Genomic DNA, 57,671 nt, shown 5'->3' with positions numbered 1-57,671 from the left:
TTTTGTTTTCTTGGTATGCCTATCAACTTAAGTCAATTTTGTACCGTTTCCCAAAAACCTACGTATCAATAGTAGGCGGACTCGGAGGAACAGTGAGCTACTTTGCTGGCTATAAGCTCCAAGCCGTTGAATTTGGATTTAGCACTGGCGCTACACTGGCAATGTTGTTTGTCGAATGGTGCGTCATGATGCTCTTGATACTCAAGGTGTACGGAAATGAAAAGCTTGAAGAGAGTTTTAACTCAGAGACTGACTAGGTTGCTTGCGTTGGTAATAGTAACTGGTTCTTTTGCTCTGCAAGCTCAACCCGTTGGAAACAGCGAAGCTGCTAGCAACATTGCTAATTGGAAGGGATGGAAAACTGTTGGAGAAGCCCAACTTACCTGGTTCATCTTCGATATTTATCACTCAAGATTAAAAGCGCCTGATGGAAAGTTCATCGTAAGCGATGACGTATCGCCACATCCCCTTGCGTTGGAAATTAATTACAAGAGAGACATCAGTAAGCAACAGCTGCTTGATGTGACGGATGAGCAGTGGGCGAAATTGGGTTTTACGGACTCATATCGAAAAGCCTGGATCAGCGAGCTCGATCGTATGTTTCCTGATATTCAAAAAGGTGACGAGCTTACTTATCTAACAGATGGAAAATCTGGTCAGCTGTTTTATAAGCAGGTTGGGGACGTGCAAGTAAAGAACGTTGGCATCATTGAAGACGAACGAATGAACGATGCATTTTTAGCTATATGGTTATCACCCAACACAGAATTCCCGAAACTCCGAAAACAATTGATAGGGCAGGTTAGATAGTGCTTAAACGAATTTTTAAATCAGCGACTTTAGTGGCAGCTGTTTTTCTTTCGGCATGTTCCGCAGACATTGATAATTACCGCTCTTCTACACCGACTTTTGACGTATTCGGTTATTTCGAAGGCGACATAAAGGCGTGGGGGATGGTGCAAGATTATACCGAACAGCAAACCCGTCGCTTTGAAGTCGATATAGTGGGTACTGTAGAAGGTGATACGCTGACGCTGGTGGAAGACTTCGTGTTTGATGACGGAGAGGTGGACCAGCGAATTTGGGTTATCACTAGATTAGAAGACGGTAGTTATGAAGGTAAGGCAGACGATATTATAGGTGTAGCAACAGGGGAAGAGCAGGGCAATGCGCTACAGTGGCAATATGACTTTGAGCTACAAATGGAGGATTCATCAGTGACGGTTGCTTTTGATGATTGGCTTTATCGTCAGGATGACAGACACGTTTTCAATCTAACGAAAATAAAAAAGTTTGGTGTGGAAGTAGGAACAATAACCTTGTTCTTCCAAAAGCAGCCATAACAAATGGGGCTGATCTTCAATTAATAATCCATTCCATATAACTAAAATTATTTTCTCCCGACCTAACTCCCCTAACTAAAAAAGGTTGACGCTTTCGCGTCAACCTTTTAAGTATGTGGTCGTTACAGGAGTATTACAGCTTATCTGTCAGCTCGATTGCTTGACCGATATAGTTCGCTGGTGTCATTTCTTTCAGACGTGCTTTCTCGTGCTCAGGAAGCTCAAGACCGTCGATGAAGTTACGCATTGCTTCGCCGTCTACACGCTTACCACGAGTTAGCTCTTTCAGCTTCTCGTATGGCTTCTCGATGCCGTAACGACGCATAACGGTTTGTACTGGCTCAGCTAGTACTTCCCAGTTCTTGTCTAGTTCAGCAAGAAGCGCTTCACGGTTTACTTCTAGCTTGCTGATGCCTTTAAGTGTCGAAGTGTAAGCGATGATAGCGTAGCCAACACCAACACCAAGGTTACGTAGAACCGTTGAGTCAGTTAGGTCACGTTGCCAACGAGAGATAGGCAGTTTCTGTGCTAGGTGGCCGAATACAGCGTTCGCAAGACCTAGGTTACCTTCTGAGTTTTCAAAGTCGATTGGGTTAACTTTGTGAGGCATTGTTGAAGAACCGATCTCACCAGCAATAGTTTTTTGCTTGAAGTGGCCTAGTGCAATGTAACCCCAAACGTCACGGTCGAAGTCAATCAGGATAGTGTTGAAACGAGCGATAGCGTCGAACAGCTCAGCGATGTAATCGTGCGGTTCGATTTGAGTTGTGTAAGGGTTCCAAGTTACGCCTAGAGACTCTGTGATGAACTCTTCAGAGAACTTGTGCCAATCTAGCTCTGGGTAAGCAGAAAGGTGTGCGTTGTAGTTACCTACTGCACCGTTGATTTTCGCTAGGATCTCAACGTTTTCGATTTGCTTGAATTGACGCTCCATACGGTACGCCACGTTTGCCATTTCTTTACCCATAGTAGATGGAGAAGCAGGCTGACCGTGTGTACGAGATAGAAGAGGAATGTCGCGGTATTCCACTGCTAGTGCTTTGATAGCGTCGATTAGGTTACGGATTTCTGGAAGAATCACGTTCTCACGCGCTTCTTTAAGCATTAGAGCGTGTGATGTGTTGTTGATGTCTTCAGAAGTACATGCGAAGTGGAAGAACTCGTTTACTGCGTGCAGTTCAGGAACGTCTGCTACTTTCTCTTTTAGGAAGTACTCAACCGCTTTTACGTCGTGGTTAGTTGTACGCTCGATCTCTTTGATACGGCGTGCATCTTCTTCAGAGAAGTTTGCAGCAAGGTCGTCTAGGAATTGGTTTGCTTCTGCGCTAAACGCTGGCACTTCTGCAATTTCAGCAGTAGCAGCAAGCTTTTGTAGCCAGCGGATTTCAACGATAGTACGGTACTTTAGTAGACCGTATTCACTGAAAATTTCGCGTAACGCAATTGTCTTGCTTCCGTAACGGCCGTCTACTGGTGAAACAGCAGTCAATGCTGACAGTTCCATGATGTTCTCCTGAATTGGGTTTCTAAATTTCGTGAGCTTTATACCAATAACTGTGGCAATTGTCACGAATATTGCGCAAACGTTTGCGCGAGATTTGTTTTAGTCGAAAAAAATGAGCTCGCGATAAACGCGAGCTGCTTATTTGATATTTTACTACAGACGAGCAAGAAGGATTTGTGCTTGCTCTACCATCTTCTTGCGCCCGAAGATTAGGTGGCGACGCTTACCACCAACTTGACGCCAAAGAACTGCACTACGAATGCCAGATAACAACAGCGCACGAACTTTGTGTTGGCTTGCCGTCTGCTGCAGTACAGATGGCGTGCCCGTTACTTGAATGCGTGGGCCAATAGGGCTAACGACATCCAGATAGATGCTCGCTAAATTGCTGATCATTTGATCGTCTAGTAGCTCAAAGTGCTCTGACTGACGCTTGGCCATTTGAATACGATCACCAAGCTGAGACATAGCATCGTTACGAGAGCTTAACTTACGCTCTAACGCCATTAAACTAATAATGTAACGAGTAATTTCACTGCCTGATGGTGTGCTATCAATCCCTTTAACCAAGCATTCTAGGCCGAGCTTTAGATCGGCTTCGCGACCGAATACGCCAACTGTGTTAGCAGGGTTAGTGCTCAAAATAGCGTTGATTGATGTTTCAAAAGCATCTTGATCACAATGTCCGTTTCTCGCTACCTGTTGAACTAAAGCAACAGCTTGGCAAATCCCAGCAAAAGCGATAGTACGGTCATAAAGTGTATTCGCCACGTAACGACTCCTAAGCTTGAGAATATTTAATGCGTTGCTCGATGATGCCGCCACCTAGGCACACGTCACCTTTGTAGAACACTGCTGATTGACCTGGAGTTACAGCAATTTGTGGCTCGTCAAAGATAACTTTAATGTTTTCATCATCGATAGGGATGATTGTACAAGGAATATCTTCCTGACGGTAACGAGTTTTCACTGTGCACTTCATAACATCGCGAATTGGCTCACGATCTACCCAGTGAAGTTGTGATGCAAGTAGACCTTCTGATTTCAACATTGGATGGTCTTTACCTTGAACGGCAATCAAAACGTTACGTTCTAGATCTTTCTCACCAACGAACCATGGGTCCTCGTTACCACCGCCGCCTTTACGGCCACCAATGTGTAGACCTTTACGCTGACCAAGTGTGTGGTACATCAGGCCTTGGTGTTGACCAATCACTTCGCCTTCTGGAGTCTCGATATTACCAGGCTGAGCTGGAAGGTAGCGACCCAGGAATTCCGTAAACTTACGTTCACCGATGAAACAAATACCAGTAGAGTCTTTCTTCTTCGCCGTGATTAGATCTTGCTCTTCCGCAATGCGGCGTACTTCTGGCTTCTCTAGGTCACCAACAGGGAATAGGCTACGTGCGATTTGCTCGTTGCTTAATGTGTACAGGAAGTAGCTTTGATCTTTGTTGCCATCTAGACCACGCAGCATCTGTGGTTTTTCACCATTTTCTGGGAAAGAGCGACGCACATAGTGGCCCATTGCAATGTAATCAGCATCAAGTACTTCATCAGCGAATTCTAGGAATGCTTTGAACTTGATTTCTTTGTTACAAAGAATGTCAGGGTTCGGAGTACGGCCAGCTTTGTATTCAGCAAGGAAGTACTCAAATACGTTATCCCAGTATTCGGCAGCAAAGTTGATAGTGTGTAGGTGGATGCCTAGCTTGTCACATACTGCCTGAGCGTCAGCAAGATCTTCTGCCGCTGTACAATATTCTTCGTTGTCATCTTCTTCCCAGTTCTTCATGAAAAGGCCTTCTACTTGGTAGCCTTGCTGCTTTAGAAGATACGCGGAAACAGATGAATCAACGCCGCCGGACATACCGACGATGACTTTCTTTTGGCTGTTATCAGACATTACTAAACACCACTTAAATAAACGGGATGCAGATTCTATCAGAATCCACAGACCGGTGACAGATCCGAGATCGAAATCACAATTCGTTTCGCTGGATTTTTCTTCAACAAAGATTCGAACGAGTAATTTCGCAAGTATAGAAGAGGTATATATGGCATAGTTGGCCAAAATCCAAGAGGAAACACCAAATGACAGAAGAAAACCAATTTATGCAAGAAAGTGAGTTGATTGAAATTGTTGAAAATCAGCTCGAAGATGGCAACCCGCTTAAAGTAAAAGAAACCCTTATGCGTTTAATGATGACTGGCACACCACGTGAAGATGCGGTTGCGATGATGGCATGTGCGATGTCAATTGAGATTTTTGATGTAATGAAGAATGAAGGTGAGTTCAACCTAAAGCGTTATAGCGAGCACCTTGAGCAACTACCAGATCTCAGCTTTATGGAAGGTGAATAAGCCACCTAAAAGAAAAAAGCTGTCAGCAAACGTTTGCTATAATCGCTTTTATTGCTGCTTTATTATTAGCGGTATAGAATCCGCTCTCCTTTTCATCCCCTTACTCAGACTGACAATATGAAATTTCCTGGACAACGCAAATCGAAGCACTATTTTCCTGTTCATGCTCGTGACCCGCTGGTGAGCCAAGCACAAGAAAGCAAGAAGATGACGCGCACTCACATCATTGGTATTGACCAAACCTTGGTTGATATTGAAGCAAAAGTTACAACGGATGTGATTGAAAAGTACGGTCTGAGTAAAGGTCACTCTCTGGTTATCGATGACGAAAGAGCAGAAGAGTTATACCAGCAACTGAAAGAAGAGAACTTGATTACCAATGAGTATGCGGGCGGTACCATTGGTAACACGCTACATAACTACTCCGTGCTAGCGGATGATCGCTCCACACTACTTGGAGTGATGAGCCAGGATATTAAGATTGGCAGCTACGGTTACCGTTATCTTTGTAATACATCAAGCCGCATGGACTTGAACTACCTACAAGGTGTAGATGGTGCAATTGGCCGTTGTTTTGCTCTTATCACAGAAGACGGCGAACGTACTTTTGCTATCAGCGAAGGGCAAATGAACCAACTCCATCCTGATAGCATTCCAGAGAAAATCTTTAAAAATGCATCAGCACTTGTACTGACGTCATATCTAGTACGTTGCAAAGACGGCGACCCAATGCCGGAAGCAACAATGAAAGCGATTGAGTACGCGAAAAAGAATGATGTGCCTGTTGTTCTGACTTTAGGCACAAAGTTTGTTATTCAAGATGACCCTAAATATTGGCAAGAATTCATTCGAGATAACGTTTCAGTCGTTGCGATGAATGAAGATGAAGCAGAAGCACTGACGGGGGAATCTGATCCACTTGCTGCGTCTGATAAAACATTGGAGTGGGCTGATTTAGTATTGTGCACGGCGGGTCCTGTAGGTCTATTTATGGCTGGGTATACGGAAGATAGCGCGAAGCGCGAAACTTCTTTGCCATTACTTCCAGGGTCAATTGCTGAATTTAATCGTTATGAATTTAGTCGTCCGGCGAAAAAAGACTCATGCGAGACGCCAATAAAAGTGTACTCGCATATCTCGCCATATATGGGTGGTCCAGAAAAAATTAAGAATACAAATGGCGCAGGTGATGCCGCGTTATCTGCTGTTCTTCATGATATGGCAGCAAATAAATACCATAAAGAAAATGTGCCTAATTCAAGCAAGCACAGTAACGAGTATTTAACTTACTCTTCTTTTTCTCAAGTCTGCAAATACGCAAACCGTGCTAGCTACGAAGTTCTCGTGCAACATTCACCACGATTGTCGCGCGGACTTCCTGAGCGAGAAGATAGCCTAGAAGAAGCATACTGGGAACGTTAATACGAAGCGATTTAATTAACTATTCTGTAACTAAAGTAAAAGGCACATTAAGAAATGTGCCTTTTTTATTTGTAATGGTTTAAATAAAAAAGGCTCCCTATGGGAGCCTTTTAAAAAATAGCACGGATCTAGATTAGGAACTCATCCAGAGATTTACCTGCATCAAGTTGCTCTTGAATCGCCGAAGGTGTACGACCTTGGCCAGTCCAAGTTTTCTCATTACCGTTTGAATCTGTGTATTTGTATTTAGCAGGGCGAGGTGCGCGCTTCGCTTTGCCTTTCGTCTTAGTTTCGCCAGATAGCGCAGTAATAAGTGCTTCTACGTCAATACCGTCTTGAGCGATTTTCTCAGCAATCTCTGCAAGCTTAGCTTCTTGCTCTGCTTGTGCTGCGCGTTCTGCTTCTTCTGCTTCACGACGCTCATCTACGACAGTAGTGAGTTTATCTAGAGCTTCTTCCAATTGTTCTAGAGTCAGCTCACGAGAAAATGCACGAAGGCTACGGATATTTAGAAGGGTTTTAGTCAGCTCTGACATAACGATTCCTATTAAAAGGTTAATGTGTTGGGCACTTTTTATCGTTACGATTAAATAATGCCAATCTATAAATAAACAAAGAGTCCTTATATTTAACTTTATCTTTTCCTTATGTGCAAATGCTAAATCAAGATTTTGTTTAAATTTGACTATTTTTTAAAGCAATTAATATTATTACACTCGAAATAAATCATTATTAGATGAGAACTAAAATCAACAGTCATTATTGTATAGAGAGAGTGATAGCTTGGTTTTTTATAAAAAAATTTGAGTTATTACTTAAAAATATGAAGCATCCATCTTTAATGCTGTGTCATATATCCTTAATTTATTGATATAAGATAAACCATGATATTTCTAAGGTAGTAATAATGTTTCATAAATAACATGATTGATGTGATTTCAGTTGCACAAAACTTATGGAAGTAGGCAAGGTTTATAAATTATCTCAGTCATTATTTATTTGTTTAATTTAGTTTGATGTGTTGCATTGACTCTCATCATAAGTACAATGGCTGCCACCTGATGCAATATTGCAGACAATTTGTTGTTAATTTGTACAGTTAGTGGTTAATTGTTTGTTGTTGCCGTAGAGGCGCGGTCTCGAAGAGTAGCTATTATTGGGGTGATGCCAATGAATAATAGTGGAAGGCGAAGATTGCCGAAGTAAGTAACTCATCAAAGTTACTTGCTGGGGTTGTATCTGAAAGGAACAACACTGCCATAGTATATATTCACATTAAACTATGGAGCGCTACTGTAGGGTTGGGTGGAGTGTTCGCTTCCCTGTCGCTAAGTTCAACATGAGCACGTATCGTATGCTACGTGACTTGTCTGCAGTAGATCTCTAGCCAAACTTTGGTTTTTGAAGATCATGAATTTAATAGATTTTTCTAGTTCTCCTGTTTCATTATTGCCACCTATTGTCGCTTTGACTTTGGCGATTTTGACTCGACGTGTATTAGTTTCCTTGGGTGTAGGTATCGTGCTAGGTGCGGTGCTACTTAATAGCTGGTCTATCAGCGACACCGCAGGTTACGTCAGTTCTCAAGTTTCTTCTGTCTTTATTGAAGATGGCGGAATTAACACTTGGAACATGAGCATTGTTGGTTTCCTAATCTTATTAGGTATGACAACAGCTTTATTAACGCTATCTGGCGGTACTCGTGCTTTTGCTGAATGGGCACAATCTCGAGTGAAGAGTAAACGCGGCTCCAAACTTCTTGCCGCCTTTTTAGGCGTATTCATTTTTGTCGATGATTACTTTAATAGCCTTGCTGTTGGTGCGATCTCTCGCCCAGTAACCGATCGCTTTTATGTGTCTCGCGCTAAGCTTGCGTACATTCTAGACTCAACCGCCGCTCCAATGTGTGTAATTATGCCTGCTTCTAGCTGGGGTGCTTACATTATTACTATTATTGGCGGGATCTTAGTCTCACATGGGATCACAGAGTATTCGGCTCTTGGCGCATATGTTCGTCTTATCCCAATGAACTTCTACGCCGTTTTTGCGCTGCTAATGGTGTTCGCTGTTGCGTGGTTTGGTCTTGATATTGGTAAAATGCGTGAGCATGAAATCTCTGCATCGCAAGGTCGTGGCTTTGATAAAGACAAAGAAAATGACTCGCAAGAAGCGCATGACCTAAACGAAGAGCTAGATATCCGTGAAAGTGAAAAGGGTAAAGTGTCAGATTTGATACTTCCTATCGTAACGCTGATTATCGCGACTATCGCTTCAATGCTTTACACGGGTGGCCAAGCATTGGCTGCTGATGGTAAGGAGTTTGCGCTTCTTGGTGCTTTTGAAAATACAGATGTAGGTACATCACTAATCTACGGTAGCTTGCTTGGCTTAGCTGTTGCACTGTTTACTGTTGTGAAGCAAGGTCTACCAATGGCTGAGATCGCACGTACACTTTGGATTGGTGCTAAGTCTATGTTTGGTGCGATTCTAATCTTAGTATTTGCCTGGACCATTGGTTCTGTTATCGGTGATATGAAGACTGGTACTTACCTTTCGACAATGGCGCAGGGCAACATTAACCCACACTGGCTACCAGTTATCCTATTCTTGTTGTCTGGCCTAATGGCGTTCTCAACAGGTACTTCATGGGGTACGTTCGGCATTATGCTACCAATCGCGGGTGACATGGCTGGCGCAACAGACGTAGCGCTAATGCTACCGATGCTGAGTGCGGTTTTAGCTGGTGCGGTATTCGGTGACCATTGTTCACCAATCTCAGATACGACTATCTTGTCATCGACGGGTGCACGTTGTAACCACATTGATCACGTATCAACACAGCTACCTTATGCATTATCAGTCGCGCTTGTTTCATGCGTGGGCTTTATTGCCCTTGGTATGACTGCTTCAATTGCGTTTTCGTTTATTGCAGCGTCGATAACATTCGTTATCGTTTGCGCTATTTTGTCATGGCTTTCAAAGTCTAAAATAGCGTCTTGCCAGAGTGCGTAATTCACTGATTTAAAAGGTGAAATTGTAGGAGGCTTCGGCCTCCTTTTTTATTTGTATTATACAATTCGAATTTTTTTAAAATTAAGGGTTGAAAAAAGTAATCAGCTTGGTTAGTGTGGTTGGTAACAAAGCAAATGAGAAGAGCCTTGAAATAAGTATGCGTAATTTTGTAATGAACATTCATCACCATCATCACCCAATCTAGTCTTTCGGGCGATGTACGCATACCCGGGAGGCAGGAAACTCCCGGAGGTAAAATCAAAGTAAAAGCAGATTTTAAACCCTCGGGAGACTTCAATCTCCCGAGGGTTTTTTAGTTTTATTAGTTTGAAAAATACTTAGATATCAAAATCTTGCATAGGGACAAAGCAATGCAAACACAACGTTTAAGAATCGCAATTCAGAAAAAAGGTCGTCTTAGCAAAGAGAGTCAAGCTCTACTAAAACAGTGCGGCGTAAAGTTCAACGTAATGGGCGAGCGTTTAGTTGTCCATTCTGAAAATATGCCAATTGATTTACTCTTGGTTCGTGACGACGACATCCCAGGTTTAATTATGGATGGCGTGGTTGACCTTGGCTTTATTGGCGAAAATGAACTAGAAGAAGTTCGCCTTGACCGCAAAGCATTAGGTGAACCCTGCGAGTTTGTTCAGCTTCGTCGACTTGATTTTGGTGGCTGTCGTTTATCTATCGCAATCGACAAGGACGAAGAGTACAACGGTCCACAAGACTTAGCTGGCAAGCGTATTGCTACAACGTATCCTCAACTTCTAAAAGCGTACATGGATGAAGCCGGCGTTCCATTCTCTACATGTATGCTGACAGGCTCTGTAGAAGTTGCGCCTCGCGCGGGTCTCGCTGATGCTATCGCTGATTTGGTTTCTACAGGTGCAACACTGGAAGCGAACGGCCTTAAAGAAGCTGAAATTATCTTCAAATCAAAAGCGACATTGATTCAACGCACAGGTGAGTTCGACGCAGACAAAGTGGCGCTAATCGAAAAGCTGTTAACTCGCATGCAAGGCGTGCAGCAAGCGAAAGAATCTAAGTACATTATGCTTCACGCCCCAGCAGAGAAGTTAGATCAAATTAAAGCACTACTGCCAGGTGCTGAAGACCCAACTGTTCTTCCTCTTTCTGCAGATAAGCAGAAAATGGCTGTTCACTTAGTGAGTTCTGAAAACCTATTCTGGGAAACAATGGAACAGCTGAAAGAGTTGGGCGCAAGTTCAATTCTCGTTCTACCAATTGAAAAAATGATGGAGTAAGCATCATGAGAACAGTCGTTTGGCAATCATTAAGTGAGAATCAGCAAGACTCTATTTTGGAGCGCCCTGCTATTGCAGAAGGTGCCAATATCACCACTGCTGTGGCCGAAGTTATTGCTAAAGTTCGAGAAGAAGGTGACTCTGCTCTTATTGAGCTGACAGAAAAGTTTGACCGTGTTAAGCCTGAATCCATTCGTGTTTCTTCTCAGGAAATTAAGGCAGCGTCAGAGCGTTTGTCAGAGTCAATGAAGAGCGCACTAGAGCAAGCTTACGCCAATATTTCTAAGTTCCACAAAGCGCAAAAGCCGCAACCGATCAAGGTGGAAACGCAGCCAGGTGTTCTTTGTGAACAAGTAACACGTCCAATTCAAAAAGTGGGTTTGTACATTCCTGGTGGAAGTGCGCCTTTGCCATCGACTGTTTTGATGCTCGGCGTTCCTGCAAAAATTGCAGGTTGTCGTAAAGTCGTTCTTTGTTCTCCACCGCCAATCGCTGATGAGATCCTTTATGTCGCGAAGCTGTGTGGCATTGATGAAGTGTACAACGTCGGTGGTGGCCAAGCAGTTGCTGCAATGGCTTATGGCACCGAGACTGTATCGAAAGTAGATAAGATCTTTGGTCCGGGCAACGCTTACGTGACCGAAGCAAAACGACAGGTTAGCAATGATTTCCGCGGTGCTGCGATTGATATGCCAGCAGGGCCATCAGAAGTTCTTGTGATTGCCGATGAAACCGCAGATGCAGACTTTATCGCTGCGGATCTTTTGAGCCAAGCAGAACACGGTCCTGATTCTCAAGTGGTATTGGTGACTCCTTCTCCTGTGATTGCTGATCAAGTGACGGATGCGGTTCAACGTCAGCTTAAGGAGCTATCTCGTGCAGACATCGCAGAAAAGGCTCTGGCATCAAGCTTGATCATTATTTCCGAGTCGATGACGCAGTCAGTTTCTATTTCCAATTACTACGGTCCTGAGCACTTGATTGTTCAGACTAAGAACCCTCGTGAGCTTCTACCTCTACTTGATAATGCAGGCTCTATCTTCCTTGGGGATTGGTCGCCTGAATCTGCGGGAGATTACGCGTCGGGGACTAACCACGTCCTTCCTACTTACGGTTACACACGTACTTATTCAAGCTTAGGTTTGGCGGATTTCTCTAAACGAATGACGGTTCAGGAGCTTTCTGCTGATGGTTTAAAGAACCTTGCACCAACGGTAGTCACGATGGCTGAAGCGGAAGGTCTGGACGCTCACAAACGTGCTGTTACTATCCGCGTAGAAAAATTAGCAAGTAAGTAAGAATAAGAGAGTAATGAGATGGAAAAGCTAGCGCGTAAACAAGTCCAACAGCTTACCCCTTATATGTCGGCTCGCCGAATCGGTGGTACGGGTGACGTATGGCTAAATGCCAACGAATCACCATTTAACAATGAATACAAAACAGACTTTGCTCGTCTTAATCGTTACAGCGAATGCCAACCGAAAGAACTGATTTCCGCTTACGCAGCGTATGCGGGTGTTAAACCAGAACAAACACTGACTTCTCGCGGCGCAGACGAAGGTATTGAGTTATTAATTCGTGCATTCTGTGAGCCGGGTGAAGATGCGATTCTTTACTGCCCACCAACTTACGGTATGTACGCCATCAGTGCAGAAACCATCGGTGTAGAGCGCAAAACCGTGCCGCTAACGTCAGATTGGCAACTAGACCTTGCAGGCATCGAAGCTAATCTGGATAACGTGAAACTGGTTTTTGTATGTTCGCCAAACAACCCAACGGGTAACTTGGTTAAGCGTGAGGACATTGTGTCTCTGCTTGAGATGACAAAAGACCGTGCAATCGTGGTGATGGATGAAGCGTACATCGATTTTTGTCCAGAAGCGTCAACGGTAGACCTACTGGCGCAATACCCGAATCTTGCGATTCTGCGTACTCTGTCGAAAGCTTTTGCGCTTGCAGGTCTGCGTTGTGGATTTACGCTTGCGAACGAAGAGCTTATTAATGTACTTCTTAAAGTTATCGCACCTTACCCAGTCCCAGTTCCAGTGGCAGAAATTGCGACTCAGGCGCTTTCGGAAGCTGGTTTAGCACGAGCGAAGTTTCAAGTTCTCGATTTGAATGCAAACCGTGCTTACTTGCAAGTTGGCCTTTCAATGATTCCGGGTTTGGAAGTGTTTGAAGGGTGGGGGAACTACCTATTGGTGAAATTCCCAGATGGCGATGATCTTTTCAAAGCGGCTTGGGATACGGGCATTATTTTGCGTAACTCGCCAATTGAGAACTGTGTACGTATCAGTGTTGGTAACCGCGACGAGTGTGAAAAAACGCTTGGATTTATCAGAAACTACTACGCATAAGTAGAGACAAAATTAATCGCTCTCGCTCAATAGCGGGAGCGCCAAAAGAATAGCAATAAGGAAGTTCCCGAGTGAGCAAACAACAAAAAATCCTTTTTATTGATCGTGATGGCACCTTAATTGTTGAGCCGCCGATTGATTTTCAAGTAGACCGTTTAGACAAACTAAAACTAGAGCCATTTGTTATCCCAAGCCTGTTGTCGTTGCAGGATGCAGGATACCGTTTAGTGATTGTTACGAACCAAGATGGTTTGGGGACCGACAGCTACCCACAAGCTGATTTTGATGCACCACACAACATGATGATGGAGATCTTTGAATCTCAAGGTGTGAAGTTTGATGACGTGCTGATTTGTCCTCACTTCGATGAAGACAACTGCTCTTGCCGTAAGCCTAAGCTAGGCTTGGTGAAAGAGTACCTTCAAGGTGGCAAAGTTGATTTTCAAAACTCCGTTGTGATTGGCGATCGTCAAACCGATCTTCAACTTGCAGAAAACATGGCAATTCGTGGCATTCAATACAACCCAGAAACCATGGGCTGGAAACAGATCCTCAAAGATCTGACGGTGAAGGCGCGTGTTGCTGAAGTCGTTCGCACCACAAAAGAAACAGACATTAAAGTATTCGTTAATCTTGACGAGCAAGGCGGTAACGATATTTCTACAGGTCTTGGCTTTTTTGACCACATGCTGGATCAAATCGCGACGCACGGTGGATTCCAAATGGTGTGCAAAGTGGAAGGTGACCTGCACATTGATGATCACCACACAGTGGAAGATACCGCTCTAGCATTGGGTCAAGCGTTAAAAGAAGCACTGGGTGACAAGCGTGGTATTGGTCGCTTTGGCTTCAGCCTTCCAATGGATGAGTGTTTGGCACAATGTGCACTAGACCTATCTGGTCGTCCTTACCTTAAGTTCGACGCGCAATTCAGTCGTGAGCAAGTGGGTGATCTTTCAACAGAGATGGTAGTTCACTTCTTCCGATCTCTGACTGACACATTAGCGTGTACGCTGCACCTGTCTTCAGCGGGCAACAATGATCACCACATTATTGAAAGTCTATTTAAAGCGTTTGGTCGTACTTTGCGCCAAGCAATCAAAGTAGAAGGCACTGAGCTACCAAGTAGTAAAGGCGTACTTTAAGGCTAACCTTAGCAAGGAGAAAAACAGTGACAGAACAGAAAGTTGTCATTATCGATACTGGCTGTGCCAACGTCTCTTCAGTGAAGTTTGCTATTGAACGCCTAGGCTATGACGTAACAATTTCAAAAGATCCGCAAGTTGTATTGTCGGCAGACAAGCTATTCCTACCGGGCGTGGGAACTGCCAGCGAAGCGATGAAGAACCTAGAAGAACGCGATCTTATCAGCTTGGTAAAACAGGTAGAAAAGCCGTTGTTAGGTATCTGTTTAGGTATGCAACTGTTGGGCAAAGTGTCTCAAGAGAAAGGGCAGAAAGCCGACGAGTTGGTTGAGTGTCTTGGGCTTTGTGATGGCGAAGTGAAGCTACTACAAACTGGCGATTTGCCACTGCCGCATATGGGTTGGAACACGGTCTCTGCAAAAGCAGGTAATCCACTTTTCAAAGGTATTGAAGAAGGAGAGTACTTCTACTTCGTGCACAGCTTTGCAATGCCTGTTGGGGATTACACGATTGCTGAATGTGAGTACGGCAACCCGTTCACAGCAGCAGTACAAAGCGGTAACTACTACGGCGTGCAATTCCACCCTGAGCGTTCTTCAAAAGCGGGCGCGAAGCTTATTCAAAACTTCTTAGAATTATAAAAGGGATTTAGTGTGATTATTCCAGCTCTTGATTTAATTGAAGGACAGGTGGTTCGCCTTTATCAAGGTGATTACGGCCAAGTAACCGAGTACAAAGTCGACCCAGCAGAGCAGTTCAACTTGTACCACCAAGCGGGTGCTAACTGGCTGCACTTGGTGGATTTAACTGGCGCGAAAGACACAACAGCACGCCAGCTTGATTTGATTGCAAAACTACTAGCAAGCACACCAGCAAACATCCAAATCGGTGGCGGTGTGCGTACAGAGCAAGACGTGATTGACCTGCTAGAAGCTGGTGCTCAGCGTGTTGTTGTTGGCTCAACAGCAGTAAAACAGCCGGAGCTTGTGAAAGGTTGGATGGAAAAATACGGCGCAGAGAAAATCGTTCTTGCGTTAGACATCAATATCGACCAAGACGGCACACGTAAAGTAGCGATCTCAGGTTGGCAAGAAGACTCAGGCGTGACCATCGAAGCTTTAATCAACGATTACCTAACGGTAGGTTTGCAGCACGTACTTTGTACTGACATTTCTCGTGACGGTACGCTCGAAGGATCAAACGTAGAGCTTTACGTTGACCTATGCAAACAGTACCCACAAGTGCAGTTTCAATCTTCAGGTGGCATTGGCTCATTAGCAGATATCGAAGCGCTAAAAGGCAGCGGTGTGGCTGGTGTGATTGTTGGTCGTGCGCTGTTAGATGGTAAGTTCACAGCAGAGGAGGCGTTTGCATGTTGGCAAAGCGAATAATTCCATGTCTTGATGTTCGTGATGGACAAGTGGTAAAGGGCGTTCAGTTCCGTAATCACGAGATCATTGGCGACATCGTTCCACTGGCACAGCGTTATGCGGAAGAGGGCGCTGACGAGCTTGTGTTCTACGATATTACCGCTTCAAGTGATGGTCGTGTCGTAGATAAAAGTTGGGTCGCTCGCGTTGCAGAAGTGATTGATATTCCTTTCTGTGTCGCTGGTGGTATTAAATCAGCGGAAGATGCAGCGCGCATTCTTGAGTTTGGTGCAGACAAAGTGTCTATCAACTCACCTGCCTTGGCGAACCCGCAATTGATTACTGACCTTGCTGATAAGTTTGGTGTGCAATGTATCGTGGTGGGCATTGATTCTTACTACGACAAAGAGACCGGCAAGTATCAGGTTTACCAGTTTACTGGTGATGAAGAACGCACCAAAGCAACTCAATGGGAAACGCGTGATTGGGTGCAAGAAGTACAAAAACGGGGCGCTGGTGAAATCGTACTGAACATGATGAACCAAGACGGCGTGCGTAACGGCTACGATATTGAACAACTTAATATGGTGCGTGAAGTGTGTAATGTGCCATTGATTGCATCGGGTGGTGCAGGTGCCATGGAGCACTTCGCAGAAGCCTACCAAAAAGCAAATGTGGATGGCGCGCTTGCCGCATCGGTATTCCACAAGCAAGTCATCAATATTGGTGAACTAAAGCAGTATTTGAAACAACAAGGCATTGAGGTACGACTATGAGTGTGAAAGCCGCCGAAGTAAGTTCGCTAGCTGAGCGAATCAACTGGGAAAAGGTGGATGGTCTGGTACCTGCTATCGTACAAGATTTCCAATCAAGCCAAGTGCTGATGATGGGTTATATGAACCAAGATGCGTTGGCAAAAACGGGCGAAACAGGTCAAGTGACGTTTTTCTCTCGTACCAAGCAGCGTCTTTGGACGAAAGGTGAGACCTCCGGCAACGTATTGCAACTAGTGAACATGCAGCTCGATTGCGACAACGATACGCTACTGGTGAAAGTGAATCCCATTGGTCCTACATGTCACTTGGGTAACACAACTTGCTGGGATGTGGACCCTCAAGAGGAGTCACAAATGGTGTGGCTTCATCAACTTGAGCAGCTATTGGCTGCCCGCAAGAGTGCCGACCCAGATTCCTCTTATACTGCCAGTCTTTATGCCCGTGGCACCAAGCGTATTTCGCAAAAAGTGGGCGAAGAAGGCGTTGAAGTCGCGCTTGCGGCGACGTCGGGCGATAAGGCGGAGTTAGTGTGTGAATCTGCAGATTTGATTTATCACTTAATGGTATTGCTTCAAGACCAAGGCTTATCGATGAATGACGTAGTGAATAAACTGAAAGAGCGTCATAAGTAAGCTTGCGATAAGTGAAAGCCCCTATGCTCTCGAGCCTAGGGGCTTTTTACTTTAGTGTTCTTGATTCGGGGCAAAAACCGGCAACAGTGCTGGTGGCGATTAGATTCTGAATCACGCTCGTCCCTAGCTGTTCAGAATGACGGTATATTTTCTAATGGTACTTGCAGTAGAGTTATTTACTTCAAATAGGTACATATATTCACGTCACTCCAACGAACCTAGGCGAAGTCAAGAATCCAATTAAATCGAGCTCAATAAGCTAGGAGTGGATGATCTTACCCACAACACTTCTTAAATTTCTTACCGCTTCCACAGATACACGGGTCGTTACGACCTACTTTTAGGCTACTCACTGGTTGGTTTAGGCGAGGATCTTGTTCTGGTTCTTCTTCTAGCTCTTCTTCTGGAAACGTGCCGTCAATGTAGTACCAAAGCCCATTTTCTTTTACAAAGCGAGAACGCTCTGTCATGCAGTAGCGTTTGCCGTCTTCGTCAAAGTAAGCGTTGAATTCAACAAAACCTTCATTCTCGTTACAACCCGCTTCAGCTTTCACTACCTCAAGCTTGCACCAATCGCTGTCGATAGATTGGGCAATGCCTTCACGTTGCTCTTCTGCATTACAGCTTGGGTGGTATGTGTTCACCACGTAATCCACTAGACCTAACACATGCGCGCTGTAACGAGAGCGCATTAGCTGCTCCGGAGTGGTGACGTCAGCGTGGTTATTGTGGGCAATTTCACAACACTGTTGGTAGGTGCGGTTAGAGCCGCAAGGACAAGAAGAAGCCATAAAATGAAATCTCGATTAATTAAGCGGTAAAAACAAACAACCCCACATAAGTGAGGTCGCAGGTATTCTTTGGGGCATTATAGCCGTTTAGGGCGTTTGAGACAGCAGTTCTTGAGCCCATTCCGTCGATTGATTAAAAGCGTCTGCTAATTGAGGTTCGGTTAATTTAAGAACGGTGCAATATCGCTCGGCTAACTCCCAGTCCGCTTGTTCGTAGGCGATCGTCATCGAAAGTAAGTGACCAAGTACGCCTTTTCGACTGGTTAATGCGAGTTTTATATCTTCGTCAACGGGGATATCTTCAATGACATCCGAGAGCGGTTGATCGAGCAAAGATCCGAGCAAAGAAAACATGCCTGTCAAAAAAGCCTGCCCAGGGTCATACCTAGTGTTCATTTGACTAAGTAGCAGTTCACACATTCGTGCACGCTGAATCGCTAAAGAGTAAAGAGAGTCAGGTTTATCTTCTTGAACGGAGGCAATTGCAACTAAGGAAATAAAGCGTCGTAGTCGCTCTTCACCCAGATAAATAAGCGCCTGTCTGAACGATTTGATCTTAGTCGTTAATGTATAGCCTGAATTTACGTAAGTAAGCAGCTTGTATGACAGCGTCACATCAATCGAAAACAGACGTTCAACCTCATTGAAGTCGATGGGCTTATCTGCAATCTCTTTACAAAGTTGGATGACGGTAAGAAACGCGGGGTTCAACCGTTTTTTCTGGATCATCTCAGGTTTGCTAAAAAAATACCCTTGAAAATAGTTAAAACCGGCTTCTAGAGCTTGCTCAAACTCTTCATAGGTCTCTACCTTTTCCGCAAGAAAGTCGATTTTAAATGGGCTCAACGCCTGAATAAAAATGGCAGCTTTCTTGATCGGCACAAGTCTAATATCAAACTTGATCATGGAAACGTATGGAAGAAAACGCTTCCAAGCTTTCGTCGGAACAAAATCATCCAGAGCAATTTTGTACCCGCACTCATGAAGGTGCTTGATGGCTTCTAACAGTTCTTCTGTCGGTTCGCAGTCTTCAAGGACTTCAATGACGAGAGATTCTTTAGGAAACAAAGTTGGGACCAAGTTCACCAAGCTTTGATGCGGAAAGTTAACAAAGCCAAGTTTGTTTCCTAATGTGTTGTAATGCGTCGACAAAAAATGATCGGATAGCAGTCGACTAGTAGCCAGCTCTGGTTCTACTTCAGGGAAGGTATTTTTAGGGCCGTCTCGAAAGAGGAGTTCGTAACCTATGGTTCGTTTTTCTCTATCCAGAATCGGTTGGCGAGCTACGTAAGAATACTTCAATTAGGTACTTCGTTCTGTTTAACTTAGTATTATGATAATAGCGATTTTTTACAAAATATCTACGACTTGAGCGTGAATCTTCTACACGCTCTACATGCTTAACGCAAATTCTGTATGAACGGTCTCGTTTGCAGGTCAAAACTATCAGAATTTACTTTTAAAACTGAGCCTTGCGTATACCAATCCCCTAAAACAATTCGGGTCTTTTTAATGCCATCGACGTCAAAAAAATGTGTGTTCGGGCGATGTGTGTGACCATGAATCATTATGTTGACGCAGTTCTGAGACATCACTTTCTCGACCTCATTTTGGTTAACGTCCATGATATCTAATGACTTGCTCATTTTATCATCACGAATATCGGATTGAACTTTTGAGACAATTTTCTTCTTAATGAACCAAGGAATACGGTTAAACAACCATTGTAGCCATGGCTTGTGAACGGTTTTTCTAAACTCTTGGTACTTCACATCGTCAATGCAGAGCGTATCGCCATGTAGGATTACGACTTTTTGACCATAAAGATCAATCGTGCAGACATCGTCGAGTAATGTCATACCGGTTTCTTTGCAAAAGCGTTTGCCGAGTAAAAAATCTCGATTGCCTTGGATGAAAAAAGTTGGCACACCCGCATCCGTCAGTGCTTTAAATTCTGCTCGGATTTGGTCTGCAAAAGGGGTGTTGTCATCGTCACCAATCCAAAATTCAAACAGATCGCCGAGTACATAAAGTGCATCAGCTTTTGTTGCTTCTGTTCGCATGAACGTCACAAAACATTCCGTGATATCAGGACGTGATGGGGTAAGGTGAAGATCGGAAATAAATAATGTCGTCATAGAAATAAGGGGAAGCTATGCCTCCCCATTAACTTATCTTTTAAAAATAATTCCTAAGAATTACTCTTCAATTGTTGTACCAGTGATTACTACGTCTTCTAGAGGTACGTCTTGGTGCATGCCGTAAGAACCAGTGCTAACGCCTTTGATCTTATTTACGATGTCCATGCCTTCGATTACTTCACCGAACACACAGTAACCCCAACCGTCTAGGCTTTCGCTACGGAAGTCTAGGAATGTGTTGTTGTTTACGTTGATGAAGAACTGAGAGCTTGCTGAATGCGGCTCCATAGTACGTGCCATAGCAAGTGTACCCACTTTGTTGCTAAGACCGTTGTTTGCTTCGTTCTTGATAGGTGCACGAGTCGCTTTTTCACGTAGACCAGACTCCATACCACCACCTTGGATCATGAAGCCGTCAATAACACGGTGGAAAAGCGTGTTGTCGTAGAAACCGTCGCGGCAGTACTGAAGGAAGTTTGCGCTTGTCTCTGGCGCTTTCTCTTCGTTTAGTTGAATCTTGATGTCACCAAAATTAGTGTGAAGGGTGATCATGCTACTTTCCTTTACTGTGTTGTGTTGAGCCCGAGATTCTAGCCTAAGTTCTAGTGCTTTAAAAACTCAGGAAGAGGAAATTCTTCGTTTTGTGCTTGAAGTTTAGCCGATTATCGTTTTATCGGTTAATTGCTATTACCTAACTAGGTTGGAGTTGATATACTCATCTTCTTTTATTCATTCACAATCATAGATAGAGATCATGTTAAAGATATATAACACACTCACAAGACAGAAAGAGGAATTCAAACCAATTACAGCTGGCAAAGTCGGTATGTATGTCTGTGGAGTTACCATCTACGATCTCTGTCACATTGGTCACGGTCGTACTTTCGTCTCTTTTGACGTTGTATCACGTTACCTTCGCTACTTGGGCTACGATCTGACGTTTGTACGTAACATCACAGATATCGACGATAAGATCATCAAACGTGCCGCAGAAAATGGTGAGTCTTGCGATTCATTGACTGAGCGTTTAATTGGTGAAATGCACGCTGATTTTGATGCGCTGAACATGAAACGCCCGGACGTTGAACCTCGTGCGACACAGTTTATTGCTGAAATCATCGAATTGGTTGAGAAGCTAATCGAGCGCGGTTTTGCATACGTTGCAGATAACGGTGACGTAATGTTTGAAGTGGGTAAGTTCAACGAATACGGCAAGCTTTCTAAGCAAGACCTTGATCAGCTTCAAGCTGGCGCGCGCGTTGATATCGAAACAGCAAAACGCAGCCCTCTAGACTTTGTACTTTGGAAGATGTCTAAGCCGGGTGAACCAACGTGGGAATCACCATGGGGTCCAGGCCGTCCAGGTTGGCACATCGAATGTTCTGCAATGAACTCGTCAATCCTAGGCAACCACTTCGACATTCACGGCGGCGGTTCTGACCTTCAGTTCCCACACCATGAAAATGAAATCGCGCAATCATGCTGTGCACACGATACACAATACGTGAACACATGGATGCACAGCGGCATGGTAATGGTAGACCGTGAGAAGATGTCTAAATCTCTAGGTAACTTCTTTACTATCCGTGACGTTCTTGGTCACTACGATGCTGAAACAGTGCGTTACTTCCTAATGTCTGGTCACTACCGTAGCCAGTTAAACTACAGCGAAGATAACCTAAACCAAGCACGTGCTTCGCTTGAGCGCCTGTACACATCTCTACGTGGTTTAGACCTAAACGCTGCGCCTGCTGGTGGTGAAGAGTATGTATCTCGCTTTACAGCAGCGATGAACGATGACTTCAATACACCAGAAGCGTACTCAGTTCTGTTCGACATGGCGCGCGAAGTTAACCGTCTGAAGACAGAAAACCTAGAGAAAGCGAGCGAGCTAGGTGCGCTAATGCGTGAACTAGCAGATGTGATCGGTATTCTTCACCAAGATCCAGAAGCCTTCCTAAAAGGTGATGCAGGTAACGATGATGAAGTGGCTGAAATCGAAGCTCTGATCAAGCTGCGTAACGACTCTCGTGCTGCGAAAGATTGGGCGAATGCAGATATGGCTCGTGACAAGCTGACCGAAATGGGCATTGTTCTGGAAGATGGTCCAGAAGGCACAACGTGGCGTCGTAAGTAATTGAATTTTCATTTTTAAAGGGCTGATAATTCAGCCCTTTTATTTTCCATTTCCATAAATTAAAACTTTAACTTTAGGTAATGCTCTGTGGCTCAGATGTATTTCTATTACTCAGCAATGAATGCGGGTAAATCAACAACGCTTCTTCAATCCTCTTTCAACTATCAAGAACGCGGCATGACGCCAGTTATTTTTACGGCTGCGCTAGATGATCGTTTTGGTGTCGGTAAAGTGAGCTCTCGTATTGGTCTTCAATCTGACGCACATTTATTTCGTCAGGATACCAATTTGTATCAGGAGATCGCAGCTCTGAATGAGGTTGAAAAACGTCACTGTATTCTTGTTGATGAGTGTCAGTTCTTGTCGAAAGAACAAGTTTATCAACTTACTGAAGTCGTTGATAAGTTGCATATTCCAGTATTGTGTTACGGCCTTCGCACCGATTTTCTAGGCGAACTTTTTGAAGGCAGTAAGTATCTATTATCTTGGGCAGACAAGCTGGTTGAGCTCAAAACAATCTGCCATTGCGGCCGCAAAGCGAATATGGTTATTCGTACCGATGAACACGGCGTGGCAATTAAAGAAGGCGATCAAGTTGCGATCGGCGGTAACGATAAGTATGTCTCCGTATGCCGCCAACATTACAAAGAAGCGCTCGGTAAATAAGCCGTATTGATACAGAAAAGCCACCGAACTTGGTGGCTTTTTGTTGTCGGTTAGAAAAAGTTAGACTAAGTCAAAACCAAACCGCTCGAGTAAAACCTGGTAAGAAGATTCGACTTGCTGAGGGATGTTCTGCTCGGTTTGAAATCCTTTCTCTGGATAGCTTTTTACGCGAGAGAAATCTTCCATTAGTGCTTCTAGCACCATCATTAATGGCATGTCTTCATTAATGTATTCAAAAAATGGAAGAGCCGCAGAGCTTACTTGGAGCTGAGTGTAGGGTGACTGCCACTGTTTTTCAAATGTCGCGATTGCTCTACGCTCCATAAACGGTTTTTGTACCAGAATAAACGAGGAACACTGTTTTCCTTCCTCTTTTAATCGTTGCTCAGTAAAGCGAACATTTTCTCCACTGTTTGTGGATTCAGTTTCGAGCAAAATTGCTTCACTTGGAACGCCCGACAACTTTGCAATCTCGGCAAAGGTTTCTGCCTCGCTTTTTTCAAACAGTCCATCTGTGAAGCGACCTTGACCCCCTGAAAATACAATCAAAGGTGCCAACTTTTGGTGGTAGAGCTTGGCAGCGTGCTCCGCTACACGCACATCATTACTGCACATCACAAACAAACAGTCCGCAGGTTTCAGTTCATGTTTGAGTTGCATGTAATCCCAAAGCGTTTCTATATGTCTATAGAGTCTCATAGCGCATCCAAAGTTGAATTGAAGTGAAATCGATAACCAAGTGAGAGTAGTTTGTCAGCAAGAATACGCTTGTCAGCTTGCTCTGTGACGGGTGGAAGAGGTATATCACTTCCGATTTTGTTTATGGCAGCTTGGTAGAACTCAGCCTTGCTGACAGTATGAGGTGTCGTAACATTAATGACTTGGTTGCTTAAATTGCCTAAGGCAAATTTCGCAGCCGAGACAGCATCATCTTGATGAAGCATATTAGCTGGTGCTTTACGACTAACTTGTTGAAGCCTTGCAGCAAAGCGAGATGGGTGTCTATCTGGCCCGATTAATCCGCTACAACGTAGAATAACAAAGCTAATATTCGAGTCGATAACATGCTGCTCTGCTTGAAGCATAATACGTGCATTGTCAGAGAAATAAGGGCTTTCGGCTGCTAAAGAGAGTGACGCGTCAGCTTCTTCCATATCGGAAGCAAGGTTAGGGTAAACCGTGGTAGAGCTGATCATGAGAAGTTTTTCAACGTTGTTTTGCTTAGCTGCGTTGGCAAGTATTTGCCATTGCTGTGCATATTCTTGACCGCGTCCTTTACGAAATCCTGGAGGAAAAGCACCGATAACGTGCGTAATTTGATGCTGTTTGAGCAGCTCATCTAGCCGTGCTGTGGCGTTCAATTGATTGAAATCGAACAATGCGGAGTGAGTTAATGAGGTGGGTAACTCTTTTAATCGAGTTTGGCTACGACGAGTGACGACAACATAGTGTCCATCTTTCATCAATATTTCTGCTAGCGGAGTTCCGAGCCAGCCTGCACCTACGATCAATGTATTTGCCATTTGGGTCTTCCTACTTACTTATGTCTGCCCGAATAGGTTGAGCAGTTCTGCTTTGGCTTGTTGATGGAGGGGATCTGAATGCCATTTCTGGTGCTGAATAAGGTCAACATTGACTTGCCAAGCCAGTTTTGTGAAATCATCCCCAACTTTTTTTAATGTATTAGGTGAATACGCGACTAAATGCTGTGGTAGAAAGCACCAACCAAACCCTTTATTCGCCAATTCCAACAAAATATAGTAGTTATCAGCGTACCAGATATCTGGGCTAAATGCTTGATTGAGACCACATGGCTCTGCACTTTTGGATCGTATGACCAATTGACGATGTTGTTTTAGTTGATCAATGTGAGTGATTTGCTGCTTTGCTAAAGGATGCGTTGAAGAGACATAGACATCAAATGCAATATTGCCAAGATTGGTGAAATCGATGTGCCTTGGCATTTGTAAATCACTCAAAATAATCCCAGTCGTGGCGCGTTCCGACTTAACCAATTCAATGATATCAGGGCTTGATGCCGTTAAGCATTCAACTTGTAAGTGTGGAAAGTGTTGCTCTAACTTCTTTAGCACATCCGGCAAGCGAGTCAGAGGAATCCCTTCATCAATAGCTAAGACTAATTTGTTCGTTGGCGTGGAAAAGAGCTGCGATGCCCTATTGTTTAGGCGGTCGAGTTGGCTGATTGTTGCTTGTGCATAGGGTACGAGAGCGAGGCCATTCTCAGTTAATTTAGGGTACCTGCCTGATCGATCAAAAAGCTCAACGCCACAGTCGATCTCCATATTCATGATGTGCTGGCTCACTACAGATTGAGCTCGCCCCAGTTTTCTAGCTGCTCCTGAAAATGATCCTGCTTCTGATGTAGCAATAAAAGCTTGCAGTTGTTCGATGGTAAACATATCGCTTAAACCGATGGTATCTAACTTTTGGTTATCTAAATAATAGATAAAATTCTAAGCATTGAGTAGAACTATTTGGACAGAGAAATATGACTCGTAACGAACGAATTTTTCATGCAGTACTTTTTGAGTTAATCGCACTCGCGATTATTGTACCAGCGGCTTCATTGATCACTGGAAAGGGCTCTAGTGATCTTGCGTTGGTTGGGGTCGGGTTGAGCATGTATACCGTGCTATGGAACTACATCTACAACTTGTACTTTGATAAGTGGTTTGGTGACAATCGAGCTGAGCGAAGTTTAGCGATGCGGCTTGGACACACTATTGGTTTCGAGGGAGGATTAATCTTTATCTCTCTACCTGTGATTGCCTGGTTCTTAGAAATTACGCTTCTTCAAGCTCTAATGCTGGAAGCCGGCTTCCTCGTTTTCTTCCTATTTTATGCCACTGGTTTTAACTGGTTGTATGACAAGGTTCAACCATTTAGCAAAATGAAAAAGCGATTATTGCCGCAGGCATCGACAGGAAAAATATAGGACTAAAAAAGCCACCGAGTTCGGTGGCGTTTTTTGTTCAAATTACACAGACAAAACTCTTAAAATCTTATCTGCATGTTCTGCAACTTCAATGCCTTCGTCTGTTAGATAACCACCGTCAGGCTGTGTACAAAGTTGCTTCTTATATAGACGAGCAACGGCTGCCTGCATTTCTTCTGACGCGTCTGTATGAACTTTAATACCAGTTGCAGCACTACTTAGGTCGAACTGAAGAAGTAGATTCAATTCGGCGATATGTTCAGCTGAATATTTCATAAATGATTCCTTTGCGCTTTTTTTACCAAGCTAGTCTGAAAAGTAGCGTTGGGCAACATTCAACGACAAGAAGTGTTAAGTATGGCGCTATCAGGCTGATATAACGCAGGATCTTTGTTCGAAAGGCCGAATACTTGTTAAGTATCAATGATACTTACTGTAGCGAATGATAGGCGCTATTTATTGCTTGATCTCCCAATAACAACGATTTTAGTAAACACGCCAAATAGCACTTGAAAAAATAGGGAAATAGAGCGATTATCCGCGCCTCTTTAAATGTTTCTAAATGTTACACCAGAATGAACTTTAATCAGTTTGACTCACTATTACCGCCACAAGCTGCGGAACGCGCGGCTGAAGTGGGGGTAGGCAAAGCAACGAAAGCTCCAATCAAATCTTTTCTGCTCGCCATTTCTGCGGGGCTTCATATTGGTATTGCTTTCATCTTCTATACCACAGTAACGACAGGCGCAGGCGAGCTGCCTTGGGGCATTACACGACTCATTGGTGGTCTGGCATTTAGCCTTGGTTTGATTTTGGTGGTGGTTACTGGCGGCGAGCTTTTCACTAGCTCTGTGCTGACACTAGTTGCGCGTGCGAGTGGAAAAATCTCTTGGCAAGCACTCATCAAAAACTGGTTGGTGGTTTATTTTGGCAATATGGTTGGGGCCATTTTGCTCGTGGCCTGTATGCTAGTTACCAAGCAATATATGTTTGATCATGGCCAAGTTGGTCTCAACGCGATGGCGATCTCCCAACACAAATTACATCATGGTTTCTTTGCCGCTGTTGCGCTTGGCATTATGTGTAATGTATTAGTTTGTATTGCAGTTTGGATGACGTTTAGTGGGCGAACATTGACAGATAAAATAGCGGTCATGATTTTGCCTGTGGCTATGTTCGTGTCGGCAGGTTTTGAGCACTGTATTGCGAACATGTTCCAAGTACCTATGGCGATTGGTATTAAGTACTTTGCGCCAGAAGCGTTTTGGCAAATGACAGGGGCAGATATTGCAAACTACGCGGACTTAAACATGATGGGGTTCATCGTAAACAACCTAATTCCTGTTACGATAGGAAACATTATTGGTGGTGGCGTATTTGTTGGCATGTGGTATTGGATGATTTATCTACGCGATGAAGATAACCATTTGCGATAAGTTTAGAAGATCACAAGAAAGGCGAACTAGATGGTTCGCCTTTCTTTTTATTTGTCTCTGCAAATGTCAAACAAGTCGAGTCATGCTAAATCAACTCTTCGTTGATGCCAAAATCGGTTGGGAGCCAATGAGAAGTTACTTCCTTTGGTTCTTGAACGAGCCAATCCAGAGGTGCATCGGACAGGAGTTCATCGTAATTTTCTTTGATCATTAAGACATCCATGTACGTCTCTCCAAGTTTGTGGTCACTGCCTTTACTTTAAAATTAGAACATGTCAGTCACGTGATCAATGCATGACGATTCGATTGATCACTTATGTTGCTATGTTTCTGGTTGCGTATGGGTTTTGGGGGCTTATCCACATTTTCTGTGGATAACCTGTATCAAAGGTCGTGCGTATCTAAACTTGCAAAGAAAATTTCATAAAATTAGAGGCTTATATCAAAAAGAATTCTGCCTGACTTTTCATCTGAAAGCGTCTTGATGAGTGCTCGAAGAATAGTTGAGTTATTCAGTTATAAGTACGTTCGACTTGGCAATATAAGTTGTTTAACGGTCTTTACCTACAAGCGCCAGCTAACCATGAGTTTTGGTCGATTCGGGTTGCTCGATTTTTATCTTGATTCGGCCTTCTTTGGTTTGTACCCAGCGCAATGTCATTTCTAACGTTATGGTTACGGAGGCACTCAACATAACGAAAATCGCCAGCATAATTACTAACTGGTATTTAATCGCAACCATCGGGCTCGCGCCACCTAGAATTTGACCGGTCATCATACCCGGTAAGGTAACCAGCCCTGTAGTGGCCATAGAAGCTAAAGTCGGGGCGAGGGACTTTCTAAGAGCCTCCTGAATGAAGGGGAAGGATGCGTAGCGAGGAGATGCTCCAAGTGAGATTGCAGCCTCATATTCTGCTTGTCTCTGCTCAAAAGCCGTAAACAAATTCTGAAGAGCGATGATATTACTACTCAAGCTGTTACCCAATAACATACCGGCAAGTGGGATCATGTACTGCGCATTGTAAATAGGGGATGGTTGCACTAAGCCTGCTGTAATTGCTATCAGAAGTGGTATTAGACCACAGGTAAGGCCCGTTAGTAGCGGAAGCATAAGTGGCTTTTTAGGTAAGTGAGCTTTTCCCGCAATTGAGCTGGCACCAATCAGTAGCATGATGGCAAGCCAAAGTATATTGACAAGTAAGCTGTTTAATTGAAAAAGATATTCTAAATACACGCCAATCAATATGAGCTGAAGTGTCATTCGGATAACACTGATTATGGTGTCTTTTGCTATCCCTAATTTGTAGCGGGCATTGATAAAGAAGGGGACCAATAAAATCAAACCAAACAGTGCCAGTTTGACCCAGCTTATATCCACCACGTTATCCATAATCGCTCCTTGAAAATACGCGAATAATTGTATCTAAGCCTCTCCTTTATATGAACCACTACGTGCACTTTTTGCTGTTCTTAAAGTAAATCTTGAGTGCTATTTTAGACATTAATACGCAGCATTTTGTTTACAAGTGGTTATCTTTTCCGGAGTTTTTAAGTCGATTTATGGCATGGTAATTACGATTTAAATGTGATCGATGTTTCTTAAATGTTGGTTATTTAACAACTCCTTAAAAGACTTATTTTGTCACATCTGTTCATGTTTTTTAATAAATAACATCAATCCATCATATCTCTGGATGAGCTCAAAAAAGTGTTGAATTACAAGGTCTGAGGTCGCTTATTTGATTGAACCCTACTATTAGTATGGTCTAACATTTTCCATTAGAGATTGTAAAAAACTTAAGCTTGGTTACGCGGGCTTTTCAATAACACTAGATACAAAATAGGCAAATGTATGAGTGATGTTAATAAAATTGAGAGTGGTGAAAAACGCTCCCTGGAGTGGAAGTCGTTCCTCTTCATTGCAGTTGTTCTCTTCCCAATTCTGAGTGTGGCCTTTGTTGGCGGCTACGGGTTCATCGTTTGGATGTTGCAAGTCTTCTTCTTTGGGCCTCCAGGCGCGCACGGCATGTAAGCCAGTGAGCTCATAACCACACTTTTGAAAAGATTTTAAGAGAGCAAATAATGAAATCATTAATCATTAAACTGTGGCGTACCATGACGCGCCCAGCTGTACATATCAGCCTAGGTGTGCTGACTATGGGCGGCTTTATTGCTGGTGTTATCTTTTGGGGTGGCTTTAACACCGCTCTAGAAGCAACCAACACAGAAGAATTCTGTATTAGCTGTCACACAATGCGTGACAACGTGTACGTTGAGCTGCAAGAAACGGTGCACTGGAAAAACCACTCTGGTGTTCGTGCTACCTGTCCTGATTGTCACGTTCCACATAACTGGACAGATAAGATCGCTCGTAAGATGCAAGCTTCTAAAGAAGTATTTGCACAAGTATTTGGCAACTACGACGAACCGGGTGTGTTCGAAGAGCGTCGTATCGAACTTGCTAAACACGAATGGGATCGTTTCTCGGCAAACAAATCTCTGGAGTGTAAAAACTGTCACAACTATGAATCGATGGATTTCGAGCAAATGTCTCCTACGGCTCGTATCCAAATGAAGCAAGCCGCTGAGAAAGATCAAAGCTGTGTTGACTGTCACAAGGGTATTGCGCACAACCTACCAGCAGGCATGGACAGCATTGGCGGTATCGTGGGTGATCTAGAGGGTATGACTTCTAACACGGATTACGGCGTTGGTCAGCAACTCGTGAGCGTTCGTCACCTACCAATTTACTTTGATGCGCAAGGCAGTAAAGAAGCTGGTCTTCTTAATCCTGCATCGACCGTTAAAGTTCTTGAAGACAAAGGCGAGTTTGTTGAGATCGAAATTGACGGTTGGCGCAAAGCAAAAGGTTTTGGTCGTGTAATTCAAGAAGACTTCGGTAAGAACATTGCGACTGCGTCTCTGATGAAAGAAGCAGCAACAGACAGCAACATTGTGACGACTGGTGAGAAAAAAGTGGATGAGCTAACAGGCCTTCCTTGGGAAAAAGTAGCGGCGAAAGTATGGATTAAGAAAGAGTCTATGCTGAACGACATCAATCCTGTTTGGGAAAAATCTCGTGAAGCCTACAAGACCAATTGTTCTGTATGTCACACTCAACCTGCGGAAGCGCACTTCGACGCGAACACCTGGCCAGGTATGTTCGACGGTATGTTGGCGTTCGTTAACCTAGATACAGACAGTGAAGCACTGATCTTGAAGTATCTACAGAAACACTCTTCAGATTATGCTGAAGGTCACCACTAATAAGCGTCGGATTGGAGTAATTTTAAATGGCTATTACACGAAGAAGTTTTCTTAAAGGTGTAGCAACCACAAGTGCAGCGTCAGTAATTGGTCCTAGCTTATTGGCGTCCGCCTCTGCAAATGCCGTTGAGACGACAGGTACTTGGAAAGTAACCGGTTCTCACTGGGGCGCGTTCCGCGCCCACATCTACGCGGGTAAAGTTCAAGAGATCAAGCCGCTAGAGCTAGACAAAAACCCAACAGAAATGTTGAACGGTATCAAGGGCATTATTTACAGCCCTTCACGTGTGCGTTACCCAATGGTTCGTCTAGATTGGTTGAAGAAACATAAATACAGCGCAGATACGCGCGGTAACAACCGTTTCATTCGAGTAACTTGGGATGAAGCGCTAGACTTGTTCTACCGCGAACTAGAACGTATTCAAAAAGACTACGGTCCATGGGCGCTACACGCAGGTCAAACGGGTTGGAACCAAACAGGTTCATTCAACAACTGTACCGCGCACATGCAACGTGCAGTAGGTATGCACGGCAACTTCATCACGAAAGTAGGTGACTACTCGACGGGTGCAGGTCAAACCATTATGCCTTACGTACTTGGTTCAACCGAAGTTTACGCACAAGGTACGTCTTGGTCTGAGATCCTAGAAAACTCTGACAACATCGTTCTTTGGGCTAACGACCCAGTGAAAAACCTTCAAGTAGGTTGGAACTGTGAAACGCATGAGTCGTTTAAGTACCTTGCACAACTAAAAGAAAAAGTGGCGAAAGGTGAGATCAACGTTCTATCTGTAGACCCAGTGAAGAACAAAACTCAGCGCTACTTAGAGAACGATCACTTGTACATCAACCCGCTGACAGACGTAGCGTTCATGCTCGCTGTGGCACACGTGTTGTACAACGAAAACCTGTACGATAAGAAGTTCATTGATACTTACTGTCTCGGCTTTGAAGAGTTCATTCAATACGTTCAAGGTAAGACAAAAGACAAAGTAGAGAAGACGCCTGAATGGGCAGCAGCGATTTGTGGCGTGAAAGCGGACAAGATCCGTGAATTCGCACGCATGCTAGTCAGCGGTCGTACACAGATCCTGATGGGTTGGTGTATCCAGCGTCAAGAGCACGGTGAGCAGCCATACTGGGCAGCGGCTGTGGTTGCTGCAATGGTTGGTCAAATCGGTCTACCTGGCGGTGGTATCTCTTACGGTCACCATTACTCAAGTATCGGTGTGCCTTCTACTGGTTTCGCGGGCCCTGGTGGTTTCCCTCGTAACCTTGACCAAGGTATGAAACCGAAGTGGGACAACAACGACTTTAACGGTTACAGTCGTACTATCCCTGTTGCACGTTGGATCGACTGTCTGCTAGAGCCTGGCAAAGAGATCAACTACAACGGCGGTAAAGTGAAACTGCCAGACTTCAAGATGATGGTTATCTCGGGTTGTAACCCATGGCACCACCATCAAGATCGTAACCGCATGAAGAAAGCGTTCCGCAAGCTTCAAACGGTTGTAACGATCGAGTTTGCTTGGACTGCGACATGTCGTTTCTCAGATATCGTTCTACCGGCGTGTACGCAATGGGAACGTAACGACATCGACGTATACGGTTCATACTCGAACAAAGGTCTGATTGCGATGCATCGCCTAGTTGATCCATTGTTCCAATCTAAGCCTGACTTCCAAATCATGAGTGAACTAACTCAGCGTTTTGGTCGCCGCGAAGAATACACTCGTGGTATGAGCGAGATGGAATGGATCGAAAGCCTTTACAACGATTGTAAAAAAGCGAACGAAGGTAAGTTTGAAATGCCAGAATTCAACGAGTTCTGGGAGAAGAGCGTACTAGACTTCGGTGAAGGTAAACCTTGGGTTCGTCATGCGGACTTCCGTAAAGACCCTGAGCTGAATCCACTAGGTACGCCGTCTGGCTTCATCGAGATCACGTCTCGTAAGATCGGCCGTTACGGTTACGAACACTGTCAAGAGCACCCAATGTGGTTCGAAAAATCAGAGCGTTCACACGGTGGTCCTGGTTCAGATAAATACCCATTCTGGTTGCAGTCTTGCCACCCTGATAAGCGTCTGCACTCTCAGATGTGTGAGTCTGAAGAGTTCCGCGCGACTTACGCGGTACAAGGTCGTGAGCCGGTTTACATCAACCCAGCAGATGCCAAAGCAAAAGGTATCAAAGATGGTGATTTGGTACGTGTATTCAACGGTCGTGGTCAGCTGTTAGCTGGTGCTGTTTTGACTGACAGCTACCCACGTGGCGTTATTCGTATCGAAGAAGGTGCATGGTACGGTCCTCTAAACGAGAAAGAAGGCGCAATCTGTACCTACGGTGATCCTAACACCCTAACGCAAGACATCGGTTCTTCTGAGCTTGCACAGGCGACTTCTGCGAACACATGTATCGTAGACTTCGAGAAGTTCACAGGTAAAGTGCCGCCAGTCACTTCATTTGGTGGTCCGATCGAAGTTGCTTAATTAGTGCAGTTTGCATAAATCCAAATACCAGCCTCAGGGCTGGTATTTTTTTATCAAAATTTCAGTGAGCGTTGTCTCAATAGTAACTTCATAACGTTAAACGAGACTGGTATTCGTGATGATGGTAACGAATTGGGTGAGACAAGCAGGAGATAATGCGCCAAGCTAAACAATAATAATTAAGTGAGTAGACTCTTTATGGCTCAGAGCATTCAATTAGCAAATCACACTGAGATCACTGTGAATAACAATGACTTCCAAGTTGAAGTCGAGGGTAATCAATTACATTTTTCTTTTGCTGGTCTTCACAATAAAACCTTTACGGACCGTGAAGTGTTATTCGAAATGCCGTTTTTGTACGAGCACGAGGCCGACGTAATTGGGGATGGTTTTCAAATGTTGGCGCAAACGGCGGGAACGATCAATCACCCCGTTGATATTGGTCGCTGCCCAGACAGTAATCCTTCTTATCGAATCTACCCTAAAGATGCACCTAAGCGTTATTACAACTATTTAGTGGTGGAAGGTTCAGCGGGCTACACATTATTTGGCTTCACATCATGTCATCGCTTTGCAGGCTATTTTGATGTTGTGCTGCGTGATGGGCATTGGGTTTTATCAGCCGCAATTGATGGTGAGTTGACTCAAGTGGCGGATTGGGAAAGTAATCAACTTGAATCCGTGGCGGTACTCTGTGGTCAATCGCTGTCCGAGCTTTATCAAACCTATGGCGAGATGATTGCAAAGCATCATCCTGTTCGCCAAGGTGTGACACAAGATGCGCCTGTTGGTTGGTGTTCGTGGTACGCGTACTACGCAGACGTGACAGAGCAAAACATCATGCAGAACGTTGATTGCATGCAAGATAAGCTCGAAGACCTGGAGTGGGTACTTCTGGATGATGGCTATCAAGCCTTTATGGGCGATTGGTTAACCCCATCAGATAAGTTTTCTGGTGGCGTAAAAGAGCTCATTCATAGTATCCGTGCAAAAGGCAAAAAGCCGGCGATTTGGATGGCGCCCTTTATTGCTCAGCCTGAGTCGGAGATCTTCAAACAGCATCCAGATTGGTTTGTTCGCCACAAGGATGGTGGCTTACTTAAAGCAGAAGATGTCACATACGGTGGTTGGCGATGCACGCCTTGGTACATACTCGATACCTCAAACCCAGAAGTACAAGACCATCTGACGAATGTAGTCTCTGTCATGAGACAAGAGTGGGGCGTTGAGTTGTTCAAGCTAGACGCGAACTATTGGGGCACCTTAAAAGGTGTTCGTAAACAATCTGGTATTACAGGCGTTGAGGCGTATCGCTTAGGAATGGAAGCGATTGCCAAAGGCGCTGGTGATGCGTGGCTTTTAGGTTGCAACGCGCCAATGTGGCCATCTCTGGGGCTTGTGGATGCAATGCGTGTTTCTGACGATGTAGAGCGTCATAGTCGTCGATTCGAGCAGATAGCCAAAGAAACCTTTTACCGTAGTTGGCAGCATCGAAAATTGTGGCAAATTGACCCGGATTGCGCCACGTTCACTTCATTAGCTAATCAATCTGCATCCAGAGAAGAGTATGAATTTCATCGCACGGTGTTATTAGCGAGTGGTGGTTTGCTGCTGTCTGGTGACCCGCTCCCTGAGATTACGCCGTTTGCTAAGAAGACACTGTCTAAGCTCATGTTACGTCAACAACGTAACCAACAATCTGCAAAGTTTACCGCTTTGAGTTTAAATCACGCGTTTTTAAAACTAACGACGAAGAATGACCTCCATTGTTTGTTTAATTATGCGAGTTACGGAGCGATGGAATTTACGCTGACGTCTGATCAACCGGTGGACTGGTATGATTACTGGACAGGGGAAAAGCTAAACCAAGAACCTTGCCAGTTGTTAATGGTGAGCGTTGATAAAGGGCTCAATGCGAAAGCGATCGTTACAGCATAACGTGAAGTAAATCGCCCAATACCAAGATCAAGAAAGGAGCCTATTGCGGCTCCTTTCTCGTTTTGATGCTCTGGGCGTTAGAACTCGAATAAAAAGTAATACCCGTATCCAACAATAAACGCAGGAATGGACGAGTAAATAGTCGCGACCAAAGCAGCTTTCGGTGCCATTGCAATGGCGGGGAATAGGGCGTCACCATCGTTAGAAATCGCATTGGCCAGTTGCGCAGAAAGTGGCGCTGCACCAGAAATGTATAGGCTAGTGACTAAAATTTGCGGTCCACAACCAGGCAACATACCAATGGCTAGGCCAGCTAATGGCATCCAAATTCCCCAATGAGAAAAGGTTTCTACAAGGTCGAGTCCAGAAAAATAGGTCGTCAGTTCAAACGCCAGAAACGCCACGATCACCCAAGCACTGACGAAATTCGTATCTTGTGCTGCTTTTTGAATCGGGTGTGAGTCCACGATTTTTTCATCTTCAGAGACCGTTGACTGATAATCGCCGAGCTCTTTTGTCATAGCCCACAACGACATTGTGATCACCGCGAAGATAGCGCCCAGCCATTCAATGGTATTGGCCTGCAAAGACAACAGCTGATTAATATCGATTTGGAAAGACATTAACACAGCAACGACACTAGCAGGCACAATAAGCCATTTCCAAAATGCGCCTTGTAGATTGATTGCACGTTGTTCAAGGGGTGTGTGTCGGTCTGTCTGGTGTTGGCAACAAGCATGTGTCTGAGGTGCTTCTTTTGGTTCTGGTCGCAGAAAGTTATCAGCATGAAAAGCATTAACGACTAACCCTGAAAGAGTACCCACGATAATGCCTAATCCAACCACGCCTAATCCAACACTTGGTTTGGCGGCCAGAAGTAAAAAGGCAGCGTCACCCATTGTTGAAGTAAGTACCGCGACAATCGCACCAAATCCCACTCGGCCACTAATAAATTGCGTTGTCACAACAATAGCGCCACCACAGCCAGGCAAAGCACCCAATAAAGAAGCAAAGAAAACCTGATGATTACGCGAGCGATGGTAGAGCTCGGTAATTCGATTGGTTTTCGACATAAAGTTTGAAAGATAATGATAAATAGCCAATGTGGCAGCAACATAGCATGACACTGCCCAGAATGAGTCGGATAGCGTCTGTACGGCAACGTCACGTGTATTTTCATTGCCTAGCAAAATGAGCATGACGATAGGGATCAGCAATCGCTTATAAGCTAAACGAAACTGAGTAGGCTGAAACAACTGTTGTGCAGAGTGTAAAAATTGGGTCGCGTTCATCGTTTACTCAAATGCAAATAGGAATAATTATCATTATATGTAAATGAGATTTATTCGCAATAGCATTGTGAACTTTTCTTCGTGTCAAACTCTCTGAAATCAGGTAAAGTATCGGCCTTTGTGAGCAAACACGCCCTAATTAACTGTATTAGGCGGCGTATAAAATTGACTTGAATAGGAAGAAACATGATTCTAGTTGTAGGTCATAAGAACCCAGACAGTGACAGTATTTGTAGTGCACTCGTTGCAACTGAACTTCTAAAAGCGCGTGGCGTTGAAGCTATGCCAATTCGCCAAGGCGAAATCAACCGTGAAACTCAGCACATCCTAGAAGTTGCTGGCGCTGAAGTTCCTGAGCTTCGCACATCAGTTGCGGGTGAGACCGTTTGGCTAGTAGATTACTCAGATCTAGCACAAGCACCAGACGATATCGCAGAAGCTGAAATTGCGGGTATTGTTGACCACCACCGCCTAGGTGACGTGATGACAGTAAACCCAATGGAAGCATGGATCTGGCCTGTTGGTTGTACCAACACTGTTCTATTCAACATGTTCAAGATTGAAGGTCACGCGATTACTCCACAAATCGCTAAGCTAATGATGTCAGCAATTCTATCTGACACAGTAGGCTTCGCTTCTCCAACTTGTACACAAAAAGACAAAGATGCCGTTGCTGAGCTAGCGGCAATCGCAGACGTACAAGATGTTGACGCATTCACTAAAGATCTTCTAATTGCTAAGACAAACATCGAAGGTCTATCTGCGGCTGAGCTTGTTGAGAAAGACCTTAAAGGTTACCCATTCAACGGTCGTGACGTAGTGGTTGGTCAGGTTGAACTTGCAACTCTTGAGCAAGTTGACGGTATGATCGAAGCACTAGAAGCAGACCTAGAATCTCGTTGTGAGAAAGATAACCTAGCGTTCGCTGCTGTAATGCTAACAGACATCACGACTGCTCAAACTCGTCTTCTATACAAAGGTGAGTGGGCTGAGAAGCTTGTTAAGCACGAAAAAGACGGCATGCTAATGATGGAAAACACGCTAAGCCGTAAGAAGCAAGGTTGGCCTTGGCTTCAAACTGAGCTAGCCTAATTTTCTAGCATATACTTTAAATGCCCGCCTAGCTGCGGGCATTTTTCTATGGGAAATAGGAGACGAATATGTCTGAGCAACTGACCCAAGAGCAGATGGATACCATTAATCGCTACAATGAAGAGCAACGTTTAAAGTACTGCGTAAAAGAGATTGTGGCGAATCGTAAGATTTGGATTCTGAAAGACGAACATGGCTGTGTCATGTTAAATACAGAAGATGATGATTGTGTACCAGTATGGCCAAACGAAGAGTTTGCTTTGCAATGGGCGAATGGTGATTGGGAAGATTGCGAGCCTGAGGCGATCTCTTTAAACAAGTGGCACAGCCGTTGGACCTCTGGTCTAGAGGATGACGAGCTATCGATTGTTGTATTCCCAAATCAAAATGAAGAAGGGGTCGTATTGTTTCCTGACGAGTTTGATTTTGAACTGCGCAAACAAGCGAGCCGCCGTTAGTTCTTTGATTAGTACCCATGCAATAAAGAAGCCTGCGTTAAAGCAGGCTTCTTTACATTTGCACGATTACATCTTTGATAAGCTATTTTGTTTGATGGCTTGGCGCTTTATAAAAGTGGCTTTCGACTAGTCGTTGAGTAATAGGATGCTCGGGATGAGTCAGTACTTGGTTGGTCTCGCCAAACTCGACCACTTCACCTTCATGCATCACCATCACTTTATCAGTAATATGCTTAACAATGCCAATATGCTGAGACACGTACACAAATGACAATCCCATCTCTTCTTGCAACTCGAGGAATAAGTTAATGATCTGCGAGCGCATTGCCATATCCAAACCGTTTAACGCCTCATCAGCGACAATGATGGAAGGTTGAAGAATAAGTGCACGAGCCAAACACACGCGCTGTTTTTGACCGGCAGCTAGCATTTGTGGATAAAAATAGGCGTGCTCAGGCAGCAATCCTACGCGGAGTAGGGTGTTCTTTACACGCTGCATGCGCGCATCTGGCGGCATGTTGGTATTTCGCTTTAGCGGACCTTCTAAAATACGACCAATCTGGATTCGTGGGTTTAACGATGTGTTTGGATCTTGGAAAATCATGCGGATGAGCTTGCAGCGTGTCGCGTAATCTTTGTGCTCCAATCGTTCGCCATTCACACGGATCTCTCCGGAGCTTGGTTCAACAACGCCAGCAAGCATACGAGCTAGTGTGGATTTTCCTGACCCGTTTTGACCAATAAAACCAATAGTTTGTCCTGGCTCTAAAGTAAAGCTTACCGGTTTAACTGCCTCATTAACCTGACGTTTGAACAGACGGGAGCGCGTAACAAATTGCTTCGATAAATTATCGACTTCAAGTAACGCACTCATGACTTTTTCTCCGTGTTCAATGGAAAGTGGCAGTTAAATTTATGATTCTTAATTCGTCTGGTGTGTGGAATTTCTACACATTGTTTCTGCGCATATGGGCAACGTGGTCCGAGGCGACAACCGATAGGCAGATGCTGCAATGGCGGAATCGAGCCCGGTAGGGATTGGAGTTTTTGCTTGTGTGGTACCCAATCATTAAAGTCAGGCATCGCTTTAAGCAAGGCATCGGTGTACGGGTGCTTGGGTGCCGCAATGATTTTACTGGTATCGGCAGACTCCACCGACTGACCACAATACATTACCGTAATACGCCCTGCCCACTGTGTTATGGTCGCTAAGTCGTGGCCGATAAGCAGAATGGTTGTGTTATTAAGTTGGTTCATGCGGCTCAACAGACGCAAAATTTGCGATTGGGTAATCGGGTCTAAGTCGTTGGTTGGTTCATCTGCGATCAGCAATTTAGGTTTGGTCGCAATCGCCATGGCAATCATGACCTTTTGACACTCACCATCAGTCAGTTCATAAGGGTAGCTACCCATTAAACGCTTGTGATCTTTAATACCCACTTTATGCAAAAGCGCGATGGCTTGTTTTTTACGCCATTTAAATCGCTCCCACCATTTCCCTTCAAATGCGCGAGATGGAATGGATTCAATCAATTGACGCCCGACTTCCTCTGAAGGGTCAAGACAAGTTGAAGGCTCTTGGAAAATCATCGCAATATCACGAGCAATGACGCGCCGACGCTCTTTTGGCGTAAGCTGAAGCAAGTCAATATTGCCAAGGCGCATACGGTCAGCGGTGATGCGCCAGTTATCTTTACTCACACCGACAATCGCTTTTGCAACTAAGCTTTTTCCAGAGCCAGACTCACCTACAAGACCACGAATTTCGCCTTCGTTCAAAGTTAGGCTCATTCGGTCAACGGCTTTGACCAACCCTTGAGGTGTTTCGATCTCAATGGTCAAATGTCGAATATCTAACAACGGCATTATTCGATCCCCGCATTAAGCGCTTGACGTACACCTTCACCTACTAAGTTTAGGGTAATAACAGTAAACATGATGGTCAGGCCGGGTAGGGTCACTGTCCAAGGTGCAATATAAATAAGCTCGACAGAGTCACCTAATATTGCTCCCCACTCGGTGCTTGGGGCCTGTGCACCTAGGCCAAGAAAACCCAGTGCCGTAATATCTAAAATCGCAGCAGAGAGCGCGAGTGTGATTTCAGCGGCAATGACCGTCAGAATGTTAGGAAGAATTGAACTCCATAGTAAGTAGAAATCATTAGCGCCATCAAGGCGTGCTGCCATTATGTAGTCTTTTTCAACTTCGGTGTGGACTGCGATATAAACGGAGCGAATAAAACGCGGAATCAAAGCCAAGCAGATTGCGAGTAAAATATTGAACCCACCAAAGCCTAGAAATGCCACAAAAATGATTGCTAATAAGAGCGACGGGATCGACATGACGGTATCGAGCAAGTGGTTGAGAGTACTCGACAGTAAGCCTTTCGTCATACCTGCCAATACGCCAATTAAACAGCCTACAACGGCAGCAATTGCGGTGATGGCGACAGCAGCGCCAAATGTCAGCTGAGAGCCCATAATCAGGCGCGAAAGAATATCTCTACCTAAGTCATCGGTCCCCAAAAAGTAATCAACCGTTCCTGCTGGAGCCCATGATGGCGGCACAAGCAACTCACCTGACTGTGCTTGGGCGTCAAATGGTGCAAGTAGGGGGGCAAAAATGGTAATAAGGACGATAAACACCAAGCACCACAAGCCAAACATGGCTAGTCCGTTGGCGCGGTAGCTTCGCCAAAAACGCTCAAACTGTGTTGGAATGCGCTCTTCCTGATAAACGTTATTTGTTAGCATACCATTCCTTTCGAACTAAAGGGTTAATCATCGCGCCAATCAAATCCGAGAGTATGTTAGCGGTAAGAACCAAAGTCGCAAGTACCATCACGCCAGCTTGGATAGATGCATAGTCTTGGCTTGCTAGCGCATCTAAAAGCCAACGACCAATACCTGGCCAGTTAAAAATAGACTCCGTGATGATAGCTAAGGTAATCATACTCGAAAGTTGAACACCAACCTTGGGAATGATAGGCGGTATCGCATTCCGCAATACATGTTGAGTTACGATTTCGCGGTTAGAAAGACCTTTGATTCTCGCTGCACGGATGTAGTTTTGGCTCATCACTTCCGCTACCGAGGAGCGCATTAGTCCGACAACCTGGGTGGTTGGAGCCAAAGCAAGCACCAAACATGGCAGCACCATATGCTCAATGACGCTTTGCAGTGCGTGAGCGCGGTATTCACCTTTCGCCATGAATGCGTCGATAATGGCAAATCCGGTTACATGATCAATTTCGTAAAGCAGGTCATATCGTCCTGCCACGGGAAAGAGTTGGTACTCTAATGAAAAAACCATGATAAGTAACAGAGCCACCCAAAAAATTGGGGCGGAATAACCAGACATCGACATGAATGAAATGCTGGTGTCGAGCCATTTACCTTGCTTCATCCCAGCCACGGTTCCAAGTGGAATACCGATCAAAAGGGACACCAAAAAGGCAAAAAAGCACAGTTCCAAAGTGGCAGGGAATACGACGGCGAGCTCGTCATAAATCGCGTTGCCGTTTTTACTTATGCCAAAATCAAGCTGAGAAAGGTTGATTAAGTAAGTTTGCCAACCAGACCAAAAATCAACGTTTGCCCAGTGCGAGAGAGGGTCAAGGCGAAGCAGAGAAAAACCCACTAATGTAAGGATCATCAAAGTGATGATAAATAGGTTAAAGCGTCGAACGGTATACCAAAACATCAGTGAATTCTCTCAACTCTATCAAACGGTTGGGCATTGAAAGGGCTTGATTTGAAGCCTGTCAGCGATTTGTCGTGCACACGGAACTGCACGCCATGCGCCAGAGGAATAACCGGGAACTCTTGATTCAAAATGTTCTGTGCTTGGCGATATAGGTTCAAACGGTAACGCGGTTCTTGAGTTTCTAACGCCAAATCGAGCAAGAAATCGAAGTCATCGTTACACCACATGGACACGTTAAGGCCAACGCGGTCAGACTCGCAAGATAATAAAGGGCGGAAAAAGTTGTCAGGATCCCCGGTATCACCAATCCAACCTGTTAAAAGTAAATCGATATCGTTGATGTTCTCCAAATCCACACGTTCAAACCTATCATCGGTCAGTAGCGTTAATTTAACCCCAATATCGGCAAAATTCGCTTGGATTAGCTCCGCGGTCTTGCGAGGGCTTGGGTTAAAAGCACGTGGTTCAAGTGGTACCCACATGGTCAATTCTAGGCCGTCTTCGTAGCCTGCATCTCGAAGTAGTGCCAATGCATAATTCCGGTCATAACGAATTTTTACACTGTCTTTTTGATAAGCCCATGAATTAGGTGGTAGCAAGGTATAAGCTTGGGAGCCAGTTCCGTAGTAAACCGAATCTAAAATATTTTGACGGTTGATCGCTAAGTTAAGTGCTTGGCGAACTCGAGCATCACTCAGCGCGGTGGTTTCTGTGTTTATCGCAATAAAGGAAACGTTGTTAGCTGGTGTAGCCGTCAGCTCAAGGTTGTCATTTTCTTGAATGACAGGTATTTGGCTCGAAATAGGTGAAGAGAGTACGTCACACTCGTTTCTTAAAAGTTTAGCTAATGTACCCGTGCCTCTGTGAGAGATATCGAACACCACTTGTTCCATTTTTGCTGGTGACTTCCAGTAATTAGAATGACGCTCTAATCGAATCAAATCGTTCACTTGGTACTCTTTTAATTGATAAGGGCCGGTACCGATAGGAAGTTGGTCGATTTCTTCTTTATGATCTTTTGCAGCCAATTGCTGTCCATACTCCGCAGACAAGATAACCGCATGGCTGGTGGCAATATTGGCCAAGAAAGAAAAGTTTGGCTGAGATAACGTAAACCTTACCGTATGCTCATCTATTGCAACCACGTCTTGGAGTAGGTTTTGAAAATCTAACCCTGCAAACCATGGATAAAAACCACCACCTACTTGGTGAAAAGGATGGTCTACATCGATGATTCGCTTGAAGCTAAATACCACATCTTTTGCATTCAATGGGCGAGTGGGTGTGAACCAAGGCGTGGTTTGGAATTTAACACCACGTTTAAGCTTAAACGTGTATTCCGTCCCTGATTCATTTACTGACCAACTCTCGGCGATGCTTGCCACGGGCTGATGTGATTTAGGATCGAGCGTGAGCAGCGTATCGTACAGCTGCGGGCTCAGAGCCTCTGCGGTAATACCGCTATCAATAAGCTGAGGGTTAAACGTGGTCGGCTTACCCTGTCCGCAAAACACAAAGCCAGCTTTGCGAATATCATTGTGGTCAATTTCATCGCCACAAGCGGTCAGTAGGCTAATCCCAATAAGGCTCAGCGATAATCTTATAAAAGCATTCATAATATGAAATGTTCATTGGATCTTGCTCGTTTCGTTTGATCTTACTCTTTCAAAGCTAACAAGCGAAAATGATCTCGCTAATTTATCACCTTTGTGAACTCGCTCCAAACATAAAATCCATACACTGTAAGGTGTTATGCCATAAATGCATGCGAATTAGAGCGCAGTCACGAGCTCGTGTATTGATTGAGTACTCTCGGTCAAGTTAGCTTTGTCCGACCAAACCATATTTTCTAACCATCCCTCGTAATTGGTGATAGCTCAAGCCAAGTAGCTCGGCTGCTTGTCGTTGATTAAACTTGGCTTCTTCCAATGCACGATTGAGTAAATGGATATCTTGTTCCTCTTGCCATTGTTTATAGTCTAGAGGGAATTGGATGGTGTTGCTTGATGCTTCCTCTTCTTGTTGTTCTGCTTGTTTTGCACTATGGCCAAGCGCGCTGTGCCAAACCGTTTCAAAAGGATTGAAAACCAGTTCATCAATTGGGTGAGCATTCAGACCATGTTGGTAAATTGCACGTTCAATCACGTTTTTTAGTTCGCGGACGTTACCGGGCCATTCATATTCAATAAGCGACTGCTGCGCTTTTGGGGTAAAACCGACAAAGTATTCCAGTTGCAGTTCACGACACATTTTCATCGCGTAGTGCTCTGCTAAAGAGAGAATGTCTTCTTTGCGCTCGCGAAGAGGGGGTAACATAATGACATCGAAGGCTAGCCTGTCGAGCAGATCTGCACGAAAATCACCTTGCTCTGCCAACTTTGGTAGGTCGGCATTGGTTGCACAAACAAGTCGAACATCCGCATTGAGAGCGGTATGACCGCCAACTCGTTCATATTCACCATATTCGATGACGCGTAATAGCTTTTCTTGAACTAAAAGTGGTGCGGTTGCCAGTTCGTCAAGAAACAAAGTACCGCCCTCGGCGCGCTCGAAACGCCCTTTATGCTTACCTTTAGAGCCCGTGAAGGAGCCGGATTCATGTCCAAACAATTCGGAATCTATTAGCCCTTCGCTTAATGTCGCACAGTTGAGTGATAGTAGTGGTTTATCCCAACGTCTTGATAAATAATGCAAACGCTGAGCGATGAGTTCTTTACCCGTACCTCGTTCACCAATGATGAGGACTGGGCGCTCAATGGGTGCAAGTTGTGATACTTTATCTAGTACAGCGAGAAAAGCAGGTGATTCACCAATCAGGTTTTGCTTCATAAAATCCTTCTTATTTAACAGCCGAGCCATGATTCAGGGATAGAGTTGGTAAATTTCACCAACAGTTGGTGAAAAACATCATAGCACAATAGTGTGTAACGACAACAAAATGAATAACAATCTGATTTAAAAGAAAATTATAAGTTGGCACGTTACTTGTTATATATTCAGGGAGACACAAGGTTAATCACCACCTTGTCGAGTTTTAATAGGAAAAAAGAGGAGTTCCGTTATGGGTATTTTTTCTCGATTTGCAGATATCGTTAACTCAAACATCAGTGCATTACTGGACAAGGCGGAAGATCCTGAAAAAATGATCCGTCTTATCATTCAAGAAATGGAAGACACACTTGTTGAAGTGCGTACTAACTCGGCTAAAGCGATTGCAGACAAGAAAGAGTTGGCTCGTAAGGTTGAAACGTTAGAAGAGCAAATTGGCGAATGGGGCCAAAAAGCGAGCTTAGCATTAGTTAAAGAGCGTGAAGATCTAGCTCGTGCAGCGTTAATTGAAAAGCAAAAGCTAGAGCAAGTGATTAAGGGCCTCCACACTGAGCAAACCTTAGTGGAAGAAACGATCGATAAGCTTACTGGCGAGATTGGTAAGTTGGAAAGCAAAATTGCTGAAACGCGCGCAAAACAGCAAGCACTAGCAATTCGTAACCAAACTGCATCTAACCGTCGTGATGTGCAAAAACACCTGCACACTAGCCGTACTAATGAAGCGATGGCGAAATTTGAGCAGTACTCACGTAAAGTGGATGAAATGGAAGCGGAAGCAGACTTGTATGCTCAAACTGGTAATGCTAAATCGCTAGAACAAGAGTTTGCAGAGTTGCAGGCACAAGACGAAATTGAAAAAGAGTTGGCAAAACTGAAAGAACAGATGTCATCGAAAGATAAATAAGAAAGGAGCCATTTATGTCGGCATTTTTTATAGCAGGACCAGTGATTGTCTTTTTAATCTTTGTCGCTCCACTATGGCTCTTCTTACACTATCGCAGCAAACGCAAAACAGATAGTGCACTGTCGAGCCAAGATTTAGAGCGCCTTCAGGTACTATCTGAAAAAGCGGAAGCGATGCAGTCCCGAGTTGATACATTGGAGCGCATCTTGGATGCTGAGTCACCAACATGGAGACGAAAGTATGAATAATCGAGAACTGTATCGTGACCCAGTAAATGGCAAAATCTCCGGTGTTTGCGCCGGAATTGCCAACTACTTTGGTGCAGAAGTTTGGTTGATTCGTATTGTAGTGATTTCTGCAGCGCTGTTAGGTGGTACGTTTTTGGTATTGTTAGCGTACATCGCGATGGCGTTTATGTTAGAAAAGCAACCAGTAACGTATTCTGAAAATATCAGAGCGCAGCAAGAGCATACGCTCAAAAGTAAGCCTTGGCAGAAAGGGCAAAGCCCTGATCAACTGCTCAGTGTGTTGGAAAGGGATTTTGACCGTCTTGATGTCAAAATTCGTAACATGGAAGCTTATGTTACGTCTGATACATATAGGGTGAACAGAGAATTCAGTAAGCTCTAGGCATTTTGTATCCAAAGAAGATTTAACTGAAGCAGGCATAAAGCCTGCTTTTTTATCACAAATTACTAATTTTAAAGCACTATTAATCTTTTCCGCTCTGGAAGTTCGTTCAAAATTCATCTACTTTAAAAATAATCCCCCAATTTTTATGGATGAATGTAATGAGAAGATTGCTCATTCCTATTGCCATCTCGGCTGTCTTGTCGGGGTGCGGTAAAGAACTTCCTCCTGTTCCTGAACCTGAATCGCGCCCTGCGAAGCTATTTACAGTATCTGTTGGCAATGCCCAGTTTGAGCGACATTTTCCTGCCACGACGGAAGCTGGCGATAGAGCAGTACTGACATTTCGAGTTCCTGGGCTTCTTCAAACGATAGAAGTGAATGAAGGTCAAGTCGTCAGTAAAGGTGATGTTTTGGCGTCATTAAACCCAGATGAATATTCTCTGCTCGAACAGCAAGCTCGGGCAAATTTTTTGCTCGCAGATGTGCAATACAAGCGATACCAAAAGCTACGTAAAGACCAAGTAGTATCTGAGCAAGATTTTGATGAGGCAAAAGCGAACCACAACTCGGCAAAAGCTCAATGGAATCAAGCAAAGGCAAACTTAAGGTATACCAAACTTGTCGCGCCATATGATGGAACTATTTCGTACATTCCAGCAGAAAACCATGAATATGTTGCCGCGAAAGAAGGGGTGATGAATATTCAGTCCAACCAACTCCTCAAAGTGATATTCCAAATCCCAGACTATCTTCTAAATCGTTACACGCAGGGGAGCGATGTCTCTGCCAGAATGATATTTGATGCGTTCCCCGAGCGAGCCTTTGACTTAACCTTTCAGGAAATCGATACAGAAGCCGACCCTAAAACGGGCAGTTACAAAGTCACGATGGTCATGGAGCGGCCAGCAGAAATTGGCCTTTTGCCGGGAATGTCTGGCAATGCTTACCTCCTGTCCAAAAGTGCAGGAGCGACAAAGATTCCTAACTCCGCGTTGCTAGAAGAAAACGGCAAAACATACGTTTGGCGTGTCGATGAGCAAGGCATTGTATCCAAAGCCGCAATTGAGATGAATGACAAAAATCAAGTGTTAGCCGGGCTTAACGATGGCGACCAAATCATTATCTCGGGTGTCAGTGTAATTGAACCCGGAATTAAGGTAAGAGCGTGGATTAAGGAAAGAGGGTTGTAATATGAAAGGAATCATCTCTCTAGCGACTTTACTTTCAACGCTTTTTCTCGTTGGCTGTGGGGATAAGGCGCCAGAAAAAGAGCTCGAAACGCCACGAGTTAGAGTTACGTCATTAGCGGGAAACAAGGTGGATGACAACTTGTACTTCCCTGCGGTTGCGAATGCAGCGGATCGCTCTCATTTGAGCTTCAGAGTGGCAGGAGAAGTCAGCCGCATCATGGTAAAAGAGGGCGACAAAGTCACGAAGGGTGATGTCATTGCAACGCTAGATCCCACTGACTATGAGTTGGATGTAGATAATGCGAGTGCGCGTTTTTCTGTTGTCGACAGTCAGTATCGCCGCTCACGCCCTTTGGTTGATAAAGGCCTATTAGCTAAGTCTCAGTTTGATGAAATTGCAGCACAACGACAAATCGCCTTAGCTGAGCTTCAGTTAGCCAAACTTCGTCTATCATTTACTGCCTTAAAAGCGCCCGTGGATGGGATTATTTCGCGAGTTAATATCGACCAATTCGAAAATGTTCAAGTCGGACAGCATATCGTTAATATTCACAGCTTGGAGCGAGTCGAAGTGTTGATTCAGCTTCCTGACCGCCTCTATGTGAACCAACCGCCAACGGAAGAAAGGCTTACCGCGATCAAAGCATTAGTGCGCGTGCCCAGTGGTAACGAATATAACGCGACGGTAAAAGAATTTACAACCGAACCCGACCCAACAACAGGTACGTTTACTGTCACACTGTCGCTTCCTATGCCGGAAGAAGAGTACATTCTAGATGGTATGGCTGTTGAGGTAACTTCTAAAGACGAGAATGTTGGGCTTGATCTCAACCTAGGAATTAATGTTCCTATCGAAGCCATTTTTAATGCGGATGGTGACGAGCTGGGGCGCGAAAACAAATTTGTTTGGGTACTGAATGACGACAATACGGTATCGCGCAAACAGGTGCGAGCAGGTAAGGCATCTAAAACGTCCATTCAAATCCTTGATGGTCTCATGCTCAAAGACAAAGTCGTGATTGCCGGTGTTTCTCGATTAAGGGATGGCATGAAAGTGGAAGTGATACAGGAAATGGCTACGCAGGAGGCCGGTCTATGAGCGATCTTAATAAATCAGTGCCTCAAAGTGATGATGATGTGACCGGTATTGCTGCGTACTTCATCCGAAATCGCGTCATCAGTTGGATGGTCGCACTGATATTTTTGATTGGTGGTATCGCCGCATTCTTTGGTTTAGGGCGTCTTGAGGACCCTGCTTTTACTATTAAAGATGCGATGGTAGTGACCTCTTACCCTGGTGCGACACCGCAACAAGTCGAAGAAGAAGTGACGTACCCAATCGAAAAAGCGATTCAGCAGCTTACTTATGTTGATGAAGTAAATTCGATTTCTAGCCGGGGATTATCTCAAATCACGGTCACGATGAAGAACAATTATGGCCCTGATGATCTACCACAAATTTGGGATGAGTTGCGCCGTAAAGTGAACGACCTTAAAGGGACGTTGCCTCCAGGTGTGAATGAACCTCAAGTGATCGATGATTTTGGTGATGTTTACGGGATTTTGTTAGCGGTGACTGGCGACGGTTATAGCTATAAAGAGCTACTGGATTACGTCGATTACTTACGCCGAGAGCTCGAACTGGTTGATGGCGTGAGTAAAGTTTCGGTATCCGGGCAACAGCAAGAGCAAGTTTTCATCGAAGTATCGATGAAAAAGCTGAGCAGTATAGGTCTTGCTCCGGATACCGTGTTTAATCTTCTTTCGACGCAAAACGTGGTTTCTGACGCAGGGGCGATCAGAATTGGTGACGAGTACATCAGAATTCAGCCGACTGGCGAGTTCCAGAGTGTGGAGGAGCTGGGTGATTTGTTGATTACTGAGTCGGGCGCTCAGGGGCTCATTTTCTTGAAAGATGTGGCGGAAATAAAACGCGGGTATGTAGAAGTACCGAGTAATGTTATTAATTTTAACGGCAGCCTTGCACTGAACGTGGGTGTTTCTTTTGCTGAAGGCGTCAATGTGGTTGAAGTCGGAAAAGCGTTTGATCATCGCCTTGCCGAGCTAAAGTACCAACAACCTGTCGGTATCGAAATCTCGGAAATTTACAGTCAGCCTAAAGAGGTGGATAAATCGGTTAGCGGTTTTGTTGTCAGCTTGGCTCAAGCTGTCGGTATCGTCATTATCGTACTTCTGTTCTTTATGGGGCTACGTTCTGGGCTACTAATCGGTTTAATCTTGCTGCTGACGGTGCTGGGTACGTTCATTTTCATGAAGTATCTCGCGATAGATTTGCAGCGGATTTCATTAGGTGCCTTGGTTATCGCGTTAGGTATGCTGGTGGACAATGCAATCGTCGTGGTTGAGGGGATTTTGATTGGTACGCAAAAAGGGCGAACTCGACTCCAAGCAGCGACCGACATTGTTACCCAAACAAAGTGGCCATTACTTGGGGCAACTGTGATTGCGGTAACTGCATTTGCGCCAATTGGACTGTCTGAAGACTCGACGGGCGAATACTGTGGCACTTTATTTACGGTTCTGCTGATCTCTTTAATGTTGAGCTGGTTTACCGCTATCTCGTTGACACCATTCTTTGCTGACATCTTCTTTAAAGGCCAGAAGATTAAACAAGGTGAAGGGGAAGAAAATGATCCATATAACGGGGTTATTTTCGTTATTTATAAAAAGTTTCTTCAGTTTTGTATGCGTCGTGCTTGGTTTACCGTTGTGGTGCTGATTGCGGGATTAGCGGCAAGTGTTTACGGGTTCACCTTTGTGAAGCAAGCGTTTTTCCCATCTTCGACAACGCCGATTTTTCAGTTAGATGTATGGATGCCAGAAGGAACTGATATTCGAGCAACCAACACAACGCTTAAAGAGTTAGAAAGTTGGTTAGCTAAGCAAGAGCATGTTGACCATATCACGACGACCGCGGGTAAAGGCTTACAGCGCTTCATGTTAACGTACGCGCCAGAGAAAAGTTATGCGGCTTATGGTGAGATAACCACTCGTATGGAAAATTACGAAGCGTTGAAACCATTAATGGCGAAGTTTCGAGAGTATTTAAAAGCCAACTACCCAGAAATCAATTACAAGCTCAAACAGATTGAGTTAGGCCCTGGTGGTGGTGCAAAAATTGAAGCTCGCATTATTGGCTCAGATCCAACCGTCCTTCGTACGATAGCCGCTCAGGTCAAGGACATCATGTACGCCGACCCTCAGGCAACAAATATCAGGCATGATTGGCGTGAACGAACCCAAGTTCTTGAACCTCAGTTTAACGAGAGTCAGGCACGTCGCTATGGCATTACCAAATCGGACGTCGATGATTTCTTGTCCATGTCATTCTCTGGAATGACGATAGGCTTATACCGAGACGGCACGACGCTCATGCCTATCGTGGCTCGTTTACCAGAAGATGAGCGCATTGATATTCGTAACATCGAAGGCATGAAAATATGGAGTCCAGCACAGAGTGAGTTTATCCCACTTCAACAAGTCACAATGGGTTATGACATGCGTTGGGAGGACCCTATTATTGTGCGTAAGAACCGTAAGCGTATGCTCACTGTGATGGCAGACCCTGATATTCTAGGTGAAGAAACCGCATCGACGTTGCAAAAACGTTTACAGCCCCAAATCGAAGCGATTCAATTACCACCAGGTTATTCCTTAGAGTGGGGTGGTGAATACGAATCTTCAGGTGATGCTCAAGAGTCACTGTTTACTACTATGCCAATGGGGTACTTGTTCATGTTCTTGATCACTGTATTCCTATTTAACTCTATCAAAGAGCCACTCATTGTTTGGCTTACCGTGCCGCTGGCGTTAATTGGTGTCACTACCGGTTTGTTGGCACTCAACACGCCGTTTGGTTTTATGGCATTGCTCGGTTTCTTAAGCTTATCGGGAATGGTGCTCAAAAATGGCATCGTATTACTGGACCAAATTGAAATTGAAATGAAGTCCGGTAAAGAGGCTTATGACGCGGTCGTTGATGCTGCGGTAAGTCGCGTCCGTCCCGTTTGTATGGCTGCTATCACGACGATCCTTGGTATGATCCCACTGTTGCCAGATATTTTCTTCAAACCAATGGCGGTTACGATTATGTTTGGTTTGGGTTTTGCGACAGTCCTGACACTGATTGTCGTGCCAGTGTTGTATCGTTTGTTCCATAAAGTGGCAGTACCGAAACAGGCTTAGTGCTACTGATATAACGATGAAAAATATCGCGCCTCTAGCTCATCAGTTAGAGGCGCTTTTTAAGGAAGAATAATGACAGAACAAAAAACGTGTGCGTGGGCGATGAATCACCCATTAGAGCGCGAATATCATGATTCCGAATGGGGCGTGCCAGTATATGACGACCAAGTCCTGTTTGAATTTATTACGTTGGAAGGTGCGCAAGCTGGCCTTAGTTGGATCACCATTCTTAAAAAGCGCGAAGGGTATAGAGAAGCGTTCGAGAACTACGACCTAGATGCGTTGGAACAAAGAAATGAAGAACGCGCTGAATACATCGTGGAAAACTTCGATGTTGTGAGGCATCGCGGAAAGATTAACTCGGTTTTCAGTAATGCCAAAGCGGCCAAAGCGTTAATTGCTGAATACGGAAGTTTATCAGACGCGTTGTGGCAGTTCGTGGACGGCGAACCAATCATTAATCAATGGCAACATATGAGTGACGTGCCAGTTTCGACAGAGCAATCCAAAGCCATGAGTAAATTCTTAAAAAAGAAAGGCTTCAAGTTTGTCGGTGAAACCATCTGTTATGCTTTCATGCAAGCCGTCGGCATGGTGGATGACCATATCGTTGGATGTCCTAAAAAGCAGCATAAGTAACGTTTGGCTATTAAGCTAATGTTGTTAGTTCTGGCTATCATGAATACGTTCCAAAGCTTCGATTCGACGCCATTGAGTGGCATCGAAGCTTTGTTTTCTTAAAGCAATGATTTCTGCCTGTTTTTCGTCTTGCCCTAGAAAATTTCTATTCAGAATATCTTGACGCTGCTTTAAGTAAGTGGCGAGTTGAGTCTCAAATGATGCTCTTTGCTCATCAAGCTTTTGCAGCCTCAGCGCTCCGGCATCTCCTACCAGAGCAACACGGGCGATGTACATGTCTTGTGAATCAAGCTGAGAAGCTTGCTCGAGCTGCTTTGCTAATGCGTTATTGCGTTCACTTTCTCGTATGTAATCCGGTTGTTCTGATAATGCTTGATTAAGAAGGTGGGCCTGACTCTCGATATCCGATGCCCGTGTTTTAATCGTCACCTTTTCTAAAGCAAGTTGGCGAAGTCGGTTTTCTTCGTCAAACAATTGGGTTATCTGCACCTCGCTAAAGTATTGAAGCTGTAAGTTCAGTATTGCTTCATTCAGCATGGTTAACTGTTCAAGCGTTAGGTGGTTGTGCTCAAAAGGCTCTAATGCAGAGAGTGCTTGCTTGTAGGAAAGGTAGGTTTGAAAAAGTTTGGCATCAATATTCAGAGTTTGCTTTGCTAAAGTGTCATCATTGACTTCCGCTTTGATCGTATCGAGATCTTCTTCGCCCAGCCGGCTAAGAGAATATTCGAAGAAATCTTTTGGTGAAGAGACATCGGCGGCTATATCTTGCTGAGATTGCGAATGGTTAGAGGTTATCTCTTGTTGTTTGTCGCTTTGCAACAGAGAAAGCGCTCCCACGCCAAATATCGAGAGCAGGATAAAAGTGGTGAGAGCGACTTTCTTCATTGTGATGACCTCTTATAAACCTTGAAGTTTGAGACGATTTGCATGTTGGCGATAAAGCGTGACTGGATCGGTTTCAAAAAGATGATGAATACCGAGTAGACCGTTAATTTCATCCAAATGGTTCATTTGATAATCATCACGTATGACTTTGCCCAAATGTGTGCTGCACGCACCAACTAAGCCATCATTTGGCCCATCAAAGGCTAAGCCAAGTACCATCATGGCAGCGTCGGTCGGATCGAAAACGTTTGTAAAAGTGGATGATCCGGTCCATGAGTAGTAATAAACGCCATTTGAAGCCAGCAAGTCACCATTACCACATTCACTGGTAGGGACTCCCTCCGGGTAGTGTTGGTTAAACGCTAATGATCCTTCCGTGGTTAATGCTGCTAGTGAGGCTAAAGGGTCTTGGTCGAGATCAGAACCACCTGATAGAAGATTAATAAGAGTAGTTAAGCCTTGCGCCAGTTTTACCGCGAGCTGCTCACTACCCGAACCCTCAGATACGGTGCCACGAACTAAATCTGCCACTTTAGACCCTTTATTAACGCCTCCTATACTCGTAACTGATGCGACTAGGTCAGGACGGACAGAGGCAACATAGCGCGTTGTTGGACCACCATGACTGTGACCAATGAGATTGACTTTCTCTGCGCCTGTTGCTGCAAGTAAGGTTTCTACTTGAGCAAGCAGTTGTTCCCCTCGAACTTCGCTGCTATTGGTCGCGGATACCTGTGCAACATAAACCGTAGCGCCATCTTTTGTTAAGGAATGTGGTATTCCGAAAAAGTAATCAACGCCTGCCAGGGTATCAAAACCAAACAAACCGTGAACCAGAACAATCGGATACTTGGTTTGGGTATAACCTGTTGCAGCGTATACGGAGGTTATTGGGACGGTAACTAAGGTAAAAAGCATTAGCGCTATAAATTTGAGTTTCAAAACTATCTCCTTGTGGTATGACCTCTTATGAATGATAAAAAGTAGGAGAGAAACTCTAAATTTGGAAAGCCTATTTGTGGCACATTATTTCATTCTGTGACTGCTCAATTGAAAAACAACACAAATGATTAACATTAATTAATGGGTTCGGGTGAATGTTAGTTAATTCTAATTAAGTCAGGGACTTATAAAAACGCCCCGCAATGCAGGGCGATTCAATCATTGTTATAGGGAGGCTTCTTTTTCAAGCATTAAGGCATTATAACGCGCAAAACCAGCCTCTAAATCAGCGATCAAGTCATTTACGTCTTCTAAGCCAATATGAATACGAACCAAAGTACCTTCAAAGTGTGGGTGAGCTATGGTTCTCAGGCTGTTAAAGCTCTTAGGTTCGTTAGCTAGAATGAGGCTTTCATAACCGCCCCAAGAGTAACCCATACTGAAGTGTTTCATACCATCAAGCAGAGCCGTCGTCGCTTTTGGATAAGACGTTTTGAGAACAAATGAAAACAAGCCGTTTCCACCTGTGAAATCTCGTTTGAAAAACTCATGGCCAGGATTTGTTTCTAAAGCTGGATGGCGGACATGATCAACTTCTGGGCGAGAAGCGAGCCACTGAGCGACTTTTAAACTGCTTTCTGCGTGCTGTCTTAGGCGAACATCCAACGTGCGAATACCTCGAAGACCTAGGTATGCGTCGTCAGGAGAAACGCACTGACCCATCAGGTAGCTTTGTTCACGAAGCTGATCCCAATACTTTTCAGAAGCCACAGCAGTACCTAGCATGACATCTGAATGTCCAACAATATACTTAGTTGCCGCTTGAATGGAAATGTCTACGCCATGCTCGAAAGGAGAGAAGTTCACGCCAGCTCCCCATGTGTTGTCTAGCATCACGATGATATCTTGCTCATGGGCAATGCGCGCTAATGTAGGTACATCTTGGACTTCCATGGTTATTGAACCAGGAGACTCTAAGAAAAGGACTTTGGTATTCGGCTGAATCAAGTCTCGGATACCTTCACCGATCATTGGGTCATAATAGGTGGTTTCGATGCCCATTTTCTTCATGATGGTGTTACAAAAGTCACGAGTTGGTTCGTAACAAGTGTCCACCATTAGAATGTGATCGCCAGTTTCAACGAAAGAGAGGATGGCGTTTGAAATTGCTGCCGTTCCACAAGGGTAAAGCGCGCAACCAGCTCCACCTTCAATCTCAACCATTGCGTCTTGGAAAGCAAAGTGCGTGTTGGTGCCTCGGCGACCATAAAACAACGTTTTGTTTGCACGATTAATGGTGGCTTGGTTCTTTTCTGCAACGGTATTGAATACCACAGTTGAAGCGCGTTGAACGGGTGGGTTTACAACACCATTTGTCCACTTTTTATCGCGGCCAGCGGTAATGAGTTTGGTTTTTTTTCCCTCTGACATAAAAGTTCCCTGTCTTAAATATTGCGGTTTTGAATATTTAAAACATGGACGACGTAGGTTATGCAAGGGAAAAGTCAACTATCAGCCAATAACAGCCAAGATGAACAGGTAATAATGATGTCGAGAGGTATCGTGTAGATAGGGAGCTAAAAGAACAAACCTCCAGCAGGATGCATGTAGCGCTGGAGGTTTTTTAGTCGGTGTATTTGAGGTATTAGAGGAGTGGGTTGAAGAGATAGAACACTCGCTCTAAGAACCGAGAAAATAGGCTCCTTTTCTCCCATTCTTCCAATACAACAGTGTGAGATTGCTTAATATAGCTATCTTGTAACCAAGACATTTGCTTGGTGAACTCTTCGTCATCAACGGCGAGGGTCACTTCGAAGTTCAGCCACAAGCTGCGCATATCCATGTTTACGGTGCCAACTAAACAGAATTGGTCGTCAATTACGACAGATTTTGTATGCAGCAAACCACCATAAAACTCATAAATCTTGACCCCTGCACTCAAGAGCTCACTATAAAAAGCGCGTGACGCCCATTGCACCATCATAGAGTCATTTTTATGTGGAATAATGAGTTCAACGTCAATGCCTCGTTGTGCTGTCATCTTTAACGTTTCGAGTAAATCAGCATTGGGCACGAAATATGGTGTTGTGATTCGTACCGAGCGATTGGCTTGGTTTATTGCCAATGTTAATACTTGATAGATCAGATATTCCGGCATACCTGGGCCAGAAGGCACAACCTGAATAGGGTGTTGGAATTCACTCTCATCGATCTTGCATTCAGGTAGTCTTGGTAAATGACGTTCGCCAGTTTCGACTTCCCAATCCCAACAGTGGATGGCACTCAATACGTTTACCGTTGGTCCCGTAATGCGAACCATGATGTCCACCCAATGCCCGACGCCACTGTTTTGCTTGAAGTAAGCCGGGTCAACCAGGTTCATTGAACCGGTATAAGCAATTTCATCATCAATTACGATGATCTTGCGATGTTGGCGAAGATCAAGACGACGTAAGAAAATACGCCACATCTTCACTTCTAGCGCTTGAATAACTTCAATTCCAGCATCCTGCATCATTCGATACCAAGGACTTCTGAAAAAACGTGGACTACCTGCTGAATCGAGCAATAGTTTGACATCTACGCCGCGTTTAGCCGCTTGAATAAGCGCAGAAGCGACAGAGTCAGCCAAACCACCCGGATGCCAAATGTAGAATACCATTCGAATACTGCTCTGCGCGTTTTCGATGTCTTCAATAATGGAATGCAAAATCTCATTAGGTGACTGTTGCAGCGACAATGTATTACCGCTCAATGCGGGAAGACCAAGGCGGTTGTTACAAAGTTCATCAATTCGGTAGATGTGCCTTCCCATCGTTTCTGGGTTGTGCGCGTTACAGTCGTTAAGCTGACTGAACCACTTCTCGAATGGTGTAAACATCTCTTTCGCACGTTCGGCTCGCTTTCTGCCTAAGTTCAGTTCACCGAAGAGGAAATAACATGCGACACCCAGAACGGGAAGGATATAAATGATCATTAGCCAAGCTAAAGACACGCTCACTGCACGGCGCTTTAAAACGACACGAATGGTCACACCTGCGACCAGTAACCAATATAGCCCGATGCCAGCTAAAGTAAGAAAGTGATAAAACTTGTCCATATACGCTCAGAGTAATATGCCCTTCTAGGATATTAAGCATAAAAGTGGGTTGGGGGAATAGATTTCCCATTTAGACGTGGGATTGACCTTATATGAGGAACGAATTTCATAACAGCTGATTCTGTTATTTTAATGTAAAAAACAAGGTCATTCTTTAACTTTTGAATAAAAAAGCAGCATTTAACCTGCGTAACTCGACACTTGTGCGATAAATGTACTTTTTTGGGGTTCCAATTTTAAAGGGGAGCTGCTTTACTTTCTAGACATAGTGCGTCGAACGCTTATTTTATAAGTGTACAATAATTTTTACATAAACTTTTTAGACGCCTATCTCTATGCATACACAACAAACTAATTTTGGAGAAAAAGCGTGGCTACAACTAATACAGCAGCACCACGTGATACGTGGGGGTCTAAACTAGGCTTCGTAATGGCAGCAGCGGGTTCCGCTGTCGGTTTAGGCAATATATGGAAATTCCCTTACACAGCAGGTGAGAGTGGCGGCGGTGCATTCGTTGCTATCTATCTTATCTTTGTAATTTTTATCGGCTTTAGCGTGATGCTGACAGAGTTCGCTATTGGTCGTAAGACAGGTCTTTCTGCCGTAGGTGCATTCAAAACAACTGACCGACGCTGGACGTTCACTGGCGTTATGGGAGTCTTCAGTGGTCTTTTGATCATGGGCTTCTACCCTGTGGTTGGTGGTTGGGCATTGGCCTATATCTTTAAAGTGGGTGGTGGTCTACTCAGCGCGCCAGAAGCAATTGGCGACAGCTTTGGCG

At 44.5% G+C, this 57,671-nt stretch carries 57 protein-coding genes, 1 riboswitch and 1 other annotated feature (2 of these 59 running past the window's edge); of the genes, 32 read left to right on the top strand and 25 right to left on the bottom strand.

From position 1 onward, the window contains the following. The 3 genes in view from J4N40_RS10980 to J4N40_RS10970 are tightly spaced (each overlapping or abutting the next) and all read left to right on the top strand, a layout consistent with a single transcriptional unit that may run on beyond the window. Positions 1 to 257, top strand: partial view of a DUF2878 domain-containing protein gene (locus J4N40_RS10980; protein ID WP_025766882.1) — the 3' portion only. 256 nt of this gene lie to the left of the window's left edge; the window shows 257 of its 513 coding nt (coding positions 257-513); the start codon falls outside the window, past its left edge; the stop codon is at positions 255 to 257. After that, complete coding sequence (locus J4N40_RS10975; protein ID WP_025766881.1) at positions 217 to 810, top strand: chalcone isomerase family protein; 594 nt, start codon at positions 217 to 219, stop codon at positions 808 to 810. Before J4N40_RS10980 ends, J4N40_RS10975 begins: the two co-directional genes overlap by 41 nt. Next, positions 810 to 1,343: a DUF3833 domain-containing protein gene (locus J4N40_RS10970; RefSeq protein ID WP_005378200.1), complete on the top strand. Its 534-nt coding sequence runs from the start codon at positions 810 to 812 to the stop codon at positions 1,341 to 1,343. The genes J4N40_RS10975 and J4N40_RS10970 overlap by 1 nt, the downstream gene beginning before the upstream one ends. Before the next feature lie 133 nt (positions 1,344 to 1,476). On the opposite strand, the gene purB is transcribed toward J4N40_RS10970, so the two are convergent. From purB to mnmA, 3 genes are all read right to left on the bottom strand, one after another. Continuing rightward, entirely contained in the window at positions 1,477 to 2,847 is a 1,371-nt protein-coding gene (gene purB, locus J4N40_RS10965) for an adenylosuccinate lyase (RefSeq protein WP_005378198.1), read from the bottom strand. A gap of 153 nt (positions 2,848 to 3,000) precedes the next feature. Next, positions 3,001 to 3,618 (bottom strand): high frequency lysogenization protein HflD, encoded by a 618-nt coding sequence (hflD, locus tag J4N40_RS10960; RefSeq protein ID WP_005378194.1) that lies wholly within the window; start codon positions 3,616 to 3,618, stop codon positions 3,001 to 3,003. Positions 3,619 to 3,628: 10 nt separating this feature from the next. After that, positions 3,629 to 4,753 carry a tRNA 2-thiouridine(34) synthase MnmA gene (mnmA, locus tag J4N40_RS10955; RefSeq protein WP_005378192.1) on the bottom strand — a complete coding sequence of 375 codons (1,125 nt, stop codon included), beginning with the start codon at positions 4,751 to 4,753 and terminating at the stop codon, positions 3,629 to 3,631. Between the two features lie 188 nt (positions 4,754 to 4,941). Here mnmA and J4N40_RS10950 point away from each other — a divergent pair, with 188 nt between their 5' ends. Continuing rightward, positions 4,942 to 5,211, top strand: a complete 270-nt coding sequence (locus tag J4N40_RS10950; RefSeq protein ID WP_005378190.1) for a hypothetical protein — start codon at positions 4,942 to 4,944, stop codon at positions 5,209 to 5,211. 117 nt (positions 5,212 to 5,328) lie between these two features. Beyond that, complete coding sequence (locus tag J4N40_RS10945; protein WP_005378187.1) at positions 5,329 to 6,633, top strand: inosine/guanosine kinase; 1,305 nt, start codon at positions 5,329 to 5,331, stop codon at positions 6,631 to 6,633. 128 nt (positions 6,634 to 6,761) lie between these two features. On the opposite strand, the gene J4N40_RS10940 is transcribed toward J4N40_RS10945, so the two are convergent. Beyond that, positions 6,762 to 7,169, bottom strand: a complete 408-nt coding sequence (locus tag J4N40_RS10940; protein ID WP_005378185.1) for an H-NS family histone-like protein — start codon at positions 7,167 to 7,169, stop codon at positions 6,762 to 6,764. Positions 7,170 to 7,751: 582 nt separating this feature from the next. Next, positions 7,752 to 7,934: riboswitch (Lysine riboswitch) on the top strand. Positions 7,935 to 8,043: 109 nt separating this feature from the next. On the opposite strand from J4N40_RS10940, the gene tet(35) reads away from it, so the two are divergent. From tet(35) to hisIE, 9 genes are all read left to right on the top strand, one after another. Continuing rightward, complete coding sequence (gene tet(35), locus J4N40_RS10935; protein ID WP_005378182.1) at positions 8,044 to 9,645, top strand: tetracycline efflux Na+/H+ antiporter family transporter Tet(35); 1,602 nt, start codon at positions 8,044 to 8,046, stop codon at positions 9,643 to 9,645. Between the two features lie 180 nt (positions 9,646 to 9,825). Beyond that, positions 9,826 to 9,963 (top strand) — a sequence feature (His leader region). A 53-nt stretch (positions 9,964 to 10,016) separates the two neighbouring features. Further along, on the top strand, positions 10,017 to 10,913 hold the full coding sequence (gene hisG, locus J4N40_RS10930; protein ID WP_005378180.1) for an ATP phosphoribosyltransferase: 897 nt from the start codon (positions 10,017 to 10,019) through the stop codon (positions 10,911 to 10,913). Between the two features lie 5 nt (positions 10,914 to 10,918). After that, the gene (hisD, locus tag J4N40_RS10925) at positions 10,919 to 12,211 is read left to right on the top strand and encodes a histidinol dehydrogenase (RefSeq protein ID WP_033905089.1); all 1,293 of its coding nucleotides are present in this window, start codon (positions 10,919 to 10,921) and stop codon (positions 12,209 to 12,211) included. Positions 12,212 to 12,229: 18 nt separating this feature from the next. Then, a complete protein-coding gene (gene hisC / locus J4N40_RS10920; RefSeq protein ID WP_017634689.1) occupies positions 12,230 to 13,270 on the top strand; it encodes a histidinol-phosphate transaminase in 1,041 nt (346 codons plus the stop codon). A 71-nt stretch (positions 13,271 to 13,341) separates the two neighbouring features. Further along, positions 13,342 to 14,415 carry a bifunctional histidinol-phosphatase/imidazoleglycerol-phosphate dehydratase HisB gene (gene hisB, locus J4N40_RS10915; RefSeq protein ID WP_250654245.1) on the top strand — a complete coding sequence of 358 codons (1,074 nt, stop codon included), beginning with the start codon at positions 13,342 to 13,344 and terminating at the stop codon, positions 14,413 to 14,415. Between the two features lie 26 nt (positions 14,416 to 14,441). After that, positions 14,442 to 15,056, top strand: a complete 615-nt coding sequence (gene hisH / locus J4N40_RS10910; protein WP_005389830.1) for an imidazole glycerol phosphate synthase subunit HisH — start codon at positions 14,442 to 14,444, stop codon at positions 15,054 to 15,056. Positions 15,057 to 15,068: 12 nt separating this feature from the next. After that, positions 15,069 to 15,806, top strand: coding sequence for a 1-(5-phosphoribosyl)-5-[(5-phosphoribosylamino)methylideneamino]imidazole-4-carboxamide isomerase (gene hisA / locus J4N40_RS10905; protein WP_005390889.1), 738 nt, complete (start codon positions 15,069 to 15,071; stop codon positions 15,804 to 15,806). Then, on the top strand, positions 15,788 to 16,561 hold the full coding sequence (hisF, locus tag J4N40_RS10900) for an imidazole glycerol phosphate synthase subunit HisF (protein ID WP_004749837.1): 774 nt from the start codon (positions 15,788 to 15,790) through the stop codon (positions 16,559 to 16,561). The genes hisA and hisF overlap by 19 nt, the downstream gene beginning before the upstream one ends. Beyond that, a complete protein-coding gene (gene hisIE, locus J4N40_RS10895; protein WP_005533681.1) occupies positions 16,558 to 17,193 on the top strand; it encodes a bifunctional phosphoribosyl-AMP cyclohydrolase/phosphoribosyl-ATP diphosphatase HisIE in 636 nt (211 codons plus the stop codon). Before hisF ends, hisIE begins: the two co-directional genes overlap by 4 nt. Positions 17,194 to 17,468: 275 nt before the next feature. Here the strand turns inward: hisIE and J4N40_RS10890 are convergent, their stop codons facing one another. The 4 genes from J4N40_RS10890 to J4N40_RS10875 form a co-directional block, all read right to left on the bottom strand. After that, complete coding sequence (locus J4N40_RS10890) at positions 17,469 to 17,984, bottom strand: YchJ family protein (RefSeq protein ID WP_005378159.1); 516 nt, start codon at positions 17,982 to 17,984, stop codon at positions 17,469 to 17,471. An 87-nt stretch (positions 17,985 to 18,071) separates the two neighbouring features. Continuing rightward, positions 18,072 to 19,286: an EAL and HDOD domain-containing protein gene (locus J4N40_RS10885; RefSeq protein ID WP_005378158.1), complete on the bottom strand. Its 1,215-nt coding sequence runs from the start codon at positions 19,284 to 19,286 to the stop codon at positions 18,072 to 18,074. A 98-nt stretch (positions 19,287 to 19,384) separates the two neighbouring features. Continuing rightward, entirely contained in the window at positions 19,385 to 20,122 is a 738-nt protein-coding gene (lpxH, locus tag J4N40_RS10880) for a UDP-2,3-diacylglucosamine diphosphatase (protein ID WP_250654244.1), read from the bottom strand. Between the two features lie 60 nt (positions 20,123 to 20,182). Then, complete coding sequence (locus J4N40_RS10875; RefSeq protein WP_005378156.1) at positions 20,183 to 20,677, bottom strand: peptidylprolyl isomerase; 495 nt, start codon at positions 20,675 to 20,677, stop codon at positions 20,183 to 20,185. A 202-nt stretch (positions 20,678 to 20,879) separates the two neighbouring features. Between J4N40_RS10875 and cysS the strand changes: the two genes are divergently transcribed. Beyond that, positions 20,880 to 22,262 carry a cysteine--tRNA ligase gene (cysS, locus tag J4N40_RS10870; protein WP_005378155.1) on the top strand — a complete coding sequence of 461 codons (1,383 nt, stop codon included), beginning with the start codon at positions 20,880 to 20,882 and terminating at the stop codon, positions 22,260 to 22,262. A gap of 87 nt (positions 22,263 to 22,349) precedes the next feature. Next, positions 22,350 to 22,928 (top strand): thymidine kinase, encoded by a 579-nt coding sequence (locus J4N40_RS10865; protein ID WP_005378154.1) that lies wholly within the window; start codon positions 22,350 to 22,352, stop codon positions 22,926 to 22,928. A gap of 60 nt (positions 22,929 to 22,988) precedes the next feature. Here the strand turns inward: J4N40_RS10865 and J4N40_RS10860 are convergent, their stop codons facing one another. Genes J4N40_RS10860 through J4N40_RS10850 form a run of 3 tightly spaced genes read right to left on the bottom strand, consistent with a single transcriptional unit; the run spans position 22,989 to position 25,348 of the window. After that, positions 22,989 to 23,627 (bottom strand): YdcF family protein, encoded by a 639-nt coding sequence (locus J4N40_RS10860; protein ID WP_054576404.1) that lies wholly within the window; start codon positions 23,625 to 23,627, stop codon positions 22,989 to 22,991. Continuing rightward, positions 23,624 to 24,451 (bottom strand): NAD-dependent epimerase/dehydratase family protein, encoded by an 828-nt coding sequence (locus J4N40_RS10855; RefSeq protein WP_054576405.1) that lies wholly within the window; start codon positions 24,449 to 24,451, stop codon positions 23,624 to 23,626. The genes J4N40_RS10860 and J4N40_RS10855 overlap by 4 nt, the downstream gene beginning before the upstream one ends. A gap of 18 nt (positions 24,452 to 24,469) precedes the next feature. Beyond that, on the bottom strand, positions 24,470 to 25,348 hold the full coding sequence (locus J4N40_RS10850; RefSeq protein WP_250654243.1) for a LysR family transcriptional regulator: 879 nt from the start codon (positions 25,346 to 25,348) through the stop codon (positions 24,470 to 24,472). Between the two features lie 89 nt (positions 25,349 to 25,437). Here J4N40_RS10850 and J4N40_RS10845 point away from each other — a divergent pair, with 89 nt between their 5' ends. After that, positions 25,438 to 25,884 (top strand): PACE efflux transporter, encoded by a 447-nt coding sequence (locus J4N40_RS10845; protein ID WP_025766871.1) that lies wholly within the window; start codon positions 25,438 to 25,440, stop codon positions 25,882 to 25,884. Between the two features lie 42 nt (positions 25,885 to 25,926). Here J4N40_RS10845 and J4N40_RS10840 read toward each other — a convergent pair whose 3' ends face one another. Further along, complete coding sequence (locus J4N40_RS10840) at positions 25,927 to 26,160, bottom strand: TIGR02647 family protein (protein ID WP_005387662.1); 234 nt, start codon at positions 26,158 to 26,160, stop codon at positions 25,927 to 25,929. A gap of 299 nt (positions 26,161 to 26,459) precedes the next feature. On the opposite strand from J4N40_RS10840, the gene focA reads away from it, so the two are divergent. Continuing rightward, positions 26,460 to 27,320, top strand: a complete 861-nt coding sequence (gene focA, locus J4N40_RS10835; RefSeq protein ID WP_005378146.1) for a formate transporter FocA — start codon at positions 26,460 to 26,462, stop codon at positions 27,318 to 27,320. A gap of 85 nt (positions 27,321 to 27,405) precedes the next feature. Here focA and J4N40_RS10830 read toward each other — a convergent pair whose 3' ends face one another. Beyond that, positions 27,406 to 27,543: a hypothetical protein gene (locus J4N40_RS10830; protein WP_005378145.1), complete on the bottom strand. Its 138-nt coding sequence runs from the start codon at positions 27,541 to 27,543 to the stop codon at positions 27,406 to 27,408. A 354-nt stretch (positions 27,544 to 27,897) separates the two neighbouring features. Continuing rightward, on the bottom strand, positions 27,898 to 28,710 hold the full coding sequence (locus J4N40_RS10825; protein WP_017634681.1) for an ABC transporter permease: 813 nt from the start codon (positions 28,708 to 28,710) through the stop codon (positions 27,898 to 27,900). 462 nt (positions 28,711 to 29,172) lie between these two features. Here J4N40_RS10825 and torE point away from each other — a divergent pair, with 462 nt between their 5' ends. The 4 genes from torE to J4N40_RS10805 all read left to right on the top strand — a co-directional run bounded on the left by torE (position 29,173) and on the right by J4N40_RS10805 (position 35,014). Continuing rightward, the gene (gene torE / locus J4N40_RS10820; protein ID WP_005378141.1) at positions 29,173 to 29,352 is read left to right on the top strand and encodes a trimethylamine N-oxide reductase system protein TorE; all 180 of its coding nucleotides are present in this window, start codon (positions 29,173 to 29,175) and stop codon (positions 29,350 to 29,352) included. A 50-nt stretch (positions 29,353 to 29,402) separates the two neighbouring features. Beyond that, positions 29,403 to 30,587, top strand: coding sequence for a pentaheme c-type cytochrome TorC (torC, locus tag J4N40_RS10815; RefSeq protein ID WP_005378139.1), 1,185 nt, complete (start codon positions 29,403 to 29,405; stop codon positions 30,585 to 30,587). Between the two features lie 26 nt (positions 30,588 to 30,613). Further along, positions 30,614 to 33,076: a trimethylamine-N-oxide reductase TorA gene (torA, locus tag J4N40_RS10810; RefSeq protein WP_005378138.1), complete on the top strand. Its 2,463-nt coding sequence runs from the start codon at positions 30,614 to 30,616 to the stop codon at positions 33,074 to 33,076. A 198-nt stretch (positions 33,077 to 33,274) separates the two neighbouring features. Next, positions 33,275 to 35,014, top strand: a complete 1,740-nt coding sequence (locus tag J4N40_RS10805) for a glycoside hydrolase family 36 protein (protein WP_054576408.1) — start codon at positions 33,275 to 33,277, stop codon at positions 35,012 to 35,014. Between the two features lie 77 nt (positions 35,015 to 35,091). Here J4N40_RS10805 and J4N40_RS10800 read toward each other — a convergent pair whose 3' ends face one another. Beyond that, positions 35,092 to 36,306, bottom strand: coding sequence for a putative manganese transporter (locus J4N40_RS10800; RefSeq protein WP_062730704.1), 1,215 nt, complete (start codon positions 36,304 to 36,306; stop codon positions 35,092 to 35,094). 186 nt (positions 36,307 to 36,492) lie between these two features. Between J4N40_RS10800 and J4N40_RS10795 the strand changes: the two genes are divergently transcribed. Then, positions 36,493 to 37,398: a manganese-dependent inorganic pyrophosphatase gene (locus J4N40_RS10795; RefSeq protein ID WP_017634678.1), complete on the top strand. Its 906-nt coding sequence runs from the start codon at positions 36,493 to 36,495 to the stop codon at positions 37,396 to 37,398. Positions 37,399 to 37,466: 68 nt separating this feature from the next. After that, complete coding sequence (locus J4N40_RS10790; RefSeq protein ID WP_054576411.1) at positions 37,467 to 37,856, top strand: DUF2750 domain-containing protein; 390 nt, start codon at positions 37,467 to 37,469, stop codon at positions 37,854 to 37,856. Between the two features lie 82 nt (positions 37,857 to 37,938). On the opposite strand, the gene J4N40_RS10785 is transcribed toward J4N40_RS10790, so the two are convergent. The 6 genes from J4N40_RS10785 to pspF all read right to left on the bottom strand — a co-directional run bounded on the left by J4N40_RS10785 (position 37,939) and on the right by pspF (position 44,390). Next, positions 37,939 to 38,730 (bottom strand): peptide ABC transporter ATP-binding protein, encoded by a 792-nt coding sequence (locus J4N40_RS10785; protein ID WP_005393308.1) that lies wholly within the window; start codon positions 38,728 to 38,730, stop codon positions 37,939 to 37,941. Continuing rightward, positions 38,727 to 39,722, bottom strand: a complete 996-nt coding sequence (locus J4N40_RS10780) for a peptide ABC transporter ATP-binding protein (protein ID WP_005378126.1) — start codon at positions 39,720 to 39,722, stop codon at positions 38,727 to 38,729. The genes J4N40_RS10785 and J4N40_RS10780 overlap by 4 nt, the downstream gene beginning before the upstream one ends. Further along, positions 39,722 to 40,609 (bottom strand): ABC transporter permease subunit, encoded by an 888-nt coding sequence (locus J4N40_RS10775; RefSeq protein WP_005378123.1) that lies wholly within the window; start codon positions 40,607 to 40,609, stop codon positions 39,722 to 39,724. The genes J4N40_RS10780 and J4N40_RS10775 overlap by 1 nt, the downstream gene beginning before the upstream one ends. Continuing rightward, entirely contained in the window at positions 40,596 to 41,558 is a 963-nt protein-coding gene (locus J4N40_RS10770) for an ABC transporter permease (protein ID WP_005378122.1), read from the bottom strand. The genes J4N40_RS10775 and J4N40_RS10770 overlap by 14 nt, the downstream gene beginning before the upstream one ends. After that, positions 41,558 to 43,177, bottom strand: a complete 1,620-nt coding sequence (gene sapA / locus J4N40_RS10765) for an ABC transporter substrate-binding protein SapA (RefSeq protein ID WP_017820870.1) — start codon at positions 43,175 to 43,177, stop codon at positions 41,558 to 41,560. Before sapA ends, J4N40_RS10770 begins: the two co-directional genes overlap by 1 nt. A gap of 205 nt (positions 43,178 to 43,382) precedes the next feature. Beyond that, positions 43,383 to 44,390: a phage shock protein operon transcriptional activator gene (pspF, locus tag J4N40_RS10760; RefSeq protein ID WP_017820869.1), complete on the bottom strand. Its 1,008-nt coding sequence runs from the start codon at positions 44,388 to 44,390 to the stop codon at positions 43,383 to 43,385. Positions 44,391 to 44,622: 232 nt separating this feature from the next. Here pspF and pspA point away from each other — a divergent pair, with 232 nt between their 5' ends. From pspA to J4N40_RS10725, 7 genes are all read left to right on the top strand, one after another. Then, positions 44,623 to 45,294: a phage shock protein PspA gene (gene pspA, locus J4N40_RS10755; RefSeq protein WP_005378119.1), complete on the top strand. Its 672-nt coding sequence runs from the start codon at positions 44,623 to 44,625 to the stop codon at positions 45,292 to 45,294. Positions 45,295 to 45,308: 14 nt separating this feature from the next. Next, positions 45,309 to 45,542: an envelope stress response membrane protein PspB gene (gene pspB, locus J4N40_RS10750; protein WP_005378117.1), complete on the top strand. Its 234-nt coding sequence runs from the start codon at positions 45,309 to 45,311 to the stop codon at positions 45,540 to 45,542. Then, a complete protein-coding gene (pspC, locus tag J4N40_RS10745; RefSeq protein WP_017820868.1) occupies positions 45,535 to 45,924 on the top strand; it encodes an envelope stress response membrane protein PspC in 390 nt (129 codons plus the stop codon). The genes pspB and pspC overlap by 8 nt, the downstream gene beginning before the upstream one ends. 161 nt (positions 45,925 to 46,085) lie before the next feature. Next, positions 46,086 to 47,117 (top strand): efflux RND transporter periplasmic adaptor subunit, encoded by a 1,032-nt coding sequence (locus J4N40_RS10740; protein WP_213907831.1) that lies wholly within the window; start codon positions 46,086 to 46,088, stop codon positions 47,115 to 47,117. A 1-nt stretch (position 47,118) separates the two neighbouring features. Next, a complete protein-coding gene (locus J4N40_RS10735) occupies positions 47,119 to 48,216 on the top strand; it encodes an efflux RND transporter periplasmic adaptor subunit (RefSeq protein WP_005378112.1) in 1,098 nt (365 codons plus the stop codon). Continuing rightward, positions 48,213 to 51,323 (top strand): efflux RND transporter permease subunit VmeI, encoded by a 3,111-nt coding sequence (vmeI, locus tag J4N40_RS10730; protein WP_017634672.1) that lies wholly within the window; start codon positions 48,213 to 48,215, stop codon positions 51,321 to 51,323. Before J4N40_RS10735 ends, vmeI begins: the two co-directional genes overlap by 4 nt. A gap of 72 nt (positions 51,324 to 51,395) precedes the next feature. Next, positions 51,396 to 51,962, top strand: a complete 567-nt coding sequence (locus J4N40_RS10725; RefSeq protein WP_158156170.1) for a DNA-3-methyladenine glycosylase I — start codon at positions 51,396 to 51,398, stop codon at positions 51,960 to 51,962. 24 nt (positions 51,963 to 51,986) lie between these two features. Here J4N40_RS10725 and J4N40_RS10720 read toward each other — a convergent pair whose 3' ends face one another. The 4 genes from J4N40_RS10720 to cls all read right to left on the bottom strand — a co-directional run bounded on the left by J4N40_RS10720 (position 51,987) and on the right by cls (position 56,889). After that, a complete protein-coding gene (locus J4N40_RS10720) occupies positions 51,987 to 52,847 on the bottom strand; it encodes a lipase secretion chaperone (RefSeq protein WP_206953199.1) in 861 nt (286 codons plus the stop codon). A gap of 12 nt (positions 52,848 to 52,859) precedes the next feature. Further along, positions 52,860 to 53,789 carry an esterase/lipase family protein gene (locus J4N40_RS10715; protein WP_021033826.1) on the bottom strand — a complete coding sequence of 310 codons (930 nt, stop codon included), beginning with the start codon at positions 53,787 to 53,789 and terminating at the stop codon, positions 52,860 to 52,862. A gap of 225 nt (positions 53,790 to 54,014) precedes the next feature. Further along, complete coding sequence (locus J4N40_RS10710; RefSeq protein WP_053349514.1) at positions 54,015 to 55,220, bottom strand: cystathionine beta-lyase; 1,206 nt, start codon at positions 55,218 to 55,220, stop codon at positions 54,015 to 54,017. 214 nt (positions 55,221 to 55,434) lie between these two features. Next, positions 55,435 to 56,889: a cardiolipin synthase gene (gene cls, locus J4N40_RS10705; RefSeq protein WP_005378105.1), complete on the bottom strand. Its 1,455-nt coding sequence runs from the start codon at positions 56,887 to 56,889 to the stop codon at positions 55,435 to 55,437. Between the two features lie 430 nt (positions 56,890 to 57,319). Here cls and J4N40_RS10700 point away from each other — a divergent pair, with 430 nt between their 5' ends. Then, on the top strand, positions 57,320 to 57,671 hold the 5' end (the start) of the coding sequence (locus tag J4N40_RS10700; protein WP_042522154.1) for a sodium-dependent transporter. Its footprint extends 1,019 nt past the window's final position; only the first 352 of its 1,371 coding nucleotides appear in the window; it begins with the start codon at positions 57,320 to 57,322; the stop codon falls past the right edge of the window.

It is taken from the genome of Vibrio sp. SCSIO 43097 (assembly GCF_023650755.1).
GTDB classification, from domain to species: domain Bacteria; phylum Pseudomonadota; class Gammaproteobacteria; order Enterobacterales; family Vibrionaceae; genus Vibrio; species Vibrio alginolyticus.
Note: the sequence above shows the minus strand (reverse complement) of the source record. Positions and strands in the feature narration are given on the sequence as shown.

Coding starts and splice junctions, on each gene's coding strand:
- J4N40_RS10975 (WP_025766881.1), top strand. CDS start 217: ATGAAAAGCTTGAAGAGAGTTTTAACTCAGAGACTGACTAGGTTGCTT.
- purB (WP_005378198.1), bottom strand. CDS start 2,847: ATGGAACTGTCAGCATTGACTGCTGTTTCACCAGTAGACGGCCGTTAC.
- mnmA (WP_005378192.1), bottom strand. CDS start 4,753: ATGTCTGATAACAGCCAAAAGAAAGTCATCGTCGGTATGTCCGGCGGC.
- J4N40_RS10950 (WP_005378190.1), top strand. CDS start 4,942: ATGACAGAAGAAAACCAATTTATGCAAGAAAGTGAGTTGATTGAAATT.
- J4N40_RS10945 (WP_005378187.1), top strand. CDS start 5,329: ATGAAATTTCCTGGACAACGCAAATCGAAGCACTATTTTCCTGTTCAT.
- J4N40_RS10940 (WP_005378185.1), bottom strand. CDS start 7,169: ATGTCAGAGCTGACTAAAACCCTTCTAAATATCCGTAGCCTTCGTGCA.
- hisG (WP_005378180.1), top strand. CDS start 10,017: ATGCAAACACAACGTTTAAGAATCGCAATTCAGAAAAAAGGTCGTCTT.
- hisD (WP_033905089.1), top strand. CDS start 10,919: ATGAGAACAGTCGTTTGGCAATCATTAAGTGAGAATCAGCAAGACTCT.
- hisC (WP_017634689.1), top strand. CDS start 12,230: ATGGAAAAGCTAGCGCGTAAACAAGTCCAACAGCTTACCCCTTATATG.
- hisF (WP_004749837.1), top strand. CDS start 15,788: ATGTTGGCAAAGCGAATAATTCCATGTCTTGATGTTCGTGATGGACAA.
- hisIE (WP_005533681.1), top strand. CDS start 16,558: ATGAGTGTGAAAGCCGCCGAAGTAAGTTCGCTAGCTGAGCGAATCAAC.
- J4N40_RS10890 (WP_005378159.1), bottom strand. CDS start 17,984: ATGGCTTCTTCTTGTCCTTGCGGCTCTAACCGCACCTACCAACAGTGT.
- lpxH (WP_250654244.1), bottom strand. CDS start 20,122: ATGACGACATTATTTATTTCCGATCTTCACCTTACCCCATCACGTCCT.
- J4N40_RS10875 (WP_005378156.1), bottom strand. CDS start 20,677: ATGATCACCCTTCACACTAATTTTGGTGACATCAAGATTCAACTAAAC.
- cysS (WP_005378155.1), top strand. CDS start 20,880: ATGTTAAAGATATATAACACACTCACAAGACAGAAAGAGGAATTCAAA.
- J4N40_RS10860 (WP_054576404.1), bottom strand. CDS start 23,627: ATGAGACTCTATAGACATATAGAAACGCTTTGGGATTACATGCAACTC.
- J4N40_RS10855 (WP_054576405.1), bottom strand. CDS start 24,451: ATGGCAAATACATTGATCGTAGGTGCAGGCTGGCTCGGAACTCCGCTA.
- J4N40_RS10850 (WP_250654243.1), bottom strand. CDS start 25,348: ATGTTTACCATCGAACAACTGCAAGCTTTTATTGCTACATCAGAAGCA.
- J4N40_RS10845 (WP_025766871.1), top strand. CDS start 25,438: ATGACTCGTAACGAACGAATTTTTCATGCAGTACTTTTTGAGTTAATC.
- J4N40_RS10840 (WP_005387662.1), bottom strand. CDS start 26,160: ATGAAATATTCAGCTGAACATATCGCCGAATTGAATCTACTTCTTCAG.
- focA (WP_005378146.1), top strand. CDS start 26,460: ATGAACTTTAATCAGTTTGACTCACTATTACCGCCACAAGCTGCGGAA.
- J4N40_RS10830 (WP_005378145.1), bottom strand. CDS start 27,543: ATGGATGTCTTAATGATCAAAGAAAATTACGATGAACTCCTGTCCGAT.
- J4N40_RS10825 (WP_017634681.1), bottom strand. CDS start 28,710: ATGGATAACGTGGTGGATATAAGCTGGGTCAAACTGGCACTGTTTGGT.
- torE (WP_005378141.1), top strand. CDS start 29,173: ATGAGTGATGTTAATAAAATTGAGAGTGGTGAAAAACGCTCCCTGGAG.
- torC (WP_005378139.1), top strand. CDS start 29,403: ATGAAATCATTAATCATTAAACTGTGGCGTACCATGACGCGCCCAGCT.
- torA (WP_005378138.1), top strand. CDS start 30,614: ATGGCTATTACACGAAGAAGTTTTCTTAAAGGTGTAGCAACCACAAGT.
- J4N40_RS10805 (WP_054576408.1), top strand. CDS start 33,275: ATGGCTCAGAGCATTCAATTAGCAAATCACACTGAGATCACTGTGAAT.
- J4N40_RS10800 (WP_062730704.1), bottom strand. CDS start 36,306: ATGAACGCGACCCAATTTTTACACTCTGCACAACAGTTGTTTCAGCCT.
- J4N40_RS10795 (WP_017634678.1), top strand. CDS start 36,493: ATGATTCTAGTTGTAGGTCATAAGAACCCAGACAGTGACAGTATTTGT.
- J4N40_RS10790 (WP_054576411.1), top strand. CDS start 37,467: ATGTCTGAGCAACTGACCCAAGAGCAGATGGATACCATTAATCGCTAC.
- J4N40_RS10785 (WP_005393308.1), bottom strand. CDS start 38,730: ATGAGTGCGTTACTTGAAGTCGATAATTTATCGAAGCAATTTGTTACG.
- J4N40_RS10780 (WP_005378126.1), bottom strand. CDS start 39,722: ATGCCGTTGTTAGATATTCGACATTTGACCATTGAGATCGAAACACCT.
- J4N40_RS10775 (WP_005378123.1), bottom strand. CDS start 40,609: ATGCTAACAAATAACGTTTATCAGGAAGAGCGCATTCCAACACAGTTT.
- J4N40_RS10770 (WP_005378122.1), bottom strand. CDS start 41,558: ATGTTTTGGTATACCGTTCGACGCTTTAACCTATTTATCATCACTTTG.
- sapA (WP_017820870.1), bottom strand. CDS start 43,177: ATGAATGCTTTTATAAGATTATCGCTGAGCCTTATTGGGATTAGCCTA.
- pspF (WP_017820869.1), bottom strand. CDS start 44,390: ATGAAGCAAAACCTGATTGGTGAATCACCTGCTTTTCTCGCTGTACTA.
- pspA (WP_005378119.1), top strand. CDS start 44,623: ATGGGTATTTTTTCTCGATTTGCAGATATCGTTAACTCAAACATCAGT.
- pspB (WP_005378117.1), top strand. CDS start 45,309: ATGTCGGCATTTTTTATAGCAGGACCAGTGATTGTCTTTTTAATCTTT.
- pspC (WP_017820868.1), top strand. CDS start 45,535: ATGAATAATCGAGAACTGTATCGTGACCCAGTAAATGGCAAAATCTCC.
- J4N40_RS10740 (WP_213907831.1), top strand. CDS start 46,086: ATGAGAAGATTGCTCATTCCTATTGCCATCTCGGCTGTCTTGTCGGGG.
- J4N40_RS10735 (WP_005378112.1), top strand. CDS start 47,119: ATGAAAGGAATCATCTCTCTAGCGACTTTACTTTCAACGCTTTTTCTC.
- vmeI (WP_017634672.1), top strand. CDS start 48,213: ATGAGCGATCTTAATAAATCAGTGCCTCAAAGTGATGATGATGTGACC.
- J4N40_RS10725 (WP_158156170.1), top strand. CDS start 51,396: ATGACAGAACAAAAAACGTGTGCGTGGGCGATGAATCACCCATTAGAG.
- J4N40_RS10720 (WP_206953199.1), bottom strand. CDS start 52,847: ATGAAGAAAGTCGCTCTCACCACTTTTATCCTGCTCTCGATATTTGGC.
- J4N40_RS10710 (WP_053349514.1), bottom strand. CDS start 55,220: ATGTCAGAGGGAAAAAAAACCAAACTCATTACCGCTGGCCGCGATAAA.
- cls (WP_005378105.1), bottom strand. CDS start 56,889: ATGGACAAGTTTTATCACTTTCTTACTTTAGCTGGCATCGGGCTATAT.